Origin of the sequence: Lamprocystis purpurea DSM 4197, assembly GCF_000379525.1 — a bacterium.
In the GTDB taxonomy this organism is placed as follows: Bacteria; Pseudomonadota; Gammaproteobacteria; order Chromatiales; family Chromatiaceae; genus Thiodictyon; species Thiodictyon purpureum.
The window spans coordinates 1-57671 of the sequence record NZ_KB902513.1; the positions used below are offsets into that span (position 1 = coordinate 1).

The 57671-nt window shown below is 60.9% G+C and carries 57 protein-coding genes; 40 read left to right on the plus strand and 17 right to left on the minus strand.

From position 1 onward, the window contains the following. Window positions 1-800: 800 nt before the first annotated feature. Window positions 801-1667 (minus strand): REP-associated tyrosine transposase, encoded by an 867-nt coding sequence (locus A39O_RS0119790; RefSeq protein WP_020506404.1) that lies wholly within the window; start codon window positions 1665-1667, stop codon window positions 801-803. Between the two features lie 50 nt (window positions 1668-1717). Between A39O_RS0119790 and A39O_RS38840 the strand changes: the two genes are divergently transcribed. Continuing rightward, window positions 1718-1936, plus strand: a complete 219-nt coding sequence (locus A39O_RS38840; RefSeq protein ID WP_083924794.1) for a PDDEXK family nuclease — start codon at window positions 1718-1720, stop codon at window positions 1934-1936. A 26-nt stretch (window positions 1937-1962) separates the two neighbouring features. After that, the gene (locus A39O_RS34360) at window positions 1963-2304 is read left to right on the plus strand and encodes a DUF29 domain-containing protein (protein ID WP_020506406.1); all 342 of its coding nucleotides are present in this window, start codon (window positions 1963-1965) and stop codon (window positions 2302-2304) included. Between the two features lie 215 nt (window positions 2305-2519). Here the strand turns inward: A39O_RS34360 and A39O_RS0119800 are convergent, their stop codons facing one another. The 5 genes from A39O_RS0119800 to A39O_RS0119820 form a co-directional block, all read right to left on the minus strand. Next, window positions 2520-2804 (minus strand): hypothetical protein, encoded by a 285-nt coding sequence (locus tag A39O_RS0119800; protein ID WP_020506407.1) that lies wholly within the window; start codon window positions 2802-2804, stop codon window positions 2520-2522. A gap of 90 nt (window positions 2805-2894) precedes the next feature. After that, entirely contained in the window at window positions 2895-3179 is a 285-nt protein-coding gene (locus A39O_RS34365) for a DUF433 domain-containing protein (protein WP_083924802.1), read from the minus strand. A 176-nt stretch (window positions 3180-3355) separates the two neighbouring features. Then, complete coding sequence (groL, locus tag A39O_RS0119810) at window positions 3356-5014, minus strand: chaperonin GroEL (RefSeq protein ID WP_020506409.1); 1659 nt, start codon at window positions 5012-5014, stop codon at window positions 3356-3358. 60 nt (window positions 5015-5074) lie between these two features. Further along, window positions 5075-5365, minus strand: coding sequence for a co-chaperone GroES (gene groES / locus A39O_RS0119815; RefSeq protein ID WP_020506410.1), 291 nt, complete (start codon window positions 5363-5365; stop codon window positions 5075-5077). Between the two features lie 188 nt (window positions 5366-5553). After that, window positions 5554-5967, minus strand: a complete 414-nt coding sequence (locus A39O_RS0119820; RefSeq protein ID WP_020506411.1) for an FxsA family protein — start codon at window positions 5965-5967, stop codon at window positions 5554-5556. A gap of 190 nt (window positions 5968-6157) precedes the next feature. On the opposite strand from A39O_RS0119820, the gene cutA reads away from it, so the two are divergent. From cutA to lpxA, 11 genes are all read left to right on the plus strand, one after another. Next, window positions 6158-6493: a divalent-cation tolerance protein CutA gene (gene cutA / locus A39O_RS0119825; protein WP_020506412.1), complete on the plus strand. Its 336-nt coding sequence runs from the start codon at window positions 6158-6160 to the stop codon at window positions 6491-6493. Further along, window positions 6472-8874, plus strand: a complete 2403-nt coding sequence (dsbD, locus tag A39O_RS0119830; protein ID WP_051088858.1) for a protein-disulfide reductase DsbD — start codon at window positions 6472-6474, stop codon at window positions 8872-8874. Before cutA ends, dsbD begins: the two co-directional genes overlap by 22 nt. Next, window positions 8871-9467, plus strand: coding sequence for a TlpA family protein disulfide reductase (locus tag A39O_RS0119835; protein ID WP_020506414.1), 597 nt, complete (start codon window positions 8871-8873; stop codon window positions 9465-9467). Before dsbD ends, A39O_RS0119835 begins: the two co-directional genes overlap by 4 nt. A 153-nt stretch (window positions 9468-9620) precedes the next feature. Next, window positions 9621-10082, plus strand: coding sequence for a type II 3-dehydroquinate dehydratase (gene aroQ, locus A39O_RS0119840; protein WP_020506415.1), 462 nt, complete (start codon window positions 9621-9623; stop codon window positions 10080-10082). A gap of 2 nt (window positions 10083-10084) precedes the next feature. Next, window positions 10085-10537 (plus strand): acetyl-CoA carboxylase biotin carboxyl carrier protein, encoded by a 453-nt coding sequence (gene accB, locus A39O_RS0119845; RefSeq protein WP_020506416.1) that lies wholly within the window; start codon window positions 10085-10087, stop codon window positions 10535-10537. A 106-nt stretch (window positions 10538-10643) separates the two neighbouring features. Further along, window positions 10644-11987, plus strand: a complete 1344-nt coding sequence (gene accC, locus A39O_RS0119850) for an acetyl-CoA carboxylase biotin carboxylase subunit (protein ID WP_026199555.1) — start codon at window positions 10644-10646, stop codon at window positions 11985-11987. Window positions 11988-12065: 78 nt separating this feature from the next. Beyond that, window positions 12066-12965, plus strand: a complete 900-nt coding sequence (gene prmA, locus A39O_RS0119855; RefSeq protein WP_020506418.1) for a 50S ribosomal protein L11 methyltransferase — start codon at window positions 12066-12068, stop codon at window positions 12963-12965. A gap of 55 nt (window positions 12966-13020) precedes the next feature. After that, window positions 13021-14043, plus strand: coding sequence for a tRNA dihydrouridine synthase DusB (gene dusB, locus A39O_RS0119860; RefSeq protein WP_020506419.1), 1023 nt, complete (start codon window positions 13021-13023; stop codon window positions 14041-14043). After that, entirely contained in the window at window positions 14040-14345 is a 306-nt protein-coding gene (locus tag A39O_RS0119865; protein WP_020506420.1) for a helix-turn-helix domain-containing protein, read from the plus strand. The genes dusB and A39O_RS0119865 overlap by 4 nt, the downstream gene beginning before the upstream one ends. 117 nt (window positions 14346-14462) lie before the next feature. After that, window positions 14463-16028 (plus strand): bifunctional phosphoribosylaminoimidazolecarboxamide formyltransferase/IMP cyclohydrolase, encoded by a 1566-nt coding sequence (gene purH, locus A39O_RS0119870; protein WP_020506421.1) that lies wholly within the window; start codon window positions 14463-14465, stop codon window positions 16026-16028. A 4-nt stretch (window positions 16029-16032) separates the two neighbouring features. Then, window positions 16033-16809: an acyl-ACP--UDP-N-acetylglucosamine O-acyltransferase gene (lpxA, locus tag A39O_RS0119875; protein WP_020506422.1), complete on the plus strand. Its 777-nt coding sequence runs from the start codon at window positions 16033-16035 to the stop codon at window positions 16807-16809. A gap of 135 nt (window positions 16810-16944) precedes the next feature. On the opposite strand, the gene A39O_RS0119880 is transcribed toward lpxA, so the two are convergent. From A39O_RS0119880 to glnA, 5 genes are all read right to left on the minus strand, one after another. After that, window positions 16945-17340: a hypothetical protein gene (locus A39O_RS0119880; RefSeq protein WP_020506423.1), complete on the minus strand. Its 396-nt coding sequence runs from the start codon at window positions 17338-17340 to the stop codon at window positions 16945-16947. 79 nt (window positions 17341-17419) lie between these two features. Beyond that, the gene (gene ntrC, locus A39O_RS0119885; protein WP_026199556.1) at window positions 17420-18838 is read right to left on the minus strand and encodes a nitrogen regulation protein NR(I); all 1419 of its coding nucleotides are present in this window, start codon (window positions 18836-18838) and stop codon (window positions 17420-17422) included. Next, complete coding sequence (gene glnL, locus A39O_RS0119890; protein WP_026199557.1) at window positions 18831-19913, minus strand: nitrogen regulation protein NR(II); 1083 nt, start codon at window positions 19911-19913, stop codon at window positions 18831-18833. Before glnL ends, ntrC begins: the two co-directional genes overlap by 8 nt. A gap of 243 nt (window positions 19914-20156) precedes the next feature. After that, a complete protein-coding gene (locus A39O_RS0119895; protein WP_020506427.1) occupies window positions 20157-20684 on the minus strand; it encodes a DUF4124 domain-containing protein in 528 nt (175 codons plus the stop codon). A gap of 240 nt (window positions 20685-20924) precedes the next feature. Next, complete coding sequence (glnA, locus tag A39O_RS0119900; protein WP_020506428.1) at window positions 20925-22328, minus strand: glutamate--ammonia ligase; 1404 nt, start codon at window positions 22326-22328, stop codon at window positions 20925-20927. Between the two features lie 678 nt (window positions 22329-23006). Here glnA and glyQ point away from each other — a divergent pair. The 4 genes from glyQ to A39O_RS34370 are packed head-to-tail and all read left to right on the plus strand — an operon-like array spanning window position 23007 to window position 27327. Further along, a complete protein-coding gene (glyQ, locus tag A39O_RS0119905) occupies window positions 23007-23933 on the plus strand; it encodes a glycine--tRNA ligase subunit alpha (RefSeq protein ID WP_026199558.1) in 927 nt (308 codons plus the stop codon). Beyond that, complete coding sequence (gene glyS / locus A39O_RS0119910; RefSeq protein WP_020506430.1) at window positions 23933-26005, plus strand: glycine--tRNA ligase subunit beta; 2073 nt, start codon at window positions 23933-23935, stop codon at window positions 26003-26005. The genes glyQ and glyS overlap by 1 nt, the downstream gene beginning before the upstream one ends. Before the next feature lie 3 nt (window positions 26006-26008). After that, window positions 26009-26566 (plus strand): D-glycero-beta-D-manno-heptose 1,7-bisphosphate 7-phosphatase, encoded by a 558-nt coding sequence (gene gmhB, locus A39O_RS0119915; protein ID WP_083924796.1) that lies wholly within the window; start codon window positions 26009-26011, stop codon window positions 26564-26566. Next, window positions 26563-27327 carry a lysophospholipid acyltransferase family protein gene (locus tag A39O_RS34370; protein WP_157640288.1) on the plus strand — a complete coding sequence of 255 codons (765 nt, stop codon included), beginning with the start codon at window positions 26563-26565 and terminating at the stop codon, window positions 27325-27327. Before gmhB ends, A39O_RS34370 begins: the two co-directional genes overlap by 4 nt. Before the next feature lie 23 nt (window positions 27328-27350). Here the strand turns inward: A39O_RS34370 and gyrB are convergent, their stop codons facing one another. From gyrB to dnaA, 3 genes are all read right to left on the minus strand, one after another. Next, window positions 27351-29762: a DNA topoisomerase (ATP-hydrolyzing) subunit B gene (gene gyrB, locus A39O_RS0119925; RefSeq protein WP_020506433.1), complete on the minus strand. Its 2412-nt coding sequence runs from the start codon at window positions 29760-29762 to the stop codon at window positions 27351-27353. 245 nt (window positions 29763-30007) lie between these two features. Next, complete coding sequence (gene dnaN / locus A39O_RS0119930; protein ID WP_020506434.1) at window positions 30008-31108, minus strand: DNA polymerase III subunit beta; 1101 nt, start codon at window positions 31106-31108, stop codon at window positions 30008-30010. A 209-nt stretch (window positions 31109-31317) separates the two neighbouring features. Continuing rightward, complete coding sequence (gene dnaA, locus A39O_RS0119935) at window positions 31318-32649, minus strand: chromosomal replication initiator protein DnaA (RefSeq protein WP_020506435.1); 1332 nt, start codon at window positions 32647-32649, stop codon at window positions 31318-31320. Window positions 32650-32936: 287 nt separating this feature from the next. On the opposite strand from dnaA, the gene rpmH reads away from it, so the two are divergent. The 5 genes from rpmH to mnmE are packed head-to-tail and all read left to right on the plus strand — an operon-like array spanning window position 32937 to window position 36737. Beyond that, window positions 32937-33071 (plus strand): 50S ribosomal protein L34, encoded by a 135-nt coding sequence (gene rpmH / locus A39O_RS38850; protein ID WP_083924797.1) that lies wholly within the window; start codon window positions 32937-32939, stop codon window positions 33069-33071. Window positions 33072-33109: 38 nt separating this feature from the next. Then, window positions 33110-33481, plus strand: coding sequence for a ribonuclease P protein component (gene rnpA, locus A39O_RS38855; protein WP_083924798.1), 372 nt, complete (start codon window positions 33110-33112; stop codon window positions 33479-33481). After that, complete coding sequence (yidD, locus tag A39O_RS38860; protein ID WP_083924799.1) at window positions 33466-33687, plus strand: membrane protein insertion efficiency factor YidD; 222 nt, start codon at window positions 33466-33468, stop codon at window positions 33685-33687. The genes rnpA and yidD overlap by 16 nt, the downstream gene beginning before the upstream one ends. Before the next feature lie 6 nt (window positions 33688-33693). Continuing rightward, window positions 33694-35367, plus strand: a complete 1674-nt coding sequence (yidC, locus tag A39O_RS0119940; protein ID WP_026199560.1) for a membrane protein insertase YidC — start codon at window positions 33694-33696, stop codon at window positions 35365-35367. 32 nt (window positions 35368-35399) lie between these two features. Beyond that, the gene (gene mnmE, locus A39O_RS38865) at window positions 35400-36737 is read left to right on the plus strand and encodes a tRNA uridine-5-carboxymethylaminomethyl(34) synthesis GTPase MnmE (RefSeq protein WP_083924800.1); all 1338 of its coding nucleotides are present in this window, start codon (window positions 35400-35402) and stop codon (window positions 36735-36737) included. On the opposite strand, the gene A39O_RS0119965 is transcribed toward mnmE, so the two are convergent. The 3 genes from A39O_RS0119965 to A39O_RS0119975 form a co-directional block, all read right to left on the minus strand. Beyond that, window positions 36699-38735 carry a transglutaminase TgpA family protein gene (locus tag A39O_RS0119965; RefSeq protein ID WP_245561938.1) on the minus strand — a complete coding sequence of 679 codons (2037 nt, stop codon included), beginning with the start codon at window positions 38733-38735 and terminating at the stop codon, window positions 36699-36701. The genes mnmE and A39O_RS0119965 overlap by 39 nt on opposite strands. Then, window positions 38704-39669, minus strand: coding sequence for a DUF58 domain-containing protein (locus A39O_RS0119970; RefSeq protein WP_020506441.1), 966 nt, complete (start codon window positions 39667-39669; stop codon window positions 38704-38706). The genes A39O_RS0119965 and A39O_RS0119970 overlap by 32 nt, the downstream gene beginning before the upstream one ends. A gap of 95 nt (window positions 39670-39764) precedes the next feature. Continuing rightward, entirely contained in the window at window positions 39765-40706 is a 942-nt protein-coding gene (locus tag A39O_RS0119975; protein ID WP_020506442.1) for an AAA family ATPase, read from the minus strand. 157 nt (window positions 40707-40863) lie between these two features. On the opposite strand from A39O_RS0119975, the gene mnmG reads away from it, so the two are divergent. The 18 genes from mnmG to kdsB all read left to right on the plus strand — a co-directional run bounded on the left by mnmG (window position 40864) and on the right by kdsB (window position 57606). Continuing rightward, window positions 40864-42750, plus strand: a complete 1887-nt coding sequence (mnmG, locus tag A39O_RS0119980) for a tRNA uridine-5-carboxymethylaminomethyl(34) synthesis enzyme MnmG (protein WP_020506443.1) — start codon at window positions 40864-40866, stop codon at window positions 42748-42750. Further along, a complete protein-coding gene (rsmG, locus tag A39O_RS0119985) occupies window positions 42747-43433 on the plus strand; it encodes a 16S rRNA (guanine(527)-N(7))-methyltransferase RsmG (RefSeq protein WP_020506444.1) in 687 nt (228 codons plus the stop codon). Before mnmG ends, rsmG begins: the two co-directional genes overlap by 4 nt. Before the next feature lie 7 nt (window positions 43434-43440). Next, entirely contained in the window at window positions 43441-44229 is a 789-nt protein-coding gene (locus A39O_RS0119990; protein WP_020506445.1) for a ParA family protein, read from the plus strand. 12 nt (window positions 44230-44241) lie between these two features. After that, a complete protein-coding gene (locus A39O_RS0119995) occupies window positions 44242-45183 on the plus strand; it encodes a ParB/RepB/Spo0J family partition protein (RefSeq protein WP_020506446.1) in 942 nt (313 codons plus the stop codon). Window positions 45184-45329: 146 nt separating this feature from the next. Continuing rightward, the gene (locus A39O_RS0120000) at window positions 45330-45734 is read left to right on the plus strand and encodes an ATP synthase subunit I (protein WP_020506447.1); all 405 of its coding nucleotides are present in this window, start codon (window positions 45330-45332) and stop codon (window positions 45732-45734) included. A 10-nt stretch (window positions 45735-45744) separates the two neighbouring features. After that, a complete protein-coding gene (gene atpB, locus A39O_RS0120005; protein ID WP_020506448.1) occupies window positions 45745-46614 on the plus strand; it encodes a F0F1 ATP synthase subunit A in 870 nt (289 codons plus the stop codon). Between the two features lie 51 nt (window positions 46615-46665). Beyond that, window positions 46666-46917: a F0F1 ATP synthase subunit C gene (gene atpE / locus A39O_RS0120010; RefSeq protein ID WP_020506449.1), complete on the plus strand. Its 252-nt coding sequence runs from the start codon at window positions 46666-46668 to the stop codon at window positions 46915-46917. A 68-nt stretch (window positions 46918-46985) separates the two neighbouring features. Further along, window positions 46986-47456, plus strand: a complete 471-nt coding sequence (locus A39O_RS0120015; protein ID WP_020506450.1) for a F0F1 ATP synthase subunit B — start codon at window positions 46986-46988, stop codon at window positions 47454-47456. Window positions 47457-47465: 9 nt separating this feature from the next. Then, window positions 47466-48005, plus strand: a complete 540-nt coding sequence (locus A39O_RS0120020; protein WP_020506451.1) for a F0F1 ATP synthase subunit delta — start codon at window positions 47466-47468, stop codon at window positions 48003-48005. A 43-nt stretch (window positions 48006-48048) separates the two neighbouring features. Continuing rightward, window positions 48049-49590, plus strand: a complete 1542-nt coding sequence (gene atpA, locus A39O_RS0120025; RefSeq protein ID WP_020506452.1) for a F0F1 ATP synthase subunit alpha — start codon at window positions 48049-48051, stop codon at window positions 49588-49590. Window positions 49591-49728: 138 nt separating this feature from the next. Further along, window positions 49729-50592 carry a F0F1 ATP synthase subunit gamma gene (gene atpG, locus A39O_RS0120030; RefSeq protein ID WP_020506453.1) on the plus strand — a complete coding sequence of 288 codons (864 nt, stop codon included), beginning with the start codon at window positions 49729-49731 and terminating at the stop codon, window positions 50590-50592. A gap of 93 nt (window positions 50593-50685) precedes the next feature. Continuing rightward, entirely contained in the window at window positions 50686-52068 is a 1383-nt protein-coding gene (atpD, locus tag A39O_RS0120035; RefSeq protein WP_020506454.1) for a F0F1 ATP synthase subunit beta, read from the plus strand. 12 nt (window positions 52069-52080) lie between these two features. Further along, window positions 52081-52503: a F0F1 ATP synthase subunit epsilon gene (locus tag A39O_RS0120040; RefSeq protein WP_020506455.1), complete on the plus strand. Its 423-nt coding sequence runs from the start codon at window positions 52081-52083 to the stop codon at window positions 52501-52503. A gap of 138 nt (window positions 52504-52641) precedes the next feature. After that, window positions 52642-53265 (plus strand): MotA/TolQ/ExbB proton channel family protein, encoded by a 624-nt coding sequence (locus A39O_RS0120045; RefSeq protein ID WP_026199562.1) that lies wholly within the window; start codon window positions 52642-52644, stop codon window positions 53263-53265. Then, on the plus strand, window positions 53265-53714 hold the full coding sequence (locus tag A39O_RS0120050) for an ExbD/TolR family protein (RefSeq protein WP_020506457.1): 450 nt from the start codon (window positions 53265-53267) through the stop codon (window positions 53712-53714). The genes A39O_RS0120045 and A39O_RS0120050 overlap by 1 nt, the downstream gene beginning before the upstream one ends. Further along, the gene (msbA, locus tag A39O_RS0120055) at window positions 53711-55477 is read left to right on the plus strand and encodes a lipid A export permease/ATP-binding protein MsbA (protein ID WP_020506458.1); all 1767 of its coding nucleotides are present in this window, start codon (window positions 53711-53713) and stop codon (window positions 55475-55477) included. Before A39O_RS0120050 ends, msbA begins: the two co-directional genes overlap by 4 nt. 269 nt (window positions 55478-55746) lie before the next feature. Further along, window positions 55747-56760 carry a tetraacyldisaccharide 4'-kinase gene (gene lpxK, locus A39O_RS0120060; protein WP_020506459.1) on the plus strand — a complete coding sequence of 338 codons (1014 nt, stop codon included), beginning with the start codon at window positions 55747-55749 and terminating at the stop codon, window positions 56758-56760. Between the two features lie 45 nt (window positions 56761-56805). Beyond that, on the plus strand, window positions 56806-57606 hold the full coding sequence (kdsB, locus tag A39O_RS0120065; protein ID WP_020506460.1) for a 3-deoxy-manno-octulosonate cytidylyltransferase: 801 nt from the start codon (window positions 56806-56808) through the stop codon (window positions 57604-57606). The last annotated feature ends 65 nt before the right edge of the window (window positions 57607-57671 follow it).

Sequence of the window (57671 nt, forward strand, 5' to 3'; positions counted from 1 at the left end):
CGATGCTCGCCAGGAAATGCCTGTGCGTCAGCCCACCTGGCGCCGACCCCGGGTTCCGGCGCGTCCGCGAAAAACGCCGCAGCGCAAATGTCTCGTAGTGTACCAGCATGGACGGCTGGGGTTCTCTTGAACCGCGATCGCCGTCGTCCCGGCATGGATGCCGGGACCCAGTGCCAAGGACGGTAACCCTCAGCCGGCACACCGCCCAAGCTTGAGCGCTGGCCCTGCCTGGCCCTGGATTCCGGCATCCAAGCCGGAATGACGAACCACGCAGCGAACCCCGACCTCCGTCGCCCCGGCATGGATGCCGGGACCCAGTGCCAAGGACGGTAACCCTTAGCCGGCACACCGCCCAAGCTTGAGCGCTGGCTCTGCCTCAGCCCTGGATTCCGGCATCCAAGCCGGAATGACGAACCACGCAGCGAACCCCGACCTCCGTCGTCCCGGCATGGATGCCGGGACCCAGTGCCAAGGACGGTAACCCTTAGCCGGCACACCGCCCAAGCTTGAGCGCTGGGCCCTGCCTGGCCCTGGATTCCGGCATCCAAGCCGGAATGACGANCCACGCAGCGAANCCCGACCTCCGTCGNCCCGNCATGGATGCCGGGACCCAGTGCCAAGGACGGTAACCCTTAGCCGGCACACCGCCCAAGCTTGAGCGCTGGCTCTGCCTGGCCCTGGGAAGGGCCGGGGTCAGGAAGGGCCGGGGTCAGAGGGCCGGGGTCAGGTCTTTCCAGAGGGCCGGGGTCAGGTCTTTCCTTTTTCCTTCCGGGAGAGCGCGGGGTCAATGGGACTTTGCGTTAGGTCCCTTCGGTCCCCTTTCGCCTAGTTTGACTTGCTGCGTACACAATCTTGCTGACACGCGAGTAGTGCAAGCCGAAATAGTCGGCGATGACCTGCATCGTATGGCCACCGCTCGCGTAGGCCGCCACGATCGCACCATCCCGATCAGCATGCTTGCGGGCGTAGTACGCCAGCGGTTTGACGATTCGCGGCGCCTTCGCCTGCGGGACTTCACGCAGGTCATGGCCGCCAGGGACCTTCTGCTGCATCGCCTCCACAAACGCATCGGACCCGAGAAACACTTGCTGTTTCATCTGATCCCACGGTGACGGCTGGCCTATGCCGTCCGCGACGAAGCGCATGTAGCGGCTGCCGGCCTCCTCCGCGGTTGCGCCGAATGCGGCAAGGATATCGCGCGTATTCAACCACTCGGGCGAGGGTGCCGCACCGATCGTTGCCCGATAGCTGCTCCATGGCCATTGCCCCGGCGCAGGAACGATCCCGGCGCGCACCGGGTTGAGCACCACGTAGCGGGTCAACTCCAGAAAATAGGATTCCTTCTGTACCAGGATCGCCTTGTAGCGCCCTTGAAACACATGTCCAACTCGCCCATGCATGCGATTGAATCGCTGAGTATAAACACCGTTGAGCTGGCGCATGCCTTTGGCCAGGTTAGCATCCGGAGTCTCGATCAGCAGGTGGTAGTGATTGGTCATCAGGCAGTAGGCGTGTACCTGCCAGTTCCAGCGCTCCCACACCGCGCCCAGGATGGCGAGGAACAGTTGCCGATCGCCCTCGGAAAGATAGATGTCCTCGCGGCCGTCACCCCGTGCTGTTACGTGGTAAAGCGCGCCCGCGAATTCCAGCCGAAGGGGTCTTGCCATGACCTGAGTCTAACACCCTGCAGGAAAAAGGAAAGACCTGACCCCGGACTGTGGGAAAAAGGAAAGACCTGACCCCGGACTGTGACCCCGGACTGCTTGGGGGTGTGCCGGAACATTGGATTCTGGACTTGAATGGGGAGACACTGGAGGTCTGCCGCGAACCACAGAACGGCGGCTATGCGCAGCGATGGGTTCTGGCGGCGGATGCCCAGGCCTCCCCGCTGGAAGTCACCACTCAGCACATTTTGGTCGGCGACCTGCTTACCTGAAGCAATTAATTGAGGAGTTAAAAGACATGAGCGACAGCCAACAGCACGAATTAGTCAACCGGCTGCGAGTGCTCTTGGCGCATCTGCTCAAGTGGCATTTTCAGTATCCCCGTCTCTCGCAACGGTGGGCGGAAATCGAGGGCAAGCGCTGGCGCGACACCATCATCGAGCAACGCGCGGCCCTGCGCTATCTGTTGGAAAAGAACGTGACGCTTCAAACCGTGTTCGCCGAGGCCATTGTCGAATCCTATGATCAGGCGATCGATCTGGCGGCCGAGGAGTCGGATGTGCCAGCCTCGATCTTCCCGCGAGAATGCCCCTATAGCGAAGCACAGATTTTGGAGCGGGGGTTTTATCCACCACGCTGAATGTTGGGCCTACTGCGTCGGCCCAACCTATCCCACGCTACGCGCCAACCTTGGGCAACCCGCGAGAATCAAGCCGCGGTTGATCTGCTCGAGCCCGGCCGCGATCAGAGGACCGGGGTCACGAAAGGACCGGAAAAGGACCGGGGTCAAAAAGGACCGGGGTCAGGTCTTTCCTTTTTCCTTCCGGGAGAGATCGGAGTCAGCGGGACTCGGCGTCAGGTCCCTTCGGTCGCCTTTCGCCTGGTTTGACTTGCTGCGTAGACAATCTTGCTGACACGCGAGTAGTGCAAGCCGAAATAGTCGGCGATGACCTGCGTCGTATGGCCACCGCTCGCGTAGGCCGCCACGATCGCACTATCCCGATCAGCATGCTTGCGGGCGTAGTACGCCAGCGGTTTGACGATTCGCGGCGCCTTCGCCTGCGGGACTTCACGCAGGTCACGGCCGCCAGGGACCTTCTGCTGCATCACCTCCACAAAAGCATCGGAACCGAGAAACATCGCCGTCGGAAAGATAGATGTCCTCGCGGCCGTCACCCCGTGCTGTTACGTGGTAAAGCGCGCCCGCGAATTCCAGACGAAGGGGTCTTGCTATGCCCTGCGTCTAACACCCTGCGGGAAAAAGGAAAGGCCTGACCCCGTGACTTGTCCGGCCAGCCGGGGGATTTCGGTGCGGCGGGCAGCGAACAGCAGGCTGGCCCGAATGTCTTCAGGCTCCAGATCGGGAAAATCGGCCAGCATTTCCGTTGTGCTTACCCCATCAGCGAGCATCTCAAGGATGTCCGTGACCCGGATACGCATCCCGCGGATGCAAGGGCGTCCACCACATTGAGCCGGGTTGCTGGTGATGCGGCCTGAGAGGTCTTGTTTGCGCATTGCGGCACTGCTCCGGGGCTGGGCGGCTGGCTTCGCAGTGATTCTGCACCGCCCGATCCTGCCGCGGTAGGTGTGTATCTCTGCCGACGGCGTTCCCCGCCAGCCACCGCGGGCGCGCATAAAAAAGCCCCGCCAAAGCGGGGCTTTTTCTCACCAAACCGGTGAAGCCTTGCGGCTTACATCATGTCCATGCCGCCCATTCCACCCATGCCGCCCATGCCGCCGCCGCCCGGCATGCCGCCGCCGGCATCGCCCTTCGGCTCTTCAGCGACCATGGCCTCGGTGGTGATCATCAGACCAGCCACGGAGGCGGCGTTCTGCAGCGCCGAACGGGTGACCTTGGTCGGGTCCAGGATGCCCATTTCGACCATGTCGCCATATTCGCCGTTGGCGGCGTTGTAGCCGTAGTTGCCCTTGCCCTCGGCAACCTTCTGCAGCACCACGGACGGCTCGGCGCCGGCATTGGCGACGATCTGACGCAGCGGCTCTTCCATTGAGCGGCAGCCGATGGCGATGCCGACGTCCTGGTCGTGGTTATTGCCCTTGATGGTGTTCTTGATGGCCATCAGCGCACGGATCAGCGCCACGCCGCCGCCGGGGACGATGCCTTCCTCGACTGCCGCACGGGTAGCATGCAGGGCGTCTTCGACGCGCGCCTTCTTTTCCTTCATTTCCATTTCGGTGGCGGCACCGACCTTGATCAGGGCCACACCGCCGGCCAGCTTGGCCAACCGCTCCTGGAGCTTCTCCTTGTCGTAGTCGGAGGAGGTTTCCTCGACCTGGGCGCGGATCTGCTCGCAACGGGCCTTGATGTCGGTCTCGGAGCCGGCGCCGTCGATCAGGGTGGTCTCTTCCTTGGTGACCTGAACCTTCTTGGCGGTGCCCAGATCGTTCAGGGTGGCCTTTTCCAACGACAGACCGATCTCCTCTGAGATGACGGTGGCGCCGGTCAGCACCGCGATGTCCTGCAGCATGGCCTTGCGACGGTCACCAAAGCCGGGAGCCTTGACCGCGCACACCTTGATGATGCCGCGAATGGTGTTGACCACCAGGGTCGCCAAGGCTTCGCCCTCGACGTCTTCGGCGACGATCAACAGCGGCTTGCCGGACTTGGCGACGGCTTCCAGTACGGGGAGCAGGTCGCGGATGTTGGAGATCTTCTTGTCGTGCAGCAGGATGAAGGGCGCTTCGAGCTCGACGCTCTGGCTCTGCTGGGTATTGATGAAGTAGGGCGAGAGGTAGCCGCGGTCGAACTGCATGCCCTCGACCACGTCCAGCTCGTTGTGCAGGGACGTGCCTTCCTCGACGGTGATGACGCCTTCCTTGCCGACCTTTTCCATCGCCTGCGCGATGATCTCGCCGATGGAGTCATCGGAGTTGGCGGAGATGGTGCCGACCTGGGCGATCGCCTTGGTCTCGGTGCAGGGCTTGGACATCAGCTTGAGCTGCTCGGTGGCCGCCGTGACGGCCTGCTCGATGCCGCGCTTCAGGTCCATCGGGTTCATGCCGGCGGCAACCGCCTTGAGGCCCTCGCGGACCATGGCCTGCGCCAGCACGGTGGCGGTGGTGGTGCCGTCACCGGCCACGTCGGAGGTGTGGGAAGCCACTTCCTTCACCATCTGGGCGCCCATGTTCTGGAACTTGTCCTTGAGCTCGATCTCCTTGGCGACGGACACGCCGTCCTTGGTGACGGTCGGGGCGCCGTAGGACTTCTCCAGCACGACGTTCCGGCCCTTGGGACCCAGGGTGACCTTGACCGCGTCGGCCAGGATGTTCACGCCTTCCATCATCCGGGCGCGGGCTTCGCCGCCGAACTTAACGTCTTTTGCGCTCATAAGAATCTATCTCGATCGAAATCTGTTATCAGGTGGGGATGCGGACAGGGGGCAGGCCGATCAGGCCTCGACCACGCCCATGATGTCGTCTTCGCGCATCACCAGAAAATCTTTGCCGTCGAGTTTGACCTCGGTGCCGGAATACTTGCCGAACAGGACGCGGTCGCCGACCTTCAGGTCCAGCGGGCGGGTCTCGCCGTTGTCCAGGATCTTGCCGTGGCCGACGGCGATCACTTCGCCCTGGATCGGCTTTTCGGTGGCGGAATCGGGGATGACGATGCCGCCCGCGGTGGTGCGCTCCTCTTCCATACGGCGGACGACGACGCGATCGTGCAGGGGACGAATGTTCATGGGGTGTCTCCTTGGAGGATGTTGGCGGAGGGGAGTGCGTGCGCGGCGCTGGTCGCGGCCGGGATTGTTAGCACTCATCAGAAGCGAGTGCTAATAGTAGGGCCTAAACCACGAGTGTCAAGGTGTAAGGGGTTCAGGCACGATATCGTGCGCGACAAAGCACGGTCAGGAACCGCGCTCGGCGCGGTTTAGTCTTCGCGCCGCCACCGCCCCTCGATGACGCGCGGCTCGCGATCCGGGCCCGCGGTCGGGACCGGGACGATATGGATGTAGCGGCGAATCAGCCGACGGCGCAGCGGCGGGACCAGCAGCAGGAACCCGACGCAGTCGGTGAGAAAGCCGGGCAGCAGCAGGAACAGGCCAGCCACCAGAATCAGGGCGCCGTCCAGGAGTTCCAGCGCCGGGATTTGATCGCGCGCCATGCTGTCCCGGACCCGCATCAGCACACCGAAGCCTTGGTGGCGCACCAGCCAGGTACCGAGGATGGCGGTGAGGATGGCCACGGCGATCGTCGGGAAGGCACCGATGACCGAGCCGACCTTGATCAGGAAATAGACCTCGATCAGGGGCAGACCGATAAGAAGCAGCAGAAGGAGGGGCACGGTGAAGTTCTCTGGGTGGGTTGCGGCGGTTCGCCGCGGAGTGGGTTCCGATATCCGGCCGAATCTTAACGTCTGTGCCCGGACCGCGCGTTCAAGTAGCAGCCAAACACGCGCGGGCACCGTATCATCCCACATCCGCCGACGGCACCGCGCCAACCGCCGATCCGCCACCTGCCCGACCGAGGGATCCATGACCACCGACACCGACTGCCGACTGGTATTCTGCACCTGCCCGGATCAGGAGACCGCCGCCCGCATCGCCGAGCGCCTGGTCGGCGACCGGCTGGCCGCCTGTGTAAACCTGCTGCCGGGCCTTACCTCGATCTATCGCTGGCAGGGTGAGGTCCAGCAGGAGGCCGAAGTCCTGCTGCTGATCAAGACGGTGGCGGCGCGCCTCCCGGCTCTGACCGGGACGCTGCGCGGGTTGCACCCCTACGAGCTGCCGGAGATCATTGCCCTGCCCATCACCGACGGGCTGCCCGACTACCTGACCTGGGTGACGACATGCACGCAAGCAGACGACTGAGCAGCGGGTTGCAACCCGCCAACCGATTGATCCGGGTGCTGACGCTGTTGCTGCTGGTCTGCGCAAGCGCCGCGCCCACGGCGGCCGATGAGGAATTCCTGCTGCCGGAGCAGGCCTTCCAGGTCACCGCCGCGGCAGACGGGGCCGACGCGGTGCGGGCACGCTGGACCATCGCCGACGGCTACTACCTCTACAAGAGCAAGTTCCGCTTCACATCGCCCTTCCCCGACGTGGAACTCGGCGACCCGGAACTGCCGACGGCGCAGCGCAAACAGGACGCGTTCTTCGGCGAGGTCGAGGTCTACCGCGGGCAGGTGGAGGTCCGTATCCCGGTCACGCGGCGGACCAACGCCGACACCCTGACGCTCGAGGCGACCTCCCAGGGATGCGCCGATGCAGGGCTCTGTTATCCCCCGCAGCGGCAAACGCTTGTGGTGCGCTTGCCCCAGACCGTCGCGGCGACCGCCCCGCCGCATGTCGCCGCCGTACCGGATGCCGCGCCCGCGTCGCTCACCGGCGCACGCCCCGGCGGGCCAATCTCAAGCATCGCGCAAAGCCTGGTGTCGCAAGTGGGACCAGGAATCGACGACGATCTCCTGACGGCCGAACAGGCATTCATCTTCCAGGCCGAGGTGGGCGCCCCCGAGCGGATCGACCTGACCTGGGACATCGCCCCCGGAACCTATCTCTATCGGGACAAGGTCGAGATTGCCCTGGACGGCGCGACCGACGTGACCCTGGGATCCTTCCAGTTACCCCCCGGCGAAATCAAGCGCAATACGATCCTGCCGGACGGCAGCACCGGCGACATCGCGGTCTACCATGATCGGGTCTCACTCGCCCTGCCCTTGCTGCGCCGCGGCACCGCAGCGAGCGAGATCGCCTTGGTCATCAAGTACCAGGGCTGCGCCGAGCGCGGCATTTGCTATCCGCCACAAACCCAGCGGGTCAAGCTCGCCCTGCCGCCGGCCGCTCGGATCGCTGCGGCCGCGCCGGCGGAACAGACCCGGGACCCGTCGGCCGGCGTGGCGTCCGCGGCAAACGACCGGTCAGTCAGTGCGCCGGAACCGGTCGCCGAGCAGGACCGCATCGCGTCCGTGCTGGCCGAGCGCAACCTGTGGGCAATCATCGCCCTGTTCTTTGGCTTCGGGCTCTTGCTCGCGTTCACCCCCTGCGTCTTTCCGATGATCCCCATCCTCTCCGGGATCATCGCGGGCGCCGGCCCCGGCATCACGACCCGCCGGGCCTTTACCCTGTCCCTGGTCTATGTCCTGGCGATGGCGCTGACCTACACCATCGCCGGGGTGCTGGCCGGGCTCTTTGGCGCCAACCTCCAGGCGGCCTTCCAGAATCCGTGGATTCTCTCAGCCTTCGCCCTGATCTTTGTATTGCTGGCGCTCTCGATGTTCGGATTCTATGACCTGCAACTGCCGTCCAGCCTTCAATCCAAGTTGGCAGAGGTCAGCAACCAACAGCAAGGCGGCACCCTGATCGGCGTGGCCATCATGGGCCTGCTCTCGGCCCTGATCGTCGGGCCCTGTGTCGCCCCGCCGCTATTCGGCGCACTGATTTATATCAGTCAGACCGGCGACGCGGTGCTGGGCGGGGTCGCGCTGTTCGCGCTGAGCCTGGGGATGGGCGCACCCCTGGTCGCCATCGGCACCTCGGCCGGAAAACTGCTGCCCCGCGCCGGCGCCTGGATGGATGCGGTCAAGGCGGTCTTCGGAGTGGCCCTGCTGGCCGTGGCCCTGACCCTGCTGGAGCGGATCCTGCCCGCGGCCGTGGCGCTGCTGCTCTGGGGGCTGCTCCTGATCTGCTCCGCGGTTTACCTGGGGGCGCTCAGTCAGATCCCCGTCGGGGCAAGCGGCTGGACCCGGTTGTGGAAGGGACTCGGTGTCGGATTGCTGATCTACGGCGCTTTGATGCTGGTGGGCGCCGCGGCGGGCGGCAAAGACACCGTCCAGCCGTTGCGCGGTCTGCTGCTCGGCGGCGGAGCCGGCAGTGCTCTGCCGCATGCACAGTTCAAACGAATCAAGACCACGGCGGATCTGGACCGGGAACTCGCGGCCGCGGCCACTGCAGGTCAACCAGTGATGCTGGACTTCTACGCGGATTGGTGCGTGTCGTGTAAAGAGATGGAGCGCTACACTTTCAGCGACCCGACGGTGATCCAGGAACTGGGCCGGTTCGTGCTGCTCCAGGCGGATGTGACCGCCAATGACGCCGCCGACCAGGCACTGATGCAGGGCCGCTTCAAACTCCCCGGCCCCCCGGCCATCCTGTTCTTCGATGCCACGGGTGCCGAGACGCCGGGTCTGCGTCTGGTCGGCTTCAAACCGGCAGACGCCTTCGCGGCCCACCTGCGGCGGATCGCACCATGAACGCGTTCAAGGTGGTCGGAGTCACCCTGTTGGCGGCCGGGATCAGCGTGGGCACCGCCCTCTTCGGCGAGCGCTGGCTGGCACGCGAGGGTCCTGCTGACCAAAGTACGATCGGAGGTGCCGCGCTGTTGCATGGCCTGCCCGACTTCAAACTGCCGGATCTCGGGGGACGCGAGGTGGCGAGCACCGCCTGGGCCGGCAAGGTGCTGGTTATCAACTATTGGGCGAGCTGGTGCCCTCCCTGTGTGCGTGAGCTGCCGCTTCTCATTCAGACGCAGCAGGCGCTGGGTGATCGTGGGGTACAGATTGTCGGCATCGCCATCGATCGGGTGGCGGACGTCAGACAATTCATCGCCAAATACCCGGTGAACTACCCGATCCTGATCGGTAACCCGGAGGCGGTCGAGCTCTCCCGGCGACTCGGGAACCGGCTTCAGGGAATGCCCTTCACGGTCATCTTCGATCGGCGCGGTCAGCGTATCTTCAGCCAAATCGGTGAGGTCACCGCCGCGCAATTGCAGGCCCAACTGGAGCGGCTGCTGGGCGACACCCCGACCCAGGCCCCGACGACCGCTCCCGGCGGCCCAACATAACTGGACATGATCGCGCGAAATCCGGACAATTCGCAGAGAATCACCGCAAGCGCGCGTTGTACCCAGCACGGCGCCCTGACGGTGCCGCGGCCGCCGCCGAATCCCGCGCCGGTCCCTTCCTAACCCCGCCCTGATAAGGGCCAGACACGCGACATGGCAAGCATCCTGGTCCTCAATGGACCCAATCTAAACCTCCTGGGCAGCCGCGAACCGGGTCACTATGGGCAGGCGAGCCTGGCCGAAATCGAGCGCCGCCTGCACGACCAGGCAAAGGATCAGGGCCATGACCTGGCCTTTGCCCAGAGCAATGCGGAACACGTGCTGATCGAGATGATCCACGCCGCCGCGGGTGAGGGCGTGCGCTTCATCATCTTCAACCCGGCTGCCTTTACCCATACCAGCATCGCCCTACGCGACGCCCTACTCGCCGTTGCCATCCCCTTCATCGAGGTGCACCTCTCGAACGTGCACGCCCGTGAGGCGTTTCGCCGCCACTCCTATTTTTCGGACATCGCGGCGGGCGTCATCAGCGGGCTCGGTGCATTGGGGTACGAATTGGCATTGAGCGCTGCCCTGAACCGGCTGGCCCAAGTTACTTCCACCGAGAACCATTGAGCATGGACATCCGTAAGGTCAAGAAACTGATCGAGCTCTTGGAGCAATCCAATGTGTCCGAGATCGAGATCCACGAAGGGGAGGAGTCCGTGCGCATCAGTCGGCATGGCGGCGTGGCGTCCTTCATGACACCGCAGACCATGCCCATGCAATTGAGCGCCGCGCCGATCGCAGCGACCGCCCAGCAACAACCAGGCGATGAAATTCTCGACGGCCTGGCGGGTGAAGTCGTTCGCTCGCCCATGGTCGGAACCTTCTACCGCGCGTCCACACCTGGCTCCGGACCCTTCGTCGAGGAGGGTCAGAAGGTCAAGGCCGGGGATACACTGTGCATCATCGAGGCGATGAAGATTCTCAATCAGATCGAATGCGAGCAAGCCGGAACCGTGCGTCGCATTCTGGTGGAAAATGGACAACCGGTCGAATATAACCAGCCGTTGTTCGTTATCGAATGAGCCCTCGCCGCGACATCCGCCAGCGGCCGCGCACTGCGGCCATGGATCCCGCGCGTCTTGCCGCAGCCAGCGGCCATCGCCCAGAGGCTACGCCCGCATGCCCGCCATGATCGAAAAGATCCTTATCGCCAACCGGGGTGAGATCGCGCTCCGGATCCTGCGCGCCTGCCGTGAACTCGGCATCCGCACCGTCGCGGTGCACTCCGAGGCGGACCGGGACCTCAAGCACGTGCTCTTGGCCGATGAAACCGTGTGTATCGGGCCCGCCGCTTCGCGCGACAGTTACCTCAATGTTCCGGCGATCATCAGCGCCGCCGAGGTGACCGACACGGTCGCCATTCACCCTGGTTACGGTTTCCTTTCCGAGAACGCGGACTTCGCCGAACGGGTGGAGCGTTCGGGGTTTATTTTCATCGGTCCGCGTCCGGAAACCATTCGCCTGATGGGCGACAAAGTCTCGGCCATCGCTGCCATGAAGGCGGCCGGGGTGCCCTGCGTCCCCGGCTCGGACGGTCCGATCGACGACGAGGACAAGAAGCGCACCCTGGATTTGGCCCGTCACATTGGCTACCCGATCATCATCAAAGCGGCAGGCGGCGGCGGCGGTCGCGGCATGCGGGTGGTGAATTCCGAGGCGACGCTGCTCAATGCCATCTCGTTGACGCGGGCGGAGGCCGGAGCGGCCTTCAATAATGACATGGTCTATCTGGAAAAGTACCTGGAGAACCCCCGCCATATCGAGTTCCAGGTGCTGGCGGATCAGCACGGCCACGCCATTTATCTGGGTGAGCGCGACTGCTCCATGCAGCGCCGTCATCAGAAGGTGGTGGAGGAGGCCCCCGCCCCCGGCATTACCGAGGAACAACGCCGCGAGATCGGCGAGCGCTGTGCTCAGGCCTGTCGGGATATCGGTTACCGCGGCGTCGGCACCTTCGAGTTCCTGTACGAAGACGGCGGCTTCTATTTCATCGAGATGAACACCCGCGTACAGGTGGAACACCCGGTCACCGAGGTCGTCACGGGGGTTGATATCGTACGCGAGCAAATACGGGTCGCCGCCGGGGAGCCATTGCATTACCGCCAGGAGGATATCGTCATCCGGGGCCATGCGGTGGAGTGCCGCATCAATGCCGAGCACTCGGAGACCTTCCGTCCCAGCCCAGGAAAGATCACGGAGTTCCACGCTCCCGGTGGGCCCGGTATTCGCATGGACACCCACATTTACTCCGGCTATACGGTTCCGCCGCACTATGATTCCATGATTGGAAAACTGATCGCTCACGGGGAGGATCGCCAGTGCGCCATTGCCCGCATGTGCAACGCGCTGCGCGAAACGATCATCGAAGGGATCGACACCAACATCAAGCTCCAGCGCTCCATCCTGCGGGATGCGGCCTTCCAGGCCGGCGGGGCCAACATCCATTACCTGGAAAAAAAGTTGGGGTTGTGAATGACGACTGCGCCACGTGCTGTCGATCACGCCTGGCCTTGTACAGCTCCGCTGCCCACCCGCCCTCTAGGTCACCTCATGCCCTGGCTGCAAATCACTTTCACCGTCGACCAAGGCCGCGCGGCGCTGTTCGAGGCCGCGCTGGAAAACGCGGGGGCCCTTGCCGTGACCTTTGGCGATGCCGGCGACGATCCTCAACTGGAGCCCCCGCCCGGTGCCATGCCGCTGTGGCAGGCGGTGCGGCTGGTCGCGCTGTTCGAGGATGGGGTCGACGCGCAGACCATCGCTGACGGTCTGGCCCCCCACAGCCTGACGCCACCCCTGATCGAAATCGTCGCCGACCGTCCCTGGGAGCGCGTTTGGCTCGATGACTTCCGGCCCACCTGCTTCGGTCGGCGACTCTGGATCTGCCCGCAGGGACAGCCGGCCGGGGCGCCTGATGCGATCGTGGTCGACCTGGATCCGGGGCTTGCGTTCGGGACTGGGCATCACCCCACCACGGCGCTGTGCCTGGAGTGGCTCGACGGGGACGATCTGGTCGGCAAGACCGTCCTCGATTATGGCTGCGGCTCCGGAATCCTGGCGATTGCCGCACGCAAACTGGGTGCCGCACGGGTAATCGCGGTCGATCACGACCCGCAAGCCATCGAGGCGACGCTGTCGAACGCCGCTGCCAATGCGGTCAATGTCGGCCTGAGTGTCTGTCTACCCACCGAACTGGCCGCCATTCCGACCGCCCCCCCGGTCGATGTGGTCATCGCGAACATCCTGTCTGGGCCCTTGATCGAACTCGCCCCGTTGCTGATGGATCGTCTGCGCGCGGGCGGCGATCTGGTACTCTCCGGGGTACTGGAGGACCAGGTGCCGGGCGTGACCGCGGCCTACAGCTCGGCCGTCGACTTTGCGCCGGTGCGCCTCCGTGAAGGCTGGGCGCTCATCACCGGACGCAAGCGCGCGGCCCGGCACCCATGCGCCTGATCGCTCAGGGCGGACAGCCGCGGGGAACAGTGCCCATCCGGCAGGTCATCGACAGATGACCGCGGCACTCCGCCCGGCACCCTTGCGGCCGTTCATGATCGGACCCTACCGACTTCCCAACAACCTGGTCCTGGCCCCGATGGCGGGGGTCAGTGACCGACCCTACCGCGTCTTGTGCCGCCGGTTCGGGGCCGGACTTGCGGTATCGGAGATGGTCTCGTCCGATATTCGACTGCGCGGATCGACGAAATCCGTGAAGCGCCTGGATTTCGCGGGTGAAATCGGACCCATTTCGGTGCAGCTCGTCGGCACCGATCCGCACGCCATGGGTGAGGCCGCCCGCTTTCACCTGGACCTGGGTGCACAGATCATCGACATCAACATGGGCTGCCCGGCCAAGAAGGTGTGCCGGGTGGCGGCCGGGTCCGCGCTGCTGCGCGACGAGGCGCTGGTTCGTCGCATCCTCGCCGCGGTGGTTCAGGCGGTCCCGGCCCCGGTCACGCTCAAGATCCGCACCGGCTGGTCACCGGAACAACGCAATGCGGTCACGATTGCCCGCATCGCCCGGGAGTCGGGCATCGCGGCACTGACCGTGCACGGTCGGACCCGTGCCTGCGGCTATGGAACACCGGCTGAGCACGAGACCATCCAGGCGATCCGCGCCGAAGTGGACATTCCGTTAATAGCCAACGGCGATATCGACTCGCCACAGACTGCTCTCCGGGTGCTGGACTCCACCGGTTGCGATGCTATCATGATCGGACGCGCAGCCCAGGGACGCCCCTGGATCTTCCGCGATATCGCCGCCTTCCTGGCAACCGGCGTCATACCCGACGCGGCTGCGCCGGACTGGATCAGGGACCTCCTGATCGAGCATCTGGACGGGCTCTATCAGTTCTATGGAACCTATGCCGGAGTGCGGATCGCGCGTAAGCATATCGCCTGGTATTGTCGCGGACTGCCCGGCGCGGCCGTTTTTCGGGTCGGCATCAATCGCGCAAATTCAACGCGAGACCAGGTATCGCAGGTTCTCGCCTTCTTCAACCAAGATTCAGGAAGAGAGGACGTGGCGGCATGACGACGGCGATTAAGGATGACGAGTCTGCTCCGGCGGCCCATCATTTGCGGGTGATCCAGGCCGATGGCACCGACCCTTTGGCAAAGTGCGTGGCGGATGCCCTGGAAACCTATCTGCGGAATATGGACGGGCACGCGGTCAGCGATCTCTATCGCCTGGTCATCGAGGAGGTCGAGCGCCCGCTATTCGAGACGATCGTACGCCACGCCAATGGCAATCTGACCCAGGCCGCCCGGATGCTCGGCCTGACTCGCAGCACGCTGCGCAAGCGCCTGACCGACTATGGCCTTGCGGGACGCTGAGGCGCGCGCACCCGAATCCTGCTGCTTCACCCGTGCGAACCAGGCAACCCCAAGCGCCGCAGACCGAGCCTTCCCTGCACCTTACGTCAGACCCTACTCTGACCCGGAAATGAATTGATGCAACCCATAAGACGCGCCCTGATCAGTGTTTCGGATAAGACCGGTGTCATCGACCTGGCTCGCGGCTTAGCCGCCCGCGGGGTCGAGATTCTATCCACCGGCGGCACCGCCGCGCTGCTGATCGAGCAGGCGATACCGGTCATCGAGGTAGCGGACTACACCGGCTTCCCCGAGATGATGGGCGGGCGCGTCAAGACGCTGCACCCGCGACTGCACGGCGGCATCCTGGGACGGCGTGGTATTGACGATGAGGTCATGCTCGAACACGGGATTCCACCGATCGATCTGGTCGTGGTGAACCTCTATCCGTTCGAAGCAACGGTTGCCAAACCCGGCTGCGATCTGGCGAGTGCGATCGAAAACATCGACATCGGCGGACCGACCCTGCTGCGGGCCGCCGCCAAGAATCACGCGGCGGTGACCGTCGTGGTCGACACCGCGGACTATCCGCGGGTATTGACCGAACTGGCCGAATCGGGCGGCGTCAGCGAGGCCACGCGCTTCGATCTGGCAGTGAAGGTCTTTGAGCACACGGCCGGCTACGACCGGGCGATAGCCAACTATCTCGGCGCCGTGATCGAACACCCCGATGGCAAGGCCGAAGGCTTTCCGCGCACCATCAATCTTCAGTTCCACAAGCGCCAGGCCATGCGCTATGGCGAGAACCCGCATCAGCAGGCGGCCTTCTATGTCGGCCGCGATCTGGCCGAGGCATCCGTCGCCACCGCGCGTCAGATCCAGGGCAAGGAACTCTCATACAACAACATCGCCGACACGGATGCGGCCATCGAGTGCATCAAGCAGTTCAATGAGGCGCCCGCCTGCGTCATCGTCAAACACGCCAACCCCTGTGGCGTCGCCGTCGGCGCCAACCTGATGGAAGCCTATGATCGGGCCTATGCGACCGACCCGGAGTCCGCGTTCGGCGGCATCATTGCCTTCAACCGGGAACTCGACGGTGAGACGGCCCGCGCGATTTGCGAGCGGCAGTTCGTCGAAGTGATCGTTGCTCCACGCGTCTCGGCATCCGCCTCCGCGGCGGTCGCCGCAAAGAAGAACGTGCGGCTGCTGGAGTGTGGTGAGTGGACCACCGAAGTGGTCCCACGGCTCGACTTCAAACGCGTCAATGGCGGCCTGCTGGTCCAGCAAGCAGACCTGCAGTTGATTGACGCGCTGCGCACCGTGACGCAACGCGCGCCGACCCCGCAGGAGGAGCAGGACCTGATCTTCACCTGGCGGGTTGCCAAGTATGTCAAGTCGAATGCCATCGTCTACGGCCGCGACGGCATGACCATCGGCATCGGTGCCGGCCAGATGAGCCGGGTGAATTCGGCCCGCATCGCGGTGATCAAGGCGGAATTGGCAGGGCTGACGGTCGCCGGATCGGTGATGGCTTCAGACGCCTTCTTCCCCTTCCGCGACGGGATCGACCAGGCCGCCGCGGCCGGGATCACCGCGGTCATTGAGCCCGGTGGATCGATGCGTGACGAAGAGGTCATCGCCGCGGCGGATCAGCATGGAATGGCTATGGTGTTCACCGGCATGCGGCACTTCCGACATTAGGACGGTGAAGATACACCCCACCGCCATCATCGAGGCCGGCGCTCAGATTCATGAATCGGTGAGCGTCGGTCCTTATTCGATCATCGAGGCCGGAGCGGTGATCGGCGAGGGTTGTCGTATCGACAGTTGTGCCCGTATCTTCAGCCCGACTCGGATGGGCGCCTTCAACCGGGTATGTCATGGGGCCACGCTCGGCTCCGATGCACAGGACTTGGGATTCGACCCTGCCCAGGCGCGACCGCTGATCATCGGTGACCATAACTGTTTCAAAGAAGGCGTCAATATCAGTTGCGGAACCAAGAGCGAAGAAGGCACCCGCATCGGCAGCCATAATTACTGGATGGCCTATTCACACGCCGGTCACGATTGCATCGTCGGTGATCACAACATTTTTGCCAACACCGCGACCTTGGCCGGCCATGTTGAAGTGGAACACCATTGCTTCCTCTCCGGCCAGGTGGCGGTGCACCAGTTCTGCCGGATCGGCGCTTATGCCATGATTGCCGGGGTGAGCGGATTACCTCAGGATTGTCCGCCCTTCGCGTTGGCCGATGGTCATCGGGCACGCATCGTCGGACTCAATGTCGTGGGGTTGCGCCGCGGCGGTTTCAGTCAGGAGCAGCGCAGTCGGATCAAGGCTGTCTTTCATCTCCTGTTTCGCTCCAATCTGCGCCTTGCGGAGGCCTTGGCGCGCGCGGAAACCGACTACGGAAGCGCAGAGACGGAGCAGATCGTGCAGTTCGTTCAATCGAGTCGCCGGGGGTTGATCTCCGCGGTCTGAATGCGCCGTCTGTGTTGCGGATCTGAATTCGGCAGAGAGCGAGCTCGTCATGCTGAACTTCAGTCGCTTATCCGATTACGACAACGACAACGACAACGCTTGTATTCGTTGTTTAACCTATCTCTGAATCGTTAATTACGTCCTCAGGTGATCAAGGTATTTCGGAACCCCCTCCATTTCCAACCGCGCCGAACGTGCCTCGACCAACAAGGTGGTTGCCACGCCTTCCAAGCGCAGCGCACAACGAATCAGGCCCCTGCTTGAAAAAGGGATCGGAATCATATCCCGATAGGTATAAACATTGTCGTCGATGTCACCGCCTGAACAGGTCACTGGACGCTCGATCAACTCGGGCGGATCGCTGATCCCTTCCAGCACCAGCACACCGGCCTGACTCCAACGGGTCCGCTCCTTCGATCCCGTCATGTTCTTGATGATCAAGGCGCGCGGGAAGGCGATCCGCACCGCGGACGCTGTTGATTCAATCAGCTCGATTTCCGAGCCCTTCAGTTCAATGTAGCTGCTGTCCATCGAAAACCCTTCGGCCTGTTGAATGCTGTAGTGTATCAATGATCGCGAGCTTCTCCGAGCGGATCGGTGAGTCCCCGGCTCAGGCCTCTTCCGGATCGCGCCCTAAATCGAGTTGGAGTTCCTTGATTTTACGCGTTAGCGTGTTGCGGCCCCAACCCAGCAGGCGCGCGGCATCCTGCCGCCGTCCGCCGGTATGTTCGAGCGCCGTTTGGATCAGAATCGTCTCGAATGCCGGCAGCGCCTGATCCAGCAGCGCACCTTGCCCTCGTTTGAGGCTCTGCCGCGCCCAGCGGCGAAAGACCATCTCCCAAGGCTCATCGCGACCGGCCTCGGTACTCACGGTGTTCAGCTCGGGCGGCAGATCTTCCGCATGAACCTCTTTGCTCGATGCCATCACCGTCAGCCAGCGCGCGGTATTCTCGAGTTGACGCACATTTCCCGGCCAATCGAGACGCTTCAGTTGCTCAATCGCGGTCGGCAACAGGATCTTCGAATCACAGCCGAGTTCGCGAGCGGCCTGAACCAAGAAATGTCGCATGAGCAGCGGGATGTCCTCACGCCGGTCACGCAAGGCGGGAAGCTGGATGCGGATCACGTTGAGGCGGTGGAACAGGTCTTCGCGGAATCGCCCCTGCCGAACCAGATCTTCCAGGTTCTGGTGGGTCGCCGCGATGATCCGCACGTCGACACGAATCGGCGCGACCCCGCCCACCCGATAGAACTCACCATCGGACAGAACACGCAGTAGTCGGGTCTGAAGCTCGGCCGGCATATCACCGATTTCATCGAGAAAGAGCGTACCACGGTCAGCCTGCTCGAACCGACCCTCACGCCTGGCTTGTGCCCCGGTGAAAGCGCCGCGCTCGTGCCCAAAGAGTTCGGATTCCAACAAGTCGCGCGGGATCGCCGCCATGTTGAGAGCGATAAAGGGCCGATCGCTGCGTGGGCTATGGCGATGCAGCGCGTGGGCCACCAGCTCTTTACCGGTCCCTGATTCACCATTGATCAGGACGGTAATGTTCGAGCGCGCCAAGCGGCCGATCGCGCGAAATACCTCCTGCATCGCCGGGGCCTCGCCGATGATGTCGGGCCCATGCAGAACCACCGTCTCTTCCGTGACATCGGAACGCACGCGACGACAGGCCCTGCCGACCTGACTGACCGCCTCGTCGATATCGAACGGCTTGGGCAAATACTCGAATGCGCCCCCATGAAAGGCCGAGACAGCGCTGTCCAGGTCGGAATGGGCGGTCATGATGATGACCGGCAAACCCGGATAGCGAGAGGTCACCTGCCGCAACAGGTCCAGGCCGTCGATTCCGGGCATCCGGATGTCGGAAAGAATGACGTCCGGCTGTTCCCGCTCCAATGCCTCCATGATGCCGACGCCGTTGGAAAAGCAGGTCACATGCATCTCGGCCTTGCGGAGGGCGCGTTCCAACACCCAGCGAATAGATCGGTCGTCGTCGATCACCCAGACCCGAGTTTCTCTAGGCATGTTCTGGCTCCAGCGGCAAGTAGACGTAAAAGTGGGTGTCGCCTGGACGACTCTCACATTCGATCAATCCCCCATGCTGATTGATAAGATCCTGGGCGATCGGAAGTCCAAGACCGCTTCCCCCGGGATGGCCGGAGACCATCGGGAAAAAGATCTGATCCTTGATCTCCTCGGGAATGCCCGGCCCGTTGTCACTGATCTCGGTCAGCAGCACGAGTCGATGGCGCCTGCTCCCGATGGTGAACTGGCGTAACACGCGGGTACGAAGCTGGACGAGCCCGCGGGCGCCGGTCGCGGCAGCAGCGTTACGGGCAATGTTCAGGAATGCCTGAATCAGCCGATCCTGATCCGCGCTGAGTTCGGGCAGGCTCGGGTCATAGTCCCGAAGAACCTGCGGGCCGGAGGGGAACTCGGCACTGATCAAACCTCGAACATGCTCCAATACCGTATGGATGTTGACCCTGGCACGGGTCGGCATACGATTGGAGCCGATCATCCGGTTCATCAGCGCCTGCAACCGATCGGCTTCGTCGATAATGATACGCGTGTATTCGCGGAGTCCTGGATCGGGCAGTTCCCGCTCCAACAGTTGAGCCGCCCCGCGGAGTCCGCCAAGCGGATTCTTGATCTCATGGGCCAGACCCTTGATCAGCGCCTGAGTCGCTTGATGCTGAGACAGCAGGTGCTCCTCACGGGTGATCCTGAGTTGTCTGTCGACCTGATGGAGTTCGACGAGGATTTCCGGATCCGCATCAAAATGGTGCAACGGGAGTACGGTGCAGTTCACCGTAATAGTGCGCCCGTCCAGGAGAACGACATTCAGTTCGCGTTCCGTAAAAGGATGTCGCGAGGTCAAGGCATCGCGAAGACGCCGTTCCACTTGAGTCCCAGGACAAGGAAGAACATTACCGGCGTAGAGGCCAACCACATGGCGCGCACTGAACTGAAAGAGCATTTCCGCAGCCGGATTCAGATACTTGAGGCACAAATCGGCACCAAAAAGCATCACCGCCGTACTTAAATGATCGACGACCGTTTGTTCAAGTGGAGAGGGAGTGACGCGATTTATACTCATTCTGAATGCCGATAAGGATCCATGACACACGCCGGTAACCGAGGCAAACCAAAGAAAAGTTCAGAGAAGAGAACCGCGTACCGGTTTGCGCGGCTGTCTACGATAAGGGCGTGCCTGGAAACCCTTGAACGGGCGATTGACAAAGCAAATGCAAGAAGCTCGCCAGGTAGCCTGAAGCGATCGAAGAGAGTGACAGCCCCGGCGACAGGCGATGTCCGAGCGGTGAGAAACAGCGGAATCGGGTTAGGGGAGTACGCCGGGGGGAAGGGGTTTGCGTAAGTGAAACGTCACAGGAGGAGTCCGGGCAATGGTATCACCCTTGGAATCGTGGATCTCGGCGACGACTTGATGGCTTCCCCAAGGGACCTCGGTTAGGCTCATTTGCGTTGCGGCGGCCTGATCGACAGCAATAGGAACACTGTCCATCACGAGATGAAGCTGATGCCCAGGCAGCAGAGGGGGGTCGATAATCAAACTGACCGGCACGTTTCTCTCTGCCGGACGTAAGGTTTGATTTTTTTCGGGAGAAACGACTTCGAAGGCCGCGTAGGGGCCAAGCAGAGCGCCCTCGACGCTCGCTGATTGCTCGGTGCTTCCCGAAGGACCCGTGTCTTTCAGGTCGATCGCGATCGCTTGCGCATCTTGCCGCGGACGGTCAGAGAACTGGGTATAGCCTTCGGAATCGACCCACTTGAAAATCTGCCCGAATGCCGACTGGGCAATCGGGAGGATGACAGCGGCGACCAGGATGATGTACGTAACCCTGAACATACCCTAAGCATAGCCGAGTCTTTGTGCCGACTCAACACGGCAGCGACGCCTTACGCGATTTCTGTGCAATCCTATCTCACCTCGCTCGTCTGTTCGCCCGCCTTCCGCGTCGCGTCGACAGTCGCATAGCCCCGCTATGCTCCTGTCGGCGCTTCGATAAGGCAGAAGAAAATCCTTCGCGACCTGGTACAGGCTTCTCCGGCAATCACCTCAGGACGTCGCTGACCAACAGCCTTCAGGTCAGAGGCTGTAGTAAAGATCGAACTCAACCGGATGCGTCGTCATCCGCAGCCGGGTGACTTCCTTCATCTTGAGGCCGATGTAGGCATCGATCAGGTCATCCGTGAACACACCGCTCGTCGTCAGGAACTCCCGATCCTGATCAAGCGCGGTCAGCGCCATGTCCAGGGCATGACAGACGGTCGGGATCGCCTTTTCCTCTTCAGGAGGCAGGTCATACAGGTCCTTGTCCATCGGGTCGCCCGGATGGATCTTGTTCATGATCCCATCGAGGCCGGCAAGCATCATGGCGGAGAAGGAGAGGTAGGGATTGCCGGTACAATCCGGGAATCGCACTTCGATCCGACGCGCCTTAGGACTGGACACGAAGGGGATACGAATCGACGCGGAACGGTTGCGCGCGGAGTAGGCGAGCATCACCGGCGCTTCGAAACCCGGGACCAGGCGCTTATAGGAATTCGTCGAAGCATTCGTGAAGGCATTCAAGGCCCGCGCATGCTTGATGATACCCCCGATGTAGTAGAGCGCCGTCTCAGAAAGGCCGCCGTACTTGTCTCCGGAGAACAGATTCACGCCGTCTTTCGCGAGTGACTGATGGACGTGCATGCCGGTACCGTTGTCTCCGACCATTGGCTTCGGCATGAAGGTCGCCGTCTTACCGTAGGCGTGAGCCACGTTCCAGACAGCGTACTTCTGGATCTGCGTCCAATCCGCACGCTGCACCAGCGGCGCAAACTTGGTCCCGATCTCACACTGCCCGGCGGTCGCGACCTCGTGATGATGAACCTCGACGGGGACGCCCATTTCCTCTATCGCAAGGCACATTGCGGCACGCAGGTCGTTAAGCGAGTCGACCGGCGGAACCGGAAAATAGCCGCCCTTGACGCCGGGCCGGTGGCCCATATTCCCATCTTCGAAGACACGCTCGGAGTTCCACTCGGCCTCGTCAGAGTCGACCTTGTAGAAGCAGCCGCTCATGTCCGAGCCCCACCGCACGTCATCGAACACAAAGAATTCGAGTTCCGGGCCGAAAAAAGCGACGTCAGCGATCCCAGTGGACTTGAGATAGGCCTCGGCACGCTTGGCGACGGATCGCGGATCGCGCTCGTAGCCCTGCATCGTGTTCGGCTCGAGAATGTCGCAACGAATGATCAGCGTATTTTCGTCGGAAAACGGGTCCATCACCGCTGTCGCCGCCTCCGGCATCAGGACCATGTCCGACTCTTCTATGCCTTTCCACCCGGCGATCGACGAACCGTCGAACATTTTGCCGTCTTTGAACATGTCTTCGTCGATCTGGGATACAGGCATCGACACATGCTGTTCCTTGCCTTGTGTGTCCGTAAAGCGAAGATCGACGAACTTCACTTCGTGTTCTTTGATCATCTTCAAGACATCTGCCATGGATTTCTCTCCAGTGCTGAAAAATGGGCACGCCGTATGGGTAGCGTCGCGTCGTTTCGGTTTAGCGACTGCCGCATCCCCCAACAGCGGAGCGTAACAGGTCAGATGCAGCGCTGCATGCTGGTCCCGTCCGGCGGCCCTGTCCGTTGCACGAGCCAGGAACATCGCTCAGGGTTGTCGTGTGGGGAAGGTCGACAGGCGTGCGGTATCTTGCATTTATCGGGCCAGGGAAATCCAACGGCAACATTGCCCAGGAACTCAGGTAACAGTAGGTTTTGCTGCTGATCGTGCGGGTTTCGCAGGAACCCAGTTTGAAATGATACCGGCAAGAGGCTGTTTTAGCGTTAAGCGATGAAGGTTTTGACCAACTGCTTTCGGGCCCAGGTCGGTGCTCGGATCGTCAACAGGGCAGATTGCTGCCGTTGACGCACCAATCCGGACCTTGTTGGTGCGGACTGCACCATGATAGAGCATCTCGCTCGACGGAGATCGGACCTTTTTGCGGAGACAGCAACAACATCTGCTGTATTTCGGAACTGATACGCTCCGTGCCCCCACTTGGATGCTGCTTTGGCGAAGCGGTCGGAATTTTGATCGCGAGTTGGAAAACTGGTTCTGGGATCCGGCTTACAGATATACTTCCGCTCTTCGCAGTTTGGTAAGAAATGGTGGTTTACCTTGAAGTTGGAGTCAGCAGATGTTTCCACGTTCCAAGGCATGATTTTTGCGCTTGAGCGGTATTGGGCCAGCTTAGGGTGTGTCGTTGTCCAGCCATTCGACATGGAAGTTGGTGCAGGTACCTTTCATCCCTCGACCTTCCTGCGCGCAATCGGCCCGGAGCCTTGGCGGGCGGCATACGTTCAACCGTCACGACGTCCGACCGACGGGCGCTACGGAGAAAATCCCAACCGTCTTCAACACTACTATCAGTTCCAGGTGTTATTGAAGCCGTCCCCCTTGGATATCCAGGACCTTTACCTCGAGTCCCTCCGGTATCTCGGTATCAATCCACTCGTTCATGATATCCGGTTCGTAGAAGATAACTGGGAGTCGCCGTCCCTTGGTGCCTGGGGCCTCGGCTGGGAGGTCTGGCTGAACGGCATGGAAGTCACTCAGTTCACCTATTTTCAGCAAGTCGGGGGGTTGGATTGCCGACCGGTCAGCGGCGAAATCACCTACGGCCTCGAGCGGCTTGCCATGTATCTTCAATCAGTCGAGAGCGTCTATGACATCGTTTGGGGTCGATCCGCTGGAAGCGTCGTAACCTACCGCGATGTTTTTTTTCAGAACGAAGTGGAGCAATCCAACTACAACTTCAAAGAAGCGGATGTCGACACGCTGTTTGCCGCTTTCGATGCCAGCGAACGCATCAGTCAACGCCTTGTTGAAGCAGAACTGCCGTTACCGGCATATGAGCAGGTACTCAAGGCGTCTCATGCGTTCAATCTGCTGGATGCTCGCGGCGCCATTTCAGTGACCGAGCGCCAGCGGTTTATTCTGCGGGTCAGGGCCTTAGCGCGTGCCGTAGCGCAAGCTTACTATACGAAGCGGGAATCGCTCGGATTCCCAATGCTCAATCAAGAAACGCGGGATGTGACCCGATAATGATGAAGGAATTGCTTTTTGAGATCGGTACCGAGGAGTTACCGCCTACGTCTTTGCGCGAGTTGGCAGGTGCTCTAACCGCGGGACTTTCGGCACAGCTCGATGAACAGGGAATCCATCACGGCAAGGTACTCCAGTTCTGCACGCCCCGTCGACTGGCTGTCATCGTGGAAGATGTGGCTGTGCGGCAACCGGAGCAAGCGCGCTTTCGTAGAGGTCCGTCAGTAGCCTCCGCATTCGACCGGAACGGAAAGGCAACCAAGGCAGCGATCGGATTCGCGCAATCATGTGGCGTCGAAGTCGAGGACTTGGAGAGAGAGCGCTCCGACAAAGGCGAATGGCTCGTCTTCAAGAAATTGGATGAAGGTCAATTGACTGCGGTGCTATTGCCGCCAATGCTGGAAAAGGTCCTGAACGAACTGCCGATCGCAAAGCGCATGCGTTGGGGAAACGGGAGCGCCGAGTTCGTACGGCCCATTCATTGGGTTTGCATGGTTTTCGGAGAGCAAACCGTCGTCGGTGAGATCTTTGGTGTCACGATTGGGCAGGTCACCTTTGGTCATCGATTCCATGCCCCGGGGCCCCTGCGCGTACCTGCAGCATCTCAGTACCCTGCATTACTGAGGGAGCATGGTTATGTTGAGGCTTCGTTTAGTAACAGGCGCGCGGCAATTGAAGATCAGGTTGCAGGATTAGCGTCCGCACACGGAATGAAAGCAGATCTGGCGGCAAGTTTGCTGGATGAGGTGACTGGGCTAGTCGAATGGCCGGTAGCCATCTTCGCGTCATTCGATTCTCAGTTCCTCTCGGTACCGGCTGAAGTGTTGATCGAAACGATGCGCAAGAACCAGAAATACTTTGCGCTGCGCGATGACAGTGGCCAACTGCAGGCGAACTTTATTGCTGTCGCCAATATTGTCAGCACAGATCCTGAGCAAGTCCGGTTAGGGAACGAACGCGTTATACGACCAAGATTCAGTGATGCGAAATTCTTCTGGGAACAGGATTTGAAGCGACCGCTTCAGGACCATTTTGAACGGCTGAAGACGGTCGTCTTTCAAGAGCGCCTCGGCTCCATTGCTGAAAAATCGCAGCGCGTTGTCAGGCTGGTACGGGAAATCGCCATCCTGCTCGATGACAACCCAGAATCGGTAGAACGGGCCGCTTTTCTCGCTAAGTGTGATCTGGTGACATCGATGGTCGCTGAGTTCCCTGCGCTGCAAGGGATCATGGGTAAATATTATGCGAGAAAGTGGGGTGAAGATCAGGAAGTTTGCGACGCGTTAGAGCAGCAGTACCTTCCGCGTTTTGCTGGAGACTCGCTCCCAACCAGTCGCTGTGGGATCACACTTGCGCTTGCGGATCGGCTGGACACCTTGGTGGGGATCTTCGGAATTGGCCAAAAGCCAACCGGAACAAAGGACCCCTACGGTTTACGAAGGGCGTCGATCGCGGTACTTCGGATTCTTATAGAAACGCCCCTTGATCTGGACCTGGGTATACTGCTCAGGACTGCGGAACAAGGATTTGATCAAACGACGATCGCTCCAGGTACGGCGGATAGCGTGCAAAAGTACGTCTTCGACCGGCTTATTGGGTTCTATCAAGAGCAAGGGATCAGTCAGGATACGGTGGATGCGGTTATCGCGACAGATGAATCTGTTATCAGCCAGTTAGATCTCAAGGTCCATGCTGTACAGCAATTTCGCCATGCCGCCGGATGTCCGTCGCTCGTTGCCGCGAATAAGCGTATTCGCAATATCGTGGCTAAGAGCGGGATGCTCGTCGATGGTTCGATCGCACCCGACACCGCGTTGTTTGCGGCGCCGGCTGAAGCGAACCTATGGCGGCGGGTGGCTGCGGCAGAACTGGAAATTCAACCGCTGATTGAGAAAAGAGAGTATAACGCCGTACTCCAGAAACTTGCGGATCTGCGTGACGACGTCGATACGTTTTTCGACCAGGTTCTCGTCATGGATGGTGATGCGACAATCCGGGAAAACCGTCTGCGCCTGCTGATGCGGCTCGAGGGGTTGTTTCTTCACGTAGCAGATATTTCCTTTCTTCAGTAGAGCATAACAGTGGAACGCTTTGTTGCGATAGATCGCGATGGTGTGATCAATGAGGACTCGGATGAGTACATTAAGTCCGAGTCCGAATGGATACCGATCGCCGGCAGTATTGACGGAATAGCAAGGCTGACGCAGGCCGGGTTTCGAATAGTGATCGTGACGAATCAGTCAGGTCTCTCGCGTGGGCTCTTTGATCTTTCCGCGCTGAACGGAATTCACAAGAAGCTCCAGGATTGCTTATCCCGTAACGGCGGTCGGGTGGAGATGATTTTTTTCTGTCCACACGGTCCCACGGATCACTGCACCTGTCGCAAACCAAGCCCGGGGCTGCTCCGGCAAATCGAGGATCGGTTCAACCTCGACCTGAGCGGATTGCCGTTTATCGGCGATTCGTTTTCAGATGTTCAAGCAGCGCGAAAGGTTGGAATGGAGCCGATACTCGTACGGACCGGAAAAGGTGAACAGACTTTGAGCGATCATCCTGATCTTTCCGATGTTCGGGTGTTCAGCAATTTGAATGAGGCGGCGCATGACCTTTTGGATCGTTGGAGGAACGCTTGACTATCTTGAGGTCGTTCATCTATCTGGTTTATCTCATCCTTTCAGTTCTTTTTTTTGGATCCGCCATCGTGGTGGTAGGTCGCTTTCTCTCATACCGACGCCGCTCCCGGCTTGCGCAGCTTTGGGCTAAGTCCAATCTCGGAGCGCTCAGGCTCACTTGTGGCCTCGGTTATCGCGTCAGTGGATGGGAACTATTACCGGCGACCAACGCGATCGTGTTATGTAAACATCAATCCGCATGGGAAACCATCGCCTTGAGGGCGCTCTTACCGGTTGAACAGACCTGGGTTCTTAAGAAGGAACTGCTCCGGTTACCGCTGTTTGGAGCGGCGCTGAACAGTTTCTCGCCCATCGCCATTGATCGCGCCGCCGGGATGATGGGGATGAAACGACTGCTTAAGGACGGAAAAAAGTCCTTAACCTCAGGGAAATGGGTCATCGTCTTTCCGGAGGGCACGCGCGTCCGATCGGGCGAACGGCGTGCCTACAACATCGGTGGAGCTGTTCTTGCGGAACGCAGTGGGTATCCTGTCGTGCCGATCGCTCACAATGCCGGGATGTTCTGGGGACGGCAAAGTATTCTTAAGCGACCAGGGAAAATCGACCTGGTCATCGGCCCGGAGATCGTGACGCAAGGCAAAGCGGCGTCACAGATCAACCGTGAAGCCGAGGATTGGATTGAATCGACCACATCCGCCTTGGAGCGGAAAGGACTCACCGGCGGTCCACGCAATCCTGGTTCGCCCCCCCCCCCCCCTTGATATGATATCCCGCTCGCGCAGAACTACACGTCCAAGTTCTCTACATCCAACGCGTGACGTTCAATAAACTCACGGCGCGGCTCGACATTATCTCCCATCAGGGTGGTAAATATCTGGTCGGCTGATACTGCATCTTCGATGGTGACTCTCAACAGTCTGCGCGACTCCGGATTCATAGTGGTATCCCACAACTGTTCAGGGTTCATTTCACCGAGGCCTTTGTATCGCTGAATGCTGTACCCGCGTTGTGCTTCAGTTAATAGCCAGCGTATTCCCTGACCAATATCTGAGATAGACATTGTGCGCTCACCGCGTGAAACAACTGCGGTCGAATCGAGAAGTCCGGCGGTTCTTTCGCCATACCCCGAAATGCGCTCATAATCTGCAGTATTAAAGAACTCTAGTGGAATCTGCCGTGTTTCAGAGATGCCATGGACCCATCGAATGAGTTCGAGATATCCAGGTTTCTGGACATCACCTTCGATACGCTTCAGGGTAAATCGGAGGGCCGAGATGTTCTCATGTTGAGCGTTCATTCGCATCTCAACGTCGCGACACCAGATGGCCAACCGCTCGGGATCTGAAAGCAAATCGTGATCCACTCGCGGGGCACGTACTAACTCTTGAAGGAAAATCGGATCATAACGCACTGAGAGGCGGCGCGAGATTCCAGCAAACACCTGATAATCCCGCGCTAGCGTCTCAAGAGCAGTGCTTGCCAAAGGAGGTGCATCTGCCGATACAAAAAGGTTTGATCCATCTAGTGCGGTCTGAAGCATGGCCGCGTTAAGTTCCGTATCGTCCAGAAGATATTCCTCCTGTTTTCCTTTCTTCAGTTTATAGAGCGGCGGCTGAGCGATGTAGATGTAGCCTCGATCGACCAACTCCGGCATTTGTCGATAGAAGAACGTCAATAACAAGGTTCGGATATGTGCTCCGTCCACGTCCGCATCCGTCATGATAATAATGCGGTGGTAGCGAAGATTGTCCGGATTGTATTCGTCTCGACCGATTCCGCAACCCAGTGCCGTGATCAGGGTACCGACTTCAGCAGATGAGATCATCTTGTCGAATCGCGCTTTTTCAACATTTAGAATCTTTCCTTTCAATGGCAGGATTGCTTGAAACCCGCGATCTCGCCCCTGCTTCGCTGACCCTCCGGCGGAATCACCCTCTACGAGATACAACTCCGATTTCGACGGATCTTTCTCCTGGCAATCTGCCAGTTTTCCGGGTAACCCCGCGATATCAAGCACGCCCTTTCTGCGGGTCATTTCTCTTGCTTTACGGGCCGCCTCGCGCGCACGCGCCGCGTCGAGCATCTTCCCAGCGATAATTTTTGCCTGGCTCGGTTGTTCCTCAAGAAATGCGTTAACGTGGTCTACAACAAGAGACTCTACGGTGGCCTTTACCTCGGATGAAACCAGCTTATCCTTTGTCTGGGAGGAGAACTTAGGATCATGGAGCTTAACCGACAAGACCGCGGTCAAACCTTCTCGAGCATCGTCACCGACCGCCCGAACTTTCTGTGTTTTTTCGAGCCCTTCGCGTTCGATATATCCATTCAATGTTCTGGTTAACCCGGCCCGGAGGCCAGCAAGATGGGTCCCTCCATCACGCTGAGGAATGTTGTTTGTAAAGCAAAAAATCGTCTCCTGAAACCCTTCGTTCCATTGGAGTGCCAGTTCGACTTGGATTGAACTGCGTTCGGCCGAAAAATAGATCACTGAAGGATGAATGGGTGATTTATTTCGGTTCAGATAGTCGACGAACGCTGCAATACCCCCTTCATGTTCGAAGATATCTTGCCGGCCACTCATTTCCTCGGTGAGCATGATCCGCACACCTGAATTGAGGAATGACAGATCGCGAAGACGCTTCACCAAGATATCGTAGTGGAAGCTCAGATTTGAAAAGATCTCCGGAGAAGGATAGAAGCGTACCTCTGTTCCTCTTTCCAGCGTCTCGCCAATCTCCCTGAGTGGGTATTGCGGGACACCCAAGTGGTACTCCTGATCGTAAACCTTGCCACCCCGGCAAACCCGCAGCAGGAGTCGCTCGGAAAGTGCGTTTACGACGGAAACGCCGACACCGTGCAAACCACCTGACACCTTATAGGAGTTATCGTCGAATTTTCCTCCAGCGTGGAGCACGGTCATGATGACTTCGGCGGCCGATCGGTTCTCTTCAGCATGGATATCGATAGGAATCCCCCGCCCGTTATCAGTGACACCAACTGATCCATCACGATAGATGGTGACCTTTATTTCGGAACAGTACCCGGCGAGCGCTTCGTCGATCGCGTTATCGACGAGTTCAAACACCATATGATGTAATCCCGTCCCGTCGTCGGTATCGCCAATATACATGCCTGGACGCTTTCGGACGGCGTCTAGACCGCGCAGCACTTTGATGTTGGTAGAATCGTAAGTCATTTTAAACGTTGCTCAAAAATCCGGTAGAAAGGCTAGCTGCCGGAGATAGAAAAACAGAAGCAGGTTACTGTCAGTGGCTTTTCGTGATGTTCCACGTGGAACATCCGGACGGGCTGCGACCTTACCCGACAGATCAAAACGCGCCAATGTTCCACGTGGAACATCAGCAAGCCGAACCTGTCACCCAACAGATCCCGTTCAAGAACCCTATCAGTCTTTCGCTGTCAGACAAGAACTGACTTGAACTACAGCCGCATCGGCATCACCACGTACGTCTCCGCGGTCGCATCCTTCCCCCTCCAGAGCGAACTGCTATTGCCATCTTCAAACCGCACCTCCACGCTATCGCTGTCCACCGCGTTCAGCAAATCCGAAAGATAGGCCACGTTAAACCCGATCGTGGTGGGATCGCCAACATAGACCAACTCCATTTCTTCCACCGCCTCCTCCTGCTCTGGATTATGTGCAACCAACCTCAGCAAATTTGGCTCAAACACCAATCGAACACCACGATACTTCTCGTTTGACAAAATCGCGGTACGGGAAAGCGCCCGCTTCAGCGCATCTTTGTTAGCATACGCCACCTTCGAAAGCCCCGTTGGAATCACCCGCTCATACTCCGGATACCGACCATCAACAAGTTTCGACGTGGTTACGGTTCTTCCGACAAGAAACCTGATCAAACGCTCCCCAATCTCAACCTGCACGCTTGCCGAACTCAACCCCAATTGTCTCCTCAACTCATTGACCGTCTTAAACGGGATGATCACCGAGCGAGATTCACTCAAACCCAGAGAACAAGCACACTCGAACGCGGCCAGCCGGTGCCCGTCCGTCGCAACCGCCCTGAGCACTTCCTTCTGCACCTGCAACAGCAACCCATTCAAATAATACCGAACGTCCTGCTGCGCCATGGCGAATCCCGTTTTCTCCAACAATCGCTTTAAGGTCGACTCCTCCACTGTCAAGATCTCTTCCGCAGGTTGCGCCTCAACACTCGGAAAGTCCGCCGCAGGCAGCGTGCCAAGCACATAACGCCCACGCTCCGCCGTCAATACGCATCGATCCCCGGTAACCTTTAAACGGATATCCGCACCTTCACCAAGCGACCGACAAATATCCGAGAGCTTTCTCGCCGGAATGGTCACCTGTCCCGACTCCGTGATCTTCGCCTCACTGGAAGCCCGGATCTCGATTTCAAGATCGGTACCTACGATACTTACCTCACCCTCGTCAGCAGAAACCAACAGATTCCCTAAAATGGGTAATGTCTGCCTCCTTTCGACAACTCCCACCACCTTGTTGAGAATCGGGAGCAAGTGTTCCCTGTTTACCGTGATGTCCATGCGTTTAACCTCTTTTACTTTATATATATTTTAAGAAGTAATAGTAATAAGGGCTGTGGGTATGTTGCCAAAAGCGTAAACCCAAGAAATTACAGCAACATACCCTGCCAATTCGCCCTTGATATCGTTGCTTGAAATCTGTGGATAACTCGTGACCAAAAACAGCCACCCGCTCTCCGCCCCCCTTACACCCATCTTATCCACAGCTTTCATGACAACCCACGCAGCAAATTTCGATAATCCTCTTCAACGGCAGAATCGCTCTCTTTCAACTCTTTAATTTTTCTGGTTGCATGTAGCACTGTTGTATGATCGCGCCCACCGAACGCGGTTCCGATCTCCGGCAAGCTATGCTTGGTCAGTTCCTTTGCCAGTGTCATCGCGATCTGCCGTGGGCGAGCGATCGACCGATTTCTCTTAGCCGAAAGCAGATCCGATGTTCGGATTTTATAATACTCGGCAACAGCCTTTTGGATGCTTTCGATAGTAACGCGCTTGTCCTGCGCTGCCAACATATCCCGCAGCGCCTCCTTTGCAAACTCCACCGTAATGGCACGGCCCATGAACTGCGCATTTGCGACGAGCCGACGCAACGCCCCTTCCAGTTCACGAATGTTGGACCGAATGCGCCGCCCGACGAAGAAACTAACATCTTCAGGTAGCGATACACCGAGCAAGTTCGCCTTGCTTTGCAAAATGGCGACACTTGTTTCCAGATCCGGCGGCTCGATCGAGACCGTCAGGCCCCAGCCAAAACGTGATCTGAGCCGCTCTTCAAGCCCAACCACTTCTTTCGGAAATCTGTCGCTCGACAGCACAATCTGTTGCCTTGACTCAAACAGCGCATTGAACGTATGAAAGAACTCTTCCTGAGATCGCTCCTTACCGGCGAAGAACTGGACGTCATCGATCAATAGCGCATTTAATGAGCGATAGGTTTTCTTGAACTCGTCGATGCGATTGTTCTGCAATGCCCTGATCATCTCGGCGACAAACCGCTCCGAATGGAGATAGGCCACTTTTGCTGTCGGATTTCTCTCCAATAACATATTGCCGACCGCGTGCATCAAATGGGTCTTCCCGAGACCGACCCCCCCATAAATGAAAAGCGGATTATAGGCCACACCAGGCGATTGGCTGATCTGCATCGAAGCGGCCCGTGCAAGTTGGTTCGACTTACCTTCCACAAAGGTGTCGAAACTAAATTCAGGATTGAGCCTGGACTCCGTGCGCCGCTCAACGAACCGCTCGGTGTCGTCAACCGTCTCGACGGGCGGGGGCGCTACCGTGCTCTCGGCTCTGTCGATCCCCCCGACGTCGAACCGGATCCGGCTAACCGCGCCGCTGCTGGCGTGCCGCGCAAACTCGACCAACCGCTCCTCGTAGTGCTGTCTGACCCAATCCTGCACGAACTTATTCGGCGCGAACAGCCGAAGAACCTCACCTTCACATCGTGCCTGCAGCGGCAGAATCCATGTGTTGAACTCGGCTGCCGTCAACTCCCCCTTCAACCGCAAGATACACTGTTGCCATAAATCCATAATCCACCCAATATTGCCCTTCGCTGATCGTTACTGAACCCTTCTTGGAAACCTGGTACCGTCCGATCATTCAAACTCTGATAACACTTGGCTCGACCCAAGAGCCTTGAGCCGCCAAACCAAGCCGTAGACCCCAAGTCTAGCCCTGCGGGCGGAAGTTATCCACAGGAAGAGCGAAGCCTGCACCCGTTTGAAGTAGTTGACATCTCCCGTGAAACCGTTTAAATTTCGAAGTCTTTTTTCGAGCGCGTCACAGTAGCTCCAGAACGCACGCACTAGAGATCATCATGAAACGTACCTTCCAGCCAAGTCGCATCAAGTGCGCGCGTACCCACGGCTTTCGTGCACGTAACGCAACCAGAAACGGTCGTAAAGTTCTCAGCGCGCGCCGGGCGAAAGGTCGAGTCCGCCTCACCCCGTAGCGCTACGACCTAAAGGCCCTCGATCGGCTGACGCACGCGTGCCGCTCGAACACCCTCTCGGTCTACCGCGGAACCGTCGGCTCGTCAATCCGATTCAGTACCAACACGTACTCAAAGCCGGTTTTCGCTTTGGCGTTGGCGTGTACATGGTGGTCGCCTGTCCGAACGCTCTTGGCAGCCCTCGACTCGGACTTGCGATATCCAAGCGGTACGCCCGGCGTGCCCACGATCGCAACCGACTCAAGCGCATTGCCCGCGAGAGCTTCCGAAACCAAGGTTCGGCGCTACCGGCGGTCGATATCGTGGTGCTAGCGACAGCCAAGGCATCGAACGCGACCAATCAAACCCTCTTTTCCGCGCTCGGTCAGGCGTGGAACTCCATTAGGAACGCGTCATGGGTAAGGCCCTGATCTGGTTTGTCCGAGCATATCAGTACCTGATCAGCCCGGTGATTGGACCGCACTGTCGGTTTTACCCAACATGCTCGGCGTACGCCATCGAGGCCATCGACCGCTACGGCCCGTTACAGGGAACCTATCTGGCAGTCCTCCGACTGTCGCGATGCCATCCGTGGCACCCCGGCGGATGCGATCCTGTCCCGACGAAGAAGCAGTGATAACCCATGGATAATATCCGCTTAATCCTCATTTTTTCGCTCGCCGCAGTTTCGCTGCTGATCTATCAGGCCTGGCTGCAGGACTACGGTCCCGCAACCACCGCAAGACAAGTCGCGACCACTGAGAAGTCCGCTACGGCCCCGAGCGGTGCAGATGGCATCCCTGGCCTTCAAAGCGAGGCACCAAAGCCACCCAGCAGCGTTCTACCGCTTGCGACGAGCCAAACGACTGCAGATTCAGGGCGACTCATCACGGTCGAGACGGACCTGATGAAGGTCGAGATTTCGACCAAAGGTGGAACCATCGCCAGCGCCTGGCTGACCGATTATGCGGTGGCTCCTGAAGCCCCGGACGTGAAGTTACGTCTCCTGAAACCCGACACGCCGAACATGTTTGTCGTGCAGTCCGGATTGATCGGCTCGGCTTCCGATGCTCTGCCGACCCATGAAGCCCTGTTTACCAGCGAGTCCAGCCAATATGTCCTGGAGCCCGGCCAGACCTCGCTGACGGTTCCGCTTTCCTGGACCTCTCCCGACGGCGTCCAGGTTCGCAAGAACCTTCGGTTCCAGCGTGGGAGCTATGTCGTCGAATCGACTCAGGAAGTCCTGAACAATTCGGCCCAACCACTGATCGCTCGCGAGTATGCCCAGTTGCAGCGTACCGAGTTGATCGATCCGAATGCCTCACGCTTTGTCAGCACCTACACCGGGGGTGTCTATTACACCCCCGAAGACAAATATACCAAGATCTCATTCGATCAGATGCGCGAGCAAAAGCTCGAACGCTCTGTCACCGACGGTTGGATCGCGATGATCCAGCATTACTTCATGTCCGCCTGGATACCGCCGCGGGGCATCAGCGAGACGTTTTATACGAATGTCCTCGATGGCTCACGCTACATCATCGGGAAGTACAGCCCACCTGTTGTCGTCAACGCCGGCGCCTCCCATACCTTTACCAATCAGGTTTACATCGGACCAAAACTTCCATCAACGCTGGCAGCGGTCGCGCCTGGTCTGGAACTCACGGTCGATTTCGGTTGGCTGACCGTGATCGCCCAGCCGATCCATTGGCTCCTCGACATGATCTACATGGTTGTCGGGAACTGGGGTTGGGCAATCGTCGTTCTCACGATCCTGATCAAGCTGGCGTTCTACAAGCTCTCCGAGGCCAGTTATAAATCGATGGCGAAGATGCGCCAGATTACACCGCGTATGCAAGCGCTCAAGGACCGGTATGGGGATGATAAGGAACGTCTGAACCAGGCAATGATGGAAATGTACAAGACGGAGAAGATAAACCCGCTCGGCGGCTGTTTACCGATCCTGGTACAAATTCCTGTTTTCATCGCCCTGTATTGGGTGCTGCTGGAGAGTGTCGAGCTCCGCCAAGCACCGTTCATTCTGTGGATCGACAACCTCTCAGCCCCTGACCCCTATTTCGTCCTGCCATTGATCATGGGTATTTCCATGTTCGTGCAGTCGAAATTGAACCCGGCGCCACCGGATCCGATCCAGGCAAAGGTCATGATGAGCTTGCCGTTCGTGTTTACGATCTTCTTCGCATTCTTCCCCGCCGGGTTGGTGCTCTATTGGACGGTAAACAACCTGCTGTCAATCGCTCAGCAATGGCATATCACCAGGAATATCGATAAGGAAGCAGCCAAACGTAACCGCTGATTTTCTTTTTACTCGGATGACCGACCGCGTAAATGACCGCTGATACCATTGCGGCAATTGCCACGGCACCGGGTGTCGGCGGTGTTGGTGTGGTTCGTGTCAGCGGTCCTGCTGCACGGGCAATCGCCCATGCGGTGACGGGGCGCGCGCTTCGTCCGCGCCTCGCCAGCTTTTGCGGATTTCTCGCACGCACTGGTCAACCGATTGATGAAGGCATCGCACTCTTTTTTCCGGGACCGCGTTCTTTCACCGGAGAGGATGTGCTCGAACTCCAGGGCCATGGCGGTCCAGTGGTGCTCGACCTCCTGGTTTCCCGTTGTCTTGAACTTGGTGCTCGACCAGCCAGACCAGGTGAGTTCTCGGAAAGGGCCTTCTTGAATGGGAAACTTGACCTGACTCAGGCGGAAGCCATCGCGGATCTTGTCGAAAGTACCACCTCCCTCTCGGCCAGGCTTGCGATTCGTAGTCTTCAAGGGGCCTTCTCCACGCGAATCCACACGTTGGTGGACGATCTCGTCCGTCTTCGTACCGGCATTGAAGCGACCCTTGATTTCCCGGAAGAAGATATCGACGATCACCTGTCGCATGATCTGCGTGAACGACTCAACGCTTTAATCGCGGCGACCGATCAAGTCTTGTTCGAGGCGCATCAGGGCGAACGTATTCGCGATGGTCTCCGCGTGGTGATCGCAGGCCGTCCGAACTCGGGTAAATCGAGCCTACTCAATGTGCTGGTTCAACAGGATGCAGCCATTGTGACCCCAGTCGCCGGTACGACCCGCGACCTGTTACGCTACGATATGGAGATCGAAGGTCTTCCGGTAACGGTCATCGATACGGCTGGTATTCGGGAAACCCATGAACTGGTCGAGCAGGAAGGCGTGCGGCGCGCACGTGAGCAATTAGGCAAAGCGGATCAGATCCTTTGGGTTTACGATGCCTCCCTGGGCCTGGATAGCGAGGAACTCGGTGGGCTCCATCAAGATGCAAGAGTGACTTTGATCCGCAACAAAAGCGATCTGGTCACACCTACCCCTGCGCCGCAAAATACGCACGGATTCACTGAGATCTCGATATCAGCTTTAACCGGGGCTGGAATCGACGACCTCAGGCGGCACCTGCGCGCGACGGCTGGGGTAGAAGGGCTTGGTGAAGGGTCCTTTGTCGCCCGTCGTCGGCATCTGGATGCGCTGCGGCGAGGTCTGGCCGCACTGCATTCATCCAAAGTGTCTTTCGACACGGGATTGGGGCCTGAAGTCGTCGCCCTAGAGTTGCGAGACGCTCAACAAGCGTTTGGAGAGATTACCGGAGCGGTCACTTCAGACGATCTTCTAGGCGAAATATTTTCTACATTTTGCATTGGAAAATGAGCGTCTCGGTTTTCTCGGGACGAACGCTTTGACCAGTTGTGAGAGGCGCTGCACATCCGCGACTGTCGGGTTCGGCATATAACGCCCGCGGATATACAGGGCGACGATCGCGTTGACCCGCAGGGCGAAGTCGGGGCGAGCGACGGCGACGCGTGCAGCAAAATCAAGCGGTCCTTCATGCGCGTGCCGTACCAACCCCACCGCTGCCAATCGGCGACACAGTAAGGCGAAGCAGCGAGTGGCCGGATCGATCGCAACGGGCTGATGAACCAGCCCGAACAGAATCAGTCCCATGACCACCGTGACCGCGGCCACCATGATACCTGCCAGTGCGAACTCCCCATAGTCCGCCAGCCCCAACCGATCGAGCAGGCGGGTTTGCTCGGCGGCTGAATAGTCCAGGACCGAACGCTGCCAGGCGGCATCGATGCTGTCGGCCAGCAATCGCAAATGTCGTATCGTGTTCGCCAGGACCCCCGTGGAATCGATATGGAAGCGTGCCGGTGCGTAGGTCCCGAGCAAGCGGGACGCACCTCGATTGTCCACGCGGGATGGTGCTACAGCGCTGGTCGGATCGACACGCACCCATCCCCGCCCGGCGATCATCACTTCAACCCAGGCGTGCGCATCCGATTGCCAGATCAAGTGATAACCACCGATGCGATTGAGCTCACCGCCGAGATAACCGAGCACGACCCTAGACGGTAGGCCCGCGATCCGCATCAGTACTGCGAAACTTCCGGCATAGTGTTCGCAAAAGCCGCTGCGTGTTAGAAAAAGGAATTCATCCCAGGGATTGGCCCCGAGCTTGGGCGGCAACAGCGTGTAGTGAAATTCCTCACGGTTGAAAAAGTCCAACCCTTTTTGGACCAAAGCCCAGTCTGAATCGGTTTCGAGCTGCCATTGCTTGACGAGCGCAATCATGCGTTCGCTCGTATTATCCGGTAAGCGCAGAGCATAGCGCCGCTCGGCATCGGCCGGGACCGCGGTCCGGAAATCCAGAGCAGAGCTGAGTCGATAGCGTCTTGCCGTGGTGATGGGGCGATCCGACAGCAATTGAAAGTCACGGCTCAGAACGGTATTCGGCGGATGTTCGATCGGCAGATCCAAACTGAACATCCAGCGTTGTCGGGAGGGCTCCAGCACAATCTCGTAATCGATCCGCTCCGCCGCTCGGGTCAGTTCGGAGTCAGCCGGCTGATACTGGTTAACACGCCCCGGTGACCATTTCCGGTTATCGACCTCCCATAGCACCAAGCCGCGCCAATAGAGCTGATCGGGCCTTGGCGGACGTTGGTCGAAACGCGCGCGAAAGGCGAGATCTCCGTTGATCACCAGTTCGCTGATCGAGCCCGGTTCCATCGACTCACTCATGCCCATGGTTGCCCGATCCTGATCAAAGCCAAGGCTCCATAGGGGACTTGTCAGTCGGGGAAAGAGCGCGAACAGAACGATCGTCAGAGGAAGCGCCTGGAGGCAGATCCGCAGCACGACCGGCATGGCCCGGCGGATTGGGGGTGAACCGATACCGCCGTTCAAATCCACGAGCAGCGCGACGATCATGAACGCAATGCCGCCAAAGTACAGCGTCAATCCAATTCCCTGGTCGAACAGAAATTGCACCACGACCACGAAACAGAGCGCGATGGCGCTGATGCGATGGTCGCGGCGTGCGCGCAACTCGAGCAACTTCAATGCCAGCATGGTCACAAGCAGTGATGTGCCGCCCAGCTTGCCAACCAGGGTGTGATTGGCCAGCAGGCAGTTCGCCACTCCGACTAAGGTCAAAGCCAGCAACAGCCAGCGGCCGGGCGCAGCGGCCGGCCAACGCACTGCCGCGAACCGCAGGATCAATACCAAAGCGACGAACGCCGAGACGCGCCAATTCAGGTGAGACGCGAGCGGCAGATAGGCGGCGCTCACCGTTAGGACCAGGGCGAGTGTTTGGTAACGCTCAGGCTGTTCGTCAATGGGAAGGAGCTTTTGTTTGGCCATCATCAAAAAGTGCGAGTTCCCGCAGACAATGCTGCATCTGATCGGCGCCGCTGGCGAGGCCGATCTCGGTGCCCGGCAGTCTCATCCCGAACCTCAGGTTTGCCGCCCCGGCATCCAGCACCTGTCGCGTCAACAGCCGAATACGCTCTTCCGGATCGGGCGTGCTCAACGCTCTCCAGTCGATCCAGACTTCGAGTCCATCATCGCCGCCGAATTGCTTGACCACCAGCCCGCGTTCGCGCGCAAAGGCTTTCCAATCCAAATGTCGGGTCGAATCGCCGCTGCGATACTCACGGCTGCCGATGTAGTCATCCGCGCCTTCACCGGTTCGCGCGGCCGGTCGGTGCGTATCACCGCTGCTCTGAACGGGCGACGGTGCCGCGACAGCCGGACGGGGATAGACCAAGACGCTGGCTTGTCCGCGCGCGTAGCACCAGGCGCGAAACAGGTGCATCGGGTGTCGGGTTTCGACCTCGAGATCCGTCAGCCACAGCAGACCTCGTCGGCTTGTCGGCTGGGCGAAGGCGATGCCCCGTTGGTCGTGCGCATCGAGGGCGACGGGGGTGCTCGCATCGAGACCTCCTTTTAAGCGCAAATCGTAGCGGGCGTGTGACCGCTCATTGCTCAAAGTGACCTCGAACAGCGCCGCGGCGCCATCGAACACCGCGGGACCCGAGCGCACTGAAATGGCTAATCCAAGGAGGTTGTACCAGCAATGGTGCATCGCTACCAACCCGACCGATGCCATGAAGAACGCGAAGAGCAAACCGATATTATTCTGATAGTTCAGCGAACCCAGCAGCATGACGAAGACGGTCGTGGCATAGAGCATTCCAATACTGGTCGGCAGAATATAGATCTGCCTGGCCGCAATGCGGGCGACCCCGTCCTTGTCCATCGGTGCTCGGCGCAGGAGTCCGTTGAAGATCCGCTTCACGGCGGATCGCAGTGACGCACCCCTGAGCCGCGCCCCAGGGTGCTTTCCGGCGGTTCCGCGGGTAAGGCGAAACCGATGCAGTCGGCGCCCGAAGGTCATGGTACCGCGACCGCCGTCAGGATCGCAGTTGACACCTCGTCATGGTCGAGCCGTCCGGTTCCATCGTTGCCTATCAAACGATGAATGGCGCAGGCCGGCAGCACCGCCTGAATATCCTCCGGGATCAGGAAATGACGTCCGTCGAGGAGTGCCCATGCCTTCGCCGCACGCAACAGCCCAACCCCGGCGCGCGGCGAGAGCCCATGGGCGAAGCGCTCGCAACGCCGGGTGAACGCCAGGATTCCATGGCAGTAGTCGATCAGCGGTGCCGCCGCATGCACCTGACCAACCGCGGTCTGAAGCGCAGCGATCTCGGTGGCGGACAACACCGCTGACTGCTGCAGCACCATGGCCCGGCGATCCTCTCCGGCCAGCAGTTCCTTCTCTTGCGCCGTGGCGGGATAACCGAGGCGGATGCGCATCAGGAAACGATCCAGCTGGGACTCCGGAAGTGGAAAGGTGCCGACCTGGTAGGAGGGGTTCTGTGTCGCGATCACAAAAAACGGCGCGGGCAGGGGCCTGGTCTCGCCGTCGACCGTCACTTGCCGCTCCTCCATCGCCTCCAACAGCGCACTCTGTGCCTTCGGCGTCGCGCGGTTGATCTCGTCGGCGAGCACCAATTGCGCAAACACCGGACCAGGGTGAAAGCGAAAAGATTCGGTCCCCCGCTCGAAGACGGAGACCCCGACCACGTCAGCGGGTAGCAGATCGCTGGTGAACTGGATACGTGAATACTGCAGCCCGAGCAGTCGTGCCAGCAGGTGGGCCAGCGTCGTCTTGCCGACCCCCGGCAAATCTTCAATCAGGAGGTGGCCCCGCGCCAAGAGGCAGGTCACCGCCAAGCGGATCTCGTGCTCCTTTCCCAGGATAATCCTGCCCGCCGTAGCGAGGAGGGTTTCGATCAGCTTCACCTGCGGGTGCGGGGTTGATTGCGGCATAGGGTCTCTGTGCGTGTCGTTCTTGGCCGGTGCCTTGTCGGTGGTCGTGGGTGTGCCTCCGACAAAGGCAGACGAAAATCCTTCGCGATCTGGTACAGGATTTTCCGGCAATCGCCTAAACTGCCACCTTCGCTGAGCTTATGCGATGATTTTTACCATGTTTGCGACCGATCATTACGACGTCATCGTCATTGGCGGCGGACACGCCGGGACCGAGGCGGCCCTGGCCTCCGCGCGTTTGGGTGTACGCACCCTCCTCCTCACCCACAGCACCGACACCATCGGCAGTATGAGCTGCAACCCGGCCATCGGCGGCATCGGCAAGGGTCATCTGGTGAAAGAGATCGACGCGCTCGGCGGCCTCATGGCCCGGGCCGCGGACCGCGCCGGTATCCAGTTCCGCATCCTCAACGCCAGCAAGGGGCCGGCCGTGCGGGCCACCCGCGCCCAGGCGGATCGTGCACTGTATAAGGCGGCTGTGCGCAGCGCCTGTGAGGGACAGCCGAACCTCTCGATCTTCCAGCAGGCCGCTGACGACCTGCTCTTGGAAGAACATGGGGGCAAAAGTCGCGTCCAGGGTGTTCGTACCCAGATGGGACTCAACTTCAAGGCGCGCGCCGTCGTCCTGACTGCCGGGACCTTTCTGGCCGGCCGCATCCATGTCGGTCTTGCGAATTATGAAGGTGGCCGTGCGGGCGATCCACCGGCCAATGCCCTCGCCCATCGACTGCGCGAGCTGCCCTTCCGGGTCGCGCGGCTCAAGACCGGAACGCCGCCGCGCATCGACGGCCGCACCATCGATTATCGGCAACTCAAGGAACAGCCCGGCGATCAGCCGACTCCCGTGTTCTCCTTCATGGGCAGTGTGGCCGATCACCCCCGCCAGGTGAGTTGTTTCATCGCCCATACCAATGCGCGCACCCATGACGTGATCCGCTCCGGGCTGTCGCGTTCGCCACTGTTCACCGGTCTGATCGAAGGGATCGGCCCGCGTTACTGCCCCTCCATCGAAGACAAGATCGTGCGCTTTGCCGACAAATCGAGCCACCAGATCTTCGTCGAGCCGGAAGGCCTCTCCACCCATGAGGTGTATCCCAACGGCATCTCCACCAGCCTGCCCTACGACATTCAGCAGGCCCTCGTCAGATCCCTGCTCGGGTTCGAGCATGCCCACATCACCCGTCCGGGCTACGCCATCGAGTACGATTTTTTCGACCCGCGCGACCTCGCTGCGACCCTTGAGACCCAGCCGGTCGAGAACCTCTTTTTTGCCGGTCAGATCAACGGTACCACCGGCTATGAAGAAGCGGCGGCCCAAGGGCTCCTGGCCGGAGCCAATGCCGCCCTGCGGGTGCTGGGCCGCGATCCCTGGTACCCGCGTCGGGATCAGGCTTACCTCGGCGTCCTCGTGGATGATCTGATCACGCGCGGCACCACTGAGCCCTACCGGATGTTCACCAGCCGGGCCGAGTACCGCCTGTTGCTGCGGGAAGACAACGCCGATCACCGGCTCACCGAGATCGGCTACGGGCTCGGGCTGGTCGCCGAGGCGCAGTGGCGGGCCTTCGACAGCAAGCGCGAGGCCGTCGCCCGCGAGCAGCAGCGGCTGCGCGACATCTGGGTGCGCCCTGACGCCGTCCCGCTGGCCGATCAGATCGCCGTCCTCGGCGAGCCCCTGCGGCGCGAGATCCGCGCGCTCGACCTCATGGCCCGGCCGCAGGTCGACTATCGCGGCATCGTCCGTCTGACCGGCGAGCCGGAACTGCCGATCGACCCGGCGGTTGCCGAGCAGATCGAGATCCGCTGCCACTACGACGGCTACATCGTTCGCCAGCAAGCGGAGATCGACCGCTCCCGTGATCAGGAATCCAAGTCGCTCCCGGCAAACTTCGACTTCGCCGGTGTCCGCGGACTCTCCACCGAGGTCCGCGAAAAGCTCACCCGGGTGCGCCCTGCTACCCTTGGCCAGGCGGCCCGGATTCCTGGGGTTACGCCCGCCGCGGTGTCGCTGCTGTTGATCCACCTGAAGCGGCACAGCGCGTGACTCGGAATGCAGTCTTTCCCGACCTGACCACCGATCCGAACATGGTCCCCACCCTTCCCGTTTCCCCGCGGGCGCGTCTCGCCGACGGCGCCGCCGCGCTCGGCATCCTGTTGACTCCAAGCCAAATCTACCGGATGTTCGCGTTCCTCGAACTGCTGGCTCGTTGGAATCGCACCTACAACCTCACCGCGGTGCGCGACCCCGACGAGCAAGTGCCAAGACACCTGCTCGACAGCCTGGCGATCCGTGCGTTTCTGTTCGGCGATACTGTCCTCGACCTCGGCACCGGTGCCGGATTACCCGGACTCCCGCTAGCCCTCTGCGACCCGGACCGCCGCTACTGCCTCCTCGACGGCAGCGGCAAGAAGATTCGTTTCGTGCGCCAAGCCGTCATGGAATTCGGCCTCACCCAGGTCGAGGCCGTGCACAGCCGCATCGAGTCATACCGGCCGGGGCGAAAATTCAGTACCATAGTCACCAGGGCCGTCGCGGAGATCGCCGCGATCCACCTGCTGGCGGCCCCCCTGCTCGACCGTCCGGGGCGCTTGTTGGTCATGAAGGGCCGCTATCCGCACGACGAGCTCCGCAACCCGGCGCTCAGCGACCTTGACCTGACCGTGCACCCCCTGTGCGTGCCGTTCCTTGAAGGCGACCGCCACCTCATCGAGATCCGCTGTGAGTGATCCTGCCATGGTTCGTATTATCGCCGTTGCCAATCAGAAAGGCGGGGTCGGCAAAACCACCACTGCCGTCAATCTGGCCGCTGCCCTGGCGTCCATGAAGCGGCGTGTCCTGCTGGTCGATATGGATCCGCAGGGCAACGCCACCATGGGGTGCGGGGTCGACAAGCACACCATTGAACACTCCAGTTGCGACCTCTTGCTGTCCGACATCCCATTCGCGTCCTGTGTACAGCGGGTGGCCGAACCGGCCCCCGGCTTCGACCTGTTGCCATCCAATGCCGACCTGACCGCCGCTGAGGTCGGCCTGATCGGTTCCGCCGATCGGGAGCGCCGACTTGCCAAGATCCTGGCGACCGTCGTCGAGGACTACGAGCTGATCATCATCGACTGCCCGCCGTCCCTCAACATGCTGACCCTCAATGCGTTGGTTGCCGCTCACGGCGTTCTGATCCCGATCCAGTGCGAGTATTACGCCCTGGAGGGACTTTCCGCCCTGATCGACACCATCGCCCAGGTCCGTGAAAGCCGCAACAGCGGGCTCCAGATCGAGGGCATCCTGCGCACCATGCACGATCCGCGTAACAACCTGGCCAATCAAGTCTCGACCCAGCTTGTCACCCACTTCACCGACCAGGTCTACCGCACCATCATTCCCCGCAACGTCCGCCTGGCGGAGGCCCCGAGTCACGGCTTGTCGGTCCTGCTCTACGACCCCGTCTCGAAAGGGGCCGTCTCTTATCTGGCCCTGGCGAGCGAAGTGCTGCGCCGCAACCATAAACGACACTCTGTCTCCTGAGGCGCCCGATTGATGGACCCCGTGGAAGAAGCCGGCAACTCGCCGCAAAAAAAACGTGGCCTTGGTCGCGGTCTTGACGCCCTGCTCGGCGCGACCCGCCTGCCCCCGGTGCCCGTCGTGCCGTTGAGCACCGAGCAGCCACCGCCCGTCGACTCCGTACTCCCGATCGGCGAGCGCATCACCCGGCTTCCACTCGAACAAATCCAGCGTGGGCGTTATCAGCCGCGCCGTGACTTCGACCCGGATGCCCTGCGCGAACTGGCCGACTCGATCGCCGCCCAGGGCGTCATCCAGCCCGTGGTCGTGCGGCCGATCGGCGACGACCGCTACGAACTCGTCGCCGGCGAGCGGCGCTGGCGAGCCTCCCAGCAGGCCGGGCTCGTCGACATTCCGGCCGTCATTCGTGAGTGCGACGAACTCGCCGCGGTGGCCATCGGACTGATCGAAAACATTCAGCGCGCCGATCTCAATCCGTTGGAAGAGGCCGGCGCCCTGGAGCGTCTGCTGACCGAGTTCCGGCTCACCCACCAGCAGATCGCCGAGGCCCTGGGCAAGTCCCGCACCACGGTGACCAACCTGCTGCGGCTCTTAGAACTGAACCCCGACGTCAAGACGCTGGTCGATCACTCCCAAATCGAAATGGGCCACGCCCGGGCCCTGCTCGGTCTCAAAGGCCCGGCGCAAAGCACGGCCGCCCGGCAAGTGGTTGCCGGCGGTCTGTCGGTGCGTGAGACCGAGCGGCTGGTGCGCCGCCTGCAACAGGCCGACGAGGCCCCGGCGGCGCCGGTCGCCAAGCCGGACCTCGACCCCAATGTCCGCCGTCTCCAGGACGATCTGACCGACCGCCTGGGGGCGCGGGTGCAGATCCAGCAGGGCGCACGCGGCACCGGAAAGCTGGTCATCGCCTACAACAGCCTGGAAGAACTGGACGGAATACTTGAACACATTCAGTGAAAAACATCAGGCCATCGGTATTCTGCAATGATTAGAATCAGCTAGATCCATGGAACCAGCGGACTCTCGTGCGTTGACCCGCAATTTTCGACCCCGTATACTGCGCGTTCGGCAGGGATCAGTCCTCGCAGCATGTTCCGAATCCGATGCAACAGGCAGATGCCCGGCTGGCTAAAAAGACCTTGCAGGTTCAAGCCATTCTTGGTTTGAGCGCATTGCTGATCGCTCTACCTTTCGGGTGGCATACGGCAATGTCGGTCATGATCGGAGTTGGCTCCTGTCTGTTCGCCAACAGCCTCTTCGCGGTCTTGGTCTTCCGGGGCTACCGCGCCCAGGAGCCGGGTCGGTTGTTGCTGAACATTTATGGCGCTGAGGTAGCGAAACTCGTAGTTTTAATCGGTCTCTTCGGCGTGGCATTTGCGACGCTCGATGGCCTGAACGTTCCGGCACTGTTGGTTGCTTACCTGGTCATTCAGGTCGCTTCCACCTTGATTGCGGCCCAACTGAGCGCCCGCGCGGCGTCCCGGTCGGGCACCCAAGACACGCACTGAGAGATGATCGATGTCGACCGCTGAAACGCTGACCGCTCAAGGATATATCCAGCACCATCTCACCAATCTCACCCTGGGTGTGCACCCGGAGCATGGGCTCAGTTTTGCTCACAATGCCCAGGGTGCGGCCGAGATGGGCTTCTGGGCCATCAATGTCGATACCATGTTTTTCTCCATCCTGCTCGGATGGCTTTTCGTTCGCTTTTTCCGCGGCGTGGCCGAAAAGGCGAGTGTCGGGATTCCGGGAGCAGCGCAGAACTTCGCCGAGTGGATCGTTGAATTCATCGACGAGAACGTGCGCGGCTCGTTCACCGGAAAGAACCCGCTGGTCGCGCCGCTGGCCCTGACCATCTTCGTCTGGGTCTTCATGATGAACCTGATGGACTTGATTCCGGTGGACCTGCTGCCCTGGTTGTTCGGACAGTCGATGGCCATCTTTGGTGCCGATCCCCACCATGTCTTCCTGCGGGTCGTGCCCACCACCGATCCCAACACCACCTTTGCTCTGGCCTTGGTGGTCTTCGGAATGGTGCTCTACTACAGCTTCAAGATGAAGGGTGTCGGCGGGTTCCTCGGTGAGTTGAGCCTGCAGCCGTTCGGCGTCTGGGGCATGCCGGCCAATTTGATTCTGGAAGGTATCAGCCTGCTGTCCAAGCCGGTTTCACTCGCCCTGCGTCTCTTCGGTAACATGTACGCCGGTGAGATGATCTTCATCCTGATCGCGCTGATGTTCGGCGGCGGCTGGGCGCTGGGGCTCACCGCGGGCGCCCTGCAGTTCGTCTGGGCGGTGTTCCACATCCTGATCATCACGCTCCAGGCCTTCATCTTCATGGTGCTGACCGTCGTCTATCTCGACATGGCCCACCAGACGCATCACTAGTCCTCAATCACCCGTTATTCTCAACCGCCTGACCAACCACCGGAGTTACCCATGGAACTCGAAGTCGCACAAGCATTCGCAACTGCTATCAGATTCATCGGCGCGGGCCTGATGCTCGGCCTTGGCGCGGTCGGCGCGGGCGTCGGCATCGGTGTGCTCGGTGGTCGCTTCCTCGAAGGCGCCGCCCGTCAGCCCGAACTGATCCCGATGCTGCGTACCCAATTCTTCATCGTGATGGGTCTCGTCGACGCGCTGCCGGTCATCGCGATCGCCATGGGCCTTTACCTGATGTTCGCCGCCTGACATAAGAATCGGACGCGCCTGACCGGAAGGAACTTCAGAGGCACCCCGAGGCACCCCGAGGCATACAAGTGAACTTCAACCTGACACTCATCGGCCAGATGATCTCCTTCGGGGTCTTCGTCTGGTTCACTATGACCTATGTCTGGACGCCTATCGTCAAGGCGCTCAGCGACCGTAAGGCAAAGATCGCCGAAGGTCTCGCCGCCGCCGAACGCGGGCACCAGGAGAAGAGTCTAGGCGAGCAGCGCGCTCAGGAGGTCCTGAACACTGCGAAGGCCCAAGCCACCGAGATCCTCAGCCAGGCCCAGAAGCGCGCCGGAGAGATCGTCGAAGAATCCAAGGTCGACGCTCGCTCCGAAGGTCAGCGGCTGATCGCCGCCGCCCAGGCGGAGATCGAACGCGAGACCAATCGCGCTCGCGAAGAGCTGCGCGAAAAGGTCGCGACCCTGGCCGTAGCCGCCGCCGAAAAGATCCTGAAGAAAGAAATCGACGTGCGCGCTCATCAGTCGCTCGTCGACGACTTCGCCAGACAGATCTAAAGGACCACCATGGCCGGAGAAATCACTACCATCGCGCGGCCCTATGCGGAGGCGGTCTTCAAGCGTGCGCAGGAGCTCGGCACCGTGGACCAATGGTCCGCGAGCCTGAATGCGCTTGCCGACATCGCGGCCGACCCCCTCATGGCCGCCCAGATCGCCAATCCCAATTGCCCGCGTGAACGTCTCCGTGACCTGATCATCCAGATCGGCGGCGAATCCATGTCGGCTGAACTCGGCAACCTGGTCAGATTGTTGGCAGAGAACGCCCGTCTCGCCGCGCTGCCCGAGATCGCCCTGCTCTACGAGGAGCGGCGCGTGGCCGCACAGGGCGTTCGCCAGGTGCTGGTACGCAGCGCCTTTCCGGTCGATGCCGACCAGGAGCAGGTGCTGGCCACAGCACTGGCGCGGCGACTCGGTGCCCAGGTGGAGCTGACGGTGGAACAAGACCCGGACCTGATCGGAGGCGTCGAGATTCATGCCGGCGACCTGGTGATCGACGACTCGGTCCGCGGCAAGCTCAAGCAGCTTTCCAACGCTTTGCAATTCTGAACGGGCCTCCATTGAACAGGCCCATTGTGAACAGGACACGGTCATGCAACTGAATCCTTCCGAGATCAGCGATCTCATCAAACAGAAGATCGAACAGTTCGAGCTGAAGACGGAGGCCCGTACCGAAGGCACCATCGTCAGCCTGACGGACGGTATCGTGCGCGTGCATGGCCTGTCCGACGCCCGCTATTACGAAATGCTGGAGTTTCCCGGGGATACCTTCGGGCTCGCGCTGAACCTCGAGCGCGACTCGGTCGGCGCTGTCGTATTGGGCCCTTACACCCATCTGACTGAAGGCGACTGGGTCCGTTGTACCGGTCGCGTACTTGAAGTCCCGGTTGGTCCCGGTCTGCTTGGCCGCGTGGTCGACGCACTGGGTAACCCGATCGACGGCAAGGGTCCGATCGATGCCGTCGGCACCTCCCCGATCGAAAAAGTGGCGCCGGGCGTTATTGCCCGCCAGTCGGTCGACCAGCCGGTGCAGACCGGCATCAAAGCCATCGACACCATGGTGCCGATCGGTCGCGGCCAGCGCGAGTTGATCATTGGTGACCGCCAGACCGGCAAGACCGCGGTCGCGGTCGACACCATCATCAACCAGAAAGGCACCGGCGTTAAGTGCATCTACGTTGCGATAGGCCAGAAAAACTCGTCTATTGCCAACCTGGTGCGCAAGCTCGAAGAGTTCGGCGCGATGGATCACACCATCATCGTCGCTGCCGCCGCCGCCGACTCCGCCGCCATGCAGTTCATCGCGCCCTATGCCGGCTGCACCATGGGCGAGTATTTCCGTGATCTTGGCCAGGATGCCCTGATCATCTATGACGATCTGACCAAGCAGGCCTGGGCCTATCGTCAGGTTTCTCTGCTCCTGCGTCGGCCGCCGGGCCGCGAGGCGTACCCCGGCGACGTCTTCTATCTCCATTCCCGTCTGCTGGAGCGTGCCGCGCGCGTCAATGCGCATTATGTCGAAGAGATCACCGGCGGCGCGGTGAAAGGCCAGACCGGCTCCTTGACGGCCCTGCCGATCATCGAAACGCAGGCCGGTGACGTGTCGGCCTTCGTACCGACCAACGTCATCTCCATCACGGATGGCCAGATCTTCCTCGAGACCGACCTTTTCAATGCAGGTATCCGCCCGGCCATCAACGCGGGTCTGTCGGTGTCCCGTGTCGGCGGCGCCGCGCAAACCAAGATCATCAAGAAACTCGGCGGCGGTATCCGTCTGGCACTGGCCCAGTACCGTGAGTTGGCGGCTTTCTCCCAGTTCGCGTCCGATCTGGACGAGGCGACCCGCAAGCAGTTGCAACGCGGCGAGCGTGTCACCGAGCTGATGAAGCAGGTGCAATACTCCCCGATGAGTGTCGCCCAGATGGCGATGTCGCTCTTCGCGGCCAACGAAGGCTATCTGGACGACGTGGATGTCAAAAAAGTCGTGGACTTTGAGCACGCACTTCAGTCCTACATGAAGTCTGCCCAAGCGGCCCTGCTCGAGCGAATCAACACCACCGGTGATTTCAACGACGAGATCCAGGTGGCGATGCACGCGGCGATCAAGGAATTCAAGGCCAACAACACCTGGTAATGAGACGCCAGCCTCACACCGCCATCCGCCAGCCGGGGGTGGTCGCGCGAGGCTTCCGCGTTTCATCATTGCGATTCACCCTGCCGTCTCCGCCATCCACGTTGGCGGTTGACGGCTGGAAGCTGGGAGCTTGAGCAAATGGCCGGCGCCAAAGAAGTCCGAACCAAGATCGCGAGCATCAAAAGCACGCAGAAGATCACCAAAGCCATGCAAATGGTCGCGGCGTCCAAGATGCGCCGTGCCCAGGAGCGGATGGCTGCGTCCAAGCCCTATGCGCAGAAGATGCTCGAGGTGATCAGCCACCTGGCCCGCGCGACGCCCGAGTATCGCCACTCGTTCATGGCCGTCGAACGCGAGCGCAAGCGGGTCGGTTATATCGTCGTCTCGTCCGATCGCGGGCTGTGCGGCGGTCTCAACAGCAACCTGTTCCGGCGACTGATTGCCGAAATCAAGGAGCAGCGTGCCCTCGGGGTCGATCCCGCATTCTGCACCATCGGCACCAAGGCATTGGGATTCTTCAAACGCTTCGGCGGCAGCGTGCTGGCCCAGGCCACGCACCTCGGCGATAAGCCACACGTCGAGGAACTGATCGGTACGGTCAGGGTGATGCTGGACGCTTTCGAAGAGAAGAAGATCGACGCGATCTATATCGCCAGCAACGAGTTCGTGAACACCATGACGCAAAAGCCGGTGATTCGCCAACTGGTGCCGCTGGTACCGGGCGAGCGACAGTCCATGCCGCTGCACTGGGACTATATCTACGAGCCCGATGCGCATACCGTGCTCGATTCGCTGCTGACGCGCTATATCGAGTCACTGGTCTATCAGGCGGTGGTCGAGAACGGTGCCTGTGAGCAGGCCGCGCGCATGGTCGCGATGAAGTCCGCCTCCGACAACGCCGGCAACCTGATCAGCGAGTTGCAGCTCGTCTACAACAAGGCGCGTCAGGCCGCGATCACCCAAGAAATCTCCGAGATCGTGAGTGGCGCGGCGGCTGTTTAGCCGGCCCCGGCGATAACGCCCAGCGCGATCACGGCTTCAAGGTTACAACAGCATCCGCAGACGCCTGCCCAGGCGACGAATGAGGAAGAGACTATGAGTTCCGGTAACGTCACCCAGATCATCGGCGCCGTCGTCGACGTGCAGTTTGCCCGCGGCGAGATGCCGAAGGTCTATGAGGCGCTGCATATCGATTCCGTCGGTCTGACCCTCGAGGTTCAGCAGCAACTCGGTGACGGTATCGCGCGTACCATCGCCATGGGTTCCACCGACGGCCTGCAGCGCGGCGCCGCGGTCACTGCAACCGGCGCGCCGATCAGCGTGCCGGTGGGCCAGGCGACCCTGGGGCGCATCATGGATGTGCTCGGTCACCCGATCGACGAACTCGGCGCGATCGGCACCGACGAGCGCTGGGCCATCCATCGCGAGGCTCCCAAGCTCGAAGATCAGGCGGCCTCCACCGAGATCCTCGAAACCGGCATCAAGGTCATCGACCTCATCATGCCGATCGTCAAGGGCGGCAAGGTCGGCCTCTTCGGCGGCGCCGGTGTGGGCAAGACCGTCACCCTGATGGAACTCATCAACAACATCGCCAAGGCCCACGGCGGCTTTTCGGTGTTCGCCGGCGTCGGCGAGCGGACCCGCGAGGGCAATGACTTCTATCACGAGATGAAGGACTCGGGCGTTCTCGACAAGGTCGCCCTGGTGTACGGTCAGATGAACGAGCCGCCGGGCAACCGTCTGCGCGTCGCCCTGACCGGCCTGACCATGGCCGAGTATTTCCGCGAAGAAGGCCGCGACGTGCTGCTCTTCGTGGACAATATCTACCGCTACACCCTGGCCGGCACCGAAGTGTCCGCGCTGCTCGGCCGTATGCCGTCCGCCGTGGGCTATCAGCCGACGCTGGCTTCCGAGATGGGTGCCCTGCAAGAACGCATCACCTCGACGCGCACCGGATCCATCACCTCCTTCCAGGCGGTCTACGTTCCTGCGGACGACCTCACCGACCCGTCCCCGGCCACCACCTTCGCCCACTTGGACGCGACCCTGGTGCTGTCCCGCCAGATTGCCGAACTCGGCATTTACCCGGCCGTGGATCCGCTCGACTCCACCAGCCGCATCCTCGACCCCAACGTGGTCGGTGCCGAACACTACGAGACGGCGCGTGCGGTGCAGGGAACGCTTCAGCGCTACAAGGAGCTCAAGGACATCATCGCCATCCTCGGCATGGACGAACTCTCCGAGGTCGACAAACTCACCGTGGCCCGCGCCCGTAAGCTCCAGCGCTTCCTGTCGCAGCCCTTCACGGTGGCTGAGGTCTTCACCGGCGCACCCGGCGCCTTCGTCCACGTGGCTGACACCATCAAGGACTTCAAGGCCATCGTCAACGGCGACTACGACCACCTTCCCGAGCAGGCCTTCTATATGGTCGGCGGTATCCAGGAGGCCGTGGCCAAAGCCGAGAAGATGGCCGGCTAAGGGGAGAGACCCATGGCAACGATCCAAGTCGACATCGTCAGCGCCGAGGGGGCCATCCACTCCGGAATCGCCTCCATGGTCTACGCCTCTGCCGAGTTAGGAGAGGTCGGGATCGCGCCCCGTCACACGGCCTTCATCAGTCGGCTGCGTCCCGGTGACGTCCGGGTGGAGAACGCAGCGGGCGAGCAGGAGCATTTCTACGTGTCCGGCGGCGTGCTGGAAGTCCAGCCCATGGCCGTGACCGTCCTGGCCGACACCGCGATTCGCGCCCATGACCTCGACGAGGCGGCCGCCTTGGAGGCCAAGCGCCGCGCCGAGGACGCACTCGCCGGTCAAACGGCCGAGTTCGAGTACGCCAAGGCGCAATCCGAACTGGCCGAGGCGATCGCTCAATTGCGTGCCATCGAGAAGATGCGCAAGATGCGACGCGGCTAACCGGATGGGGGTGGCCGCCGCTCGCGTGCCGTCCTTCCGGGCAACGCCCCCGTCGCCACGCGCCGGGGGCGTTTTACTATGGTTCGGAATCATGGTTAGACGCCTTGCGGCACCCGCGTTCGCAATAGGAGTGAATTTTTGCTTGAACTGATGCAAGCGGGCGGTTGGCTCATGTGGCCGATCGCCGCCTGTTCCGTCATAGCGACCGCGCTGGTTATCGACCGTGCCTGGACATTACGCCGGGCGCGGATCATGCCCGAGGACCTGGTCACCCGCATTTGGCAATTGCACCGCCAGGGGCAGCTCAGCGAGGAAAAGATCGAAGCGATCCGTGCCGGCTCCCCGTTGGGCCGGATGTTGGCGGCTGGACTGGTCAACCGTAATCATTCCCGTGAGGTGATGAAAGAGGCCATTGCCGATACCGGCCGCCATGTCGTGGCCCGGCTCGAACGTCATCTCGACACCCTCAGCACCATCGCCTCAGTCGCGCCCCTGCTCGGACTGCTCGGCACCGTCTTCGGCATGATCGACATCTTTGGTGTCATCATGAACGCCGGAACAGGCAACGCCGGGATTCTCTCGGGCGGCATTGCCAAAGCGCTCATCACCACCGCGGCCGGTCTCTCGGTCGCCATCCCGACCTTGCTCTGCCATCGTTTCTTCGACAGCCGGGTGGGACGATTCGCTATCGACATGGAAATGCAGGCCCTGCGCCTGGTCGAGGTCATGAAGGGCGAACGCGAAGAGGGCAGCGAGTCCTGATGAATCTGCGCACCCGCCGCTCCCAGCCGCCCGAGATCAACCTGACGTCGCTCCTGGACGTCGTCTTTCTGCTCCTGATCTTTTTCATGGTCTCCACCACCTTCAAGGACGAATCCGGCCAGGAGCAGACGCGCCTGCGGGTCACCTTGCCTCAGGCCCAGGGTCAGGACCAGCCAGCCAAAGAAGCCGAGTCGATCCGGATCATCATTGACCAGAGCGGGACCTTTTATGTCAATGACCGCTTGGTCGTCGACCAACAGGCGATGACCCTGGTGCGCGCACTCACCGGCGCCATCAACCAACGCAAGGGCATGCCCGTGCTGATCCAGGCCGACGCCAACACGCCTCATCAGGCCGTCATGACAGCGCTGGATGCCGCCGCGGAAGTGGGATTGAATAAAGTCTCCTTCGCGACCGCGCGCCGGACCCCGCCGGCCGCACCGCAATGACGCAAGAGCTACCCCAACTGGCGGCCCGTCAGGTGTATGGCCGCTTGCTCGGCTACGCCAAGCCCTATTGGCGTATGTTTGCCGTCTCGATCTTCGGCATGTTGATCTATGCCGCGACCGAGCCGCTCTTTGCTGCAATGATGAAACCGCTGATCGACGGCAGCTTCGTGCACAAGGATGAATCCATCGTTCGCCTGATGCCGCTGGCCCTGATCCTCATCTTTCTGGTGCGCGGCATCGCCGGGTTCATCAATGACTATTTTCTGAGCTGGGTCGGACGACGCGTGGTGGCGGATCTGCGCCAGGCCATGTTCGAGCACCTGCTGCGCGCCCCCACCCGCTATTACGATCAACACGGATCCGGCCATATTCTGGCCAAGCTCACCTATAACGTCGAAAACGTGGCGAGCGCGGCCACCTCGGCCGTCACCACCCTGGTGCGCGACGGCGCCTCGGTCATCGGCCTGATGGCCTACATGCTCTATATCAACGCCACCCTGTCGGCCATTTTCCTGATCATTGGTCCGGTCATGGTCGGTGCCGTCAAGTACGCCACCAAGCGGTTCAGACGCTACAGTCGACGCATTCAGGACCGGGTCGGCGAACTCACGCACGTGGCCCAGGAGGCGATCGACGCGCATCGCGTCGTCAAGTCCTTCGGCGGGCAAGCGCAGGAAACCGCCGAGTTCGGCTATATCAATGAGAAGACCCGCTCATTGCAGATGAAGATGATCGCTACCGAATCGGCAAGTGTGCCCCTGGTGCAATTGATTTCGGCTCTGGCCATTGCTTTGATCGTCTATCTCTCCACCATGCAGGGGCTGCGCGCGGACATCACGGTCGGCACCTTCATGTCCTTTGTGGTCGCCATGGGTCTGCTGCTTCCCCCGGTCAAGCGTCTCACCGGTGTCAATGCGCACCTGCAGCGCGGCATCATCGCGGCCGAGAGCCTGTTCGAGCTGCTGGATTCGGAGACCGAGGACGATCAGGGCACCCGCACCCTCGGCCGCGCCCAAGGCCGCATCGAGTACCGTGATGTCACGCACCAATATGCGCCCGACAAGGCGCCGGCAATCCGCAATCTCGACCTCATCATCGCTCCAGGGGAGAAGGTGGCGCTGGTCGGCCGCTCGGGCAGCGGCAAGACCACCATCGCGAGCCTGTTGCCGCGCTTCTACGATCCTACCGGCGGTGAGATCCTGATCGACGGGGTTCCGATCCGGGAATTATCGCTGGCTGAACTGCGCAATCAGATCGCCCTGGTCAGCCAGGATGTCGTGCTGTTCAATGACAGCATCGCCAACAACATCGCCTATGGTCGGCCCGTGCCGCCCACGCAGGAGGCGTTGGAGCACGTGGCCGAAGCCGCCCATGCACTGGAGTTCATCCGCGCCTTGCCCCAGGGCTTCGGCACCATGATCGGCGACCGTGGCGTCCTGCTCTCGGGCGGCCAGCGCCAGCGTCTGGCCATCGCCCGGGCCATGCTCAAAGACGCCCCCATCCTGATCCTGGACGAGGCCACCTCCGCACTCGACACCGAGGCCGAGCGCCACATCCAAGCCGCGCTGCAACTGTTGATGGCGCAGCGTACCACCTTGGTCATCGCGCACCGGCTGTCCACCATCGAGAACGCCGACCGCATTCTGGTCCTGCTGGAGGGCCGTATCGTCGAGCAAGGCCGCCACGCCGACCTGATCAGCCTGGGCGGCTACTATGCCCGGCTGCATCGACTTCAGTTTCACGACGGACTCGCTGACGCTTAAACCGCGCCCAGTGCGGTATGCGATGGTGTGTTCTCGTTCCCACGCTCCAGCGTGGGAATGCCGTCCGGCCGCTCCAGCGGCCGGTAGCGCCACAACTCACGGCTTGTGGCCCGCGTCGTGCGGACGGCCACGAAGGTCTGATGTGGGAGCGGCCTCCGGCCGCGATCGGGACCATCGTGAACTTTCCACACCGCGAGATCCCATGTGGCCCCATCGCGGCCGGAGGCCGCTCCCACGGACTCACGGTGCGACTGATAAGGTGACCATCCTTGGACCCAACGCCCATCTGGTACGGCCGACATCCGCTGGCCCTGGCTCTGGCACCGCTGGGCTGGCTGTACTGCACCATTGCCCGGTTGCGCCGCAGCGGCTATCGCAACGGATACTTCGCCGTCCGGCGGCTGCCGATTCCGGTGGTGATCGTCGGTAACCTCACCGTTGGCGGAACGGGCAAGACACCCCTGGTGCTCAAGCTCGCGCAACTCACCACGGCGCGCGGTTGGCGGCCCGGCATCATCACCCGCGGCTACGGCGCTCGGTCGGTTCATTGGCCGCGGACCGTGAGCCCCGCTGACGACCCCGATGTGGTCGGAGACGAACCACTCCTGCTTGCCCGGCGCGCGCCCTGTCCGGTGGTGGCGGGCCCGGATCGGTATGCGGATGGCGAACTGGCAGTGCACCGTCTCGGCTGCGACCTGCTGCTCTGCGACGACGGACTTCAGCACTACCGCCTGGCCCGCGACCTCGAGATCGCCGTGGTCGACGGTGACCGTGGCCTGGGCAATGGCCGCTGCCTGCCCGCCGGTCCCCTGCGCGAACCGCGCGAGCGGCTGCAAACCGTGGATCTGGTGATCCACAACGGCGGCACCGCTCCTGGGCACCGGTTCAGTCTGGTTCCCGGCGCGGCCATCGACCTGCGCGACCCGACCCGCACCCGACCCCTGGACGCCTTTCGTGACCGGCAGGTCACCGCGGTGGCCGGCATCGGCAACCCCGCACGGTTCTTCGCCATGCTGCGTTCTCACGGCATCCAGGCGGCCGAACGGCCCTATCCGGACCACCATGCGTTCACCGCTGCCGATGCGCAGACCTGGCCGTCGGGACCCGTGCTGATGACCGAGAAGGACGCCGTCAAATGCGCCCGGTTCGCGCGCGCCGACCTGTGGGCTTGTCCGGTCGAGGCGGTCCCGGACGACGCTTTCGTCGCCGCCTTCTTCGCGCACTTGTCCGAACGTCATTTTCCTCGCCAACCATCCCGCGGATACGGCAAGATCCGGCGCTAACTGCCCCTTTGCATCCATCCGGAACCCGCCGGAGGTATTCAACCCTTGAACACCCTGCAACGCCCTGCGCCCGCACCCGCCGTGACCCCGGACTTCAAGGTCGTGATCCCGGCCCGGTTCGGCTCCACCCGACTTCCCGGCAAGCCGCTGCTGCTCATCCACGGCAAGCCCATGATCCAGCATGTGGTTGAGCGCGCGCGGGCGAGCGCCGCCGGCGAGGTGATCGTCGCGACCGACGACCAGCGCATCGTCACCGCTTGTGCCGCCTTTGGCGCCGAGGCCCAACTCACCGGGGCCGACCATCGCAGTGGTTCGGACCGGATCGCCGAGGTCATCGAGCGCCGCGCCTGGCCCGATGACACCATCGTCGTCAACCTGCAGGGCGACGAGCCCTGCATGCCGCCCGCCCTGATCGACCAGGTTGCCCGCAACCTCAGCGCACACCCTGGAGCCAACATGGCGACCCTGGCCTTCGCGATTGCCGACGGCGAGAGCCTGTTCGACCCCCATGTAGTCAAGGTGGTCACCGACGCGGCCGGCTTCGCGTTGTACTTCTCGCGCGCTCCCCTGCCCTGGCACCGTGACGAATTCATGGGCAAACGCGGCCACCTGCCGACCTCGGTCACCTTCCTGCGCCACATCGGGCTCTATGCCTACCGCGCGGCTTTCCTGCGGCGCTATGTCACCTGGGAACCGTCGCCGCTGGAAGTGGCCGAGGCCCTGGAACAATTGCGGGTCCTGTGGCACGGCGAGCGCATCCACGTCGGCCTGGCCGCGCAGCCGCCCGGACCTGGCGTCGACACCGCGCATGACCTGGCGGGCGTCGCCGCCTTGCTCGGCGGTTGAGGCTGCGGCCGGACTCCTGCCGAAATCCAATTTTGTAGGGTGGATGCGCTGCGCTTATCCACCCT

Bases quoted from the DNA above. Each gene is read 5' to 3' on its own strand.
- A39O_RS0119790 (WP_020506404.1), bottom strand. From the start codon at position 1,667: ATGGCAAGACCCCTTCGGCTGGAATTCGCGGGCGCGCTTTACCACGTA.
- A39O_RS34360 (WP_020506406.1), top strand. From the start codon at position 1,963: ATGAGCGACAGCCAACAGCACGAATTAGTCAACCGGCTGCGAGTGCTC.
- A39O_RS0119800 (WP_020506407.1), bottom strand. From the start codon at position 2,804: ATGTTTCTCGGTTCCGATGCTTTTGTGGAGGTGATGCAGCAGAAGGTC.
- A39O_RS34365 (WP_083924802.1), bottom strand. From the start codon at position 3,179: ATGCGCAAACAAGACCTCTCAGGCCGCATCACCAGCAACCCGGCTCAA.
- groL (WP_020506409.1), bottom strand. From the start codon at position 5,014: ATGAGCGCAAAAGACGTTAAGTTCGGCGGCGAAGCCCGCGCCCGGATG.
- groES (WP_020506410.1), bottom strand. From the start codon at position 5,365: ATGAACATTCGTCCCCTGCACGATCGCGTCGTCGTCCGCCGTATGGAA.
- cutA (WP_020506412.1), top strand. From the start codon at position 6,158: ATGACCACCGACACCGACTGCCGACTGGTATTCTGCACCTGCCCGGAT.
- dsbD (WP_051088858.1), top strand. From the start codon at position 6,472: ATGCACGCAAGCAGACGACTGAGCAGCGGGTTGCAACCCGCCAACCGA.
- A39O_RS0119835 (WP_020506414.1), top strand. From the start codon at position 8,871: ATGAACGCGTTCAAGGTGGTCGGAGTCACCCTGTTGGCGGCCGGGATC.
- aroQ (WP_020506415.1), top strand. From the start codon at position 9,621: ATGGCAAGCATCCTGGTCCTCAATGGACCCAATCTAAACCTCCTGGGC.
- accB (WP_020506416.1), top strand. From the start codon at position 10,085: ATGGACATCCGTAAGGTCAAGAAACTGATCGAGCTCTTGGAGCAATCC.
- accC (WP_026199555.1), top strand. From the start codon at position 10,644: ATGATCGAAAAGATCCTTATCGCCAACCGGGGTGAGATCGCGCTCCGG.
- prmA (WP_020506418.1), top strand. From the start codon at position 12,066: ATGCCCTGGCTGCAAATCACTTTCACCGTCGACCAAGGCCGCGCGGCG.
- dusB (WP_020506419.1), top strand. From the start codon at position 13,021: ATGACCGCGGCACTCCGCCCGGCACCCTTGCGGCCGTTCATGATCGGA.
- A39O_RS0119865 (WP_020506420.1), top strand. From the start codon at position 14,040: ATGACGACGGCGATTAAGGATGACGAGTCTGCTCCGGCGGCCCATCAT.
- purH (WP_020506421.1), top strand. From the start codon at position 14,463: ATGCAACCCATAAGACGCGCCCTGATCAGTGTTTCGGATAAGACCGGT.
- A39O_RS0119880 (WP_020506423.1), bottom strand. From the start codon at position 17,340: ATGGACAGCAGCTACATTGAACTGAAGGGCTCGGAAATCGAGCTGATT.
- ntrC (WP_026199556.1), bottom strand. From the start codon at position 18,838: ATGCCTAGAGAAACTCGGGTCTGGGTGATCGACGACGACCGATCTATT.
- glnL (WP_026199557.1), bottom strand. From the start codon at position 19,913: ATGAGTATAAATCGCGTCACTCCCTCTCCACTTGAACAAACGGTCGTC.
- A39O_RS0119895 (WP_020506427.1), bottom strand. From the start codon at position 20,684: ATGTTCAGGGTTACGTACATCATCCTGGTCGCCGCTGTCATCCTCCCG.
- glnA (WP_020506428.1), bottom strand. From the start codon at position 22,328: ATGGCAGATGTCTTGAAGATGATCAAAGAACACGAAGTGAAGTTCGTC.
- glyS (WP_020506430.1), top strand. From the start codon at position 23,933: ATGATGAAGGAATTGCTTTTTGAGATCGGTACCGAGGAGTTACCGCCT.
- gyrB (WP_020506433.1), bottom strand. From the start codon at position 29,762: ATGACTTACGATTCTACCAACATCAAAGTGCTGCGCGGTCTAGACGCC.
- dnaN (WP_020506434.1), bottom strand. From the start codon at position 31,108: ATGGACATCACGGTAAACAGGGAACACTTGCTCCCGATTCTCAACAAG.
- dnaA (WP_020506435.1), bottom strand. From the start codon at position 32,649: ATGGATTTATGGCAACAGTGTATCTTGCGGTTGAAGGGGGAGTTGACG.
- rpmH (WP_083924797.1), top strand. From the start codon at position 32,937: ATGAAACGTACCTTCCAGCCAAGTCGCATCAAGTGCGCGCGTACCCAC.
- yidD (WP_083924799.1), top strand. From the start codon at position 33,466: ATGGGTAAGGCCCTGATCTGGTTTGTCCGAGCATATCAGTACCTGATC.
- yidC (WP_026199560.1), top strand. From the start codon at position 33,694: ATGGATAATATCCGCTTAATCCTCATTTTTTCGCTCGCCGCAGTTTCG.
- mnmE (WP_083924800.1), top strand. From the start codon at position 35,400: ATGACCGCTGATACCATTGCGGCAATTGCCACGGCACCGGGTGTCGGC.
- A39O_RS0119965 (WP_245561938.1), bottom strand. From the start codon at position 38,735: ATGATGGCCAAACAAAAGCTCCTTCCCATTGACGAACAGCCTGAGCGT.
- A39O_RS0119975 (WP_020506442.1), bottom strand. From the start codon at position 40,706: ATGCCGCAATCAACCCCGCACCCGCAGGTGAAGCTGATCGAAACCCTC.
- mnmG (WP_020506443.1), top strand. From the start codon at position 40,864: ATGTTTGCGACCGATCATTACGACGTCATCGTCATTGGCGGCGGACAC.
- A39O_RS0119990 (WP_020506445.1), top strand. From the start codon at position 43,441: ATGGTTCGTATTATCGCCGTTGCCAATCAGAAAGGCGGGGTCGGCAAA.
- A39O_RS0119995 (WP_020506446.1), top strand. From the start codon at position 44,242: ATGGACCCCGTGGAAGAAGCCGGCAACTCGCCGCAAAAAAAACGTGGC.
- A39O_RS0120000 (WP_020506447.1), top strand. From the start codon at position 45,330: ATGCAACAGGCAGATGCCCGGCTGGCTAAAAAGACCTTGCAGGTTCAA.
- atpB (WP_020506448.1), top strand. From the start codon at position 45,745: ATGTCGACCGCTGAAACGCTGACCGCTCAAGGATATATCCAGCACCAT.
- atpE (WP_020506449.1), top strand. From the start codon at position 46,666: ATGGAACTCGAAGTCGCACAAGCATTCGCAACTGCTATCAGATTCATC.
- A39O_RS0120020 (WP_020506451.1), top strand. From the start codon at position 47,466: ATGGCCGGAGAAATCACTACCATCGCGCGGCCCTATGCGGAGGCGGTC.
- atpA (WP_020506452.1), top strand. From the start codon at position 48,049: ATGCAACTGAATCCTTCCGAGATCAGCGATCTCATCAAACAGAAGATC.
- atpG (WP_020506453.1), top strand. From the start codon at position 49,729: ATGGCCGGCGCCAAAGAAGTCCGAACCAAGATCGCGAGCATCAAAAGC.
- atpD (WP_020506454.1), top strand. From the start codon at position 50,686: ATGAGTTCCGGTAACGTCACCCAGATCATCGGCGCCGTCGTCGACGTG.
- A39O_RS0120040 (WP_020506455.1), top strand. From the start codon at position 52,081: ATGGCAACGATCCAAGTCGACATCGTCAGCGCCGAGGGGGCCATCCAC.
- A39O_RS0120050 (WP_020506457.1), top strand. From the start codon at position 53,265: ATGAATCTGCGCACCCGCCGCTCCCAGCCGCCCGAGATCAACCTGACG.
- msbA (WP_020506458.1), top strand. From the start codon at position 53,711: ATGACGCAAGAGCTACCCCAACTGGCGGCCCGTCAGGTGTATGGCCGC.